Genomic DNA, 57671 nt, shown 5'->3' with positions numbered 1-57671 from the left:
CAGACGATCGAGATATTCGCGAAGAATGCTTATGGGATTTGTTTGGTTGTATCTATCATCAAGGAAGTTTAGCCCCTAGAGCAGGTTTTGCCGTACCGTTTTTAATTGCAAGATTACAACAGGAAACAGAACCTATTTAACTTGTTGTTTCAAATAGCCACACCGCTCCCGCAACAAACACCGATCGCAATGCGGATTTTTCGCAGTACATACCTCCGCTCCAAAATCAAATAGCGTCAAATTCCATATTCCGACATCACGAGGCGGAGCTATTTCTTCTGCTGCTTGCCAAAGTAAGGGACAGCGAGATTTTACTCTCCCACCTTCAAAACCAAAAAAACGCTCGAAAATCCGTGCAACATTGGTATCAATCACTGCTTTGTTTTGTCCGTAAGCATTAGCGCAAATGGAACGGGCTGTATATTTACCAACTCCAGGTAATTTGAGTAATTCTGCTTGTGTATTCGGGATTTTTCCTTGGTATTCTTTAACTAATAATTGTGCCGATTTATGCAGTCTTTCAGCTCGAAATGAAAGTCCTAAAGGCTGTAAAATATTTTTGATTTCTAAAAATTGTGTTTCAGCTAATGCTTCCACTGTGGGATATTTTTCCATAAATTCTTCGTACAGGGGAGCAACTAAAGGCGCGTTAGTTTTCTGTAACATGAATTCTGCTGCTAAAATGGCGTAAGCATATGAAGTATTTCTCCAAGGAAATTTTCTACGATGCTGTTTTCCCCAAACTAACAATTCACAACGAAACCATTTAATTTTACCTTTGGATATTGTCCGGTATACAATCATTTCTTGTCTGGTATACAATCATTCATTGTCTGGCAGACAGCTTCTAGGTTGATTTAGACACAGAAATTAAATTTCGTTTGTAGGATCTGCTTTATAATTGTCGTGTCGTAACCCAATATTACTAGGATTAACAACAATTAAGATATTTAAGAATAGCCTATTAGAAAATGTTGGGTTAAGCGCTCTTCTTAATTTCCTGTTGGGCATCATTATTCTTCGTGCGCCGTGAAGCCAACCTACCAACTACTTTTTATACGCGACTAAATCGGATTGAGAAGTCGGGTTTTTTAAATAAATGTTTGTAAGATTATTACACATTTTATAAAAACCCGACGAATGACGATTGGATACCCCAAAAAAATATAGTGCGATCGCCCGCAACCTTTAGCGAACAACGCACTATATATAAACTATATATGTAGCGCGTCACACGGCTTTTTTGCTATGTTGGGGACGAAAATGTAAACTTCGTCTTTTGACGACTTCCTCATAAAGCTTCTCTAACTGAGTTATATTCTTGCCCAGAGTATAACGTTCTAGTACTCGCTGTCGTGCTTTTTTCCCTAACATCAATGCTAACTCTGGATGATCCTGGAACAGCGGTAATAAAGTGCGTAATTGCGATCGCACTCTATTAGTATCAAGTGTTACACCTGCTCCCTTCTGTAATACTTCTCCATCAGCACCGACTTCAGTTGCCAGACAAGCCAAACCGCAAGCCATTGCTTCTAATAGGGATAAAGATAAACCTTCAACTAAGGATGGTAATATAAATACATCGGCTCCCCGTAAAATTTCGATACGGCGATGATCATCAGCAACGAATCCCAGCCAAATAATGCCATATTCGGGGCCATAAAACGGCTCCAAACTAGCTCTTAAGGGACCATCACCAACTATTAGTAATTTACTTTGCGGCCCCATCTCAGCCTGTCTCCAAGCACGTAGCAAAGCTTCAACGTTCTTCTCTGGAGCTAGTCTACCTTGATAGATAAATAAACGTTCGGCTTTAAATTCAGCTTTGATGGCTGAGAAACCGGGAGAATATTTATCAACATCTACTCCATTGGGAATCACGGCAATATTTTCAGCCGGTACACCCATACGTGCTAGCAATTCTCGCTGAAGTTGGGAAAATACGATTACACCGTCATAATTACCTAAAAAAGGTGCATACAATTGATACGCTAAAAGCTGTGTTCCGGATACTAATTTTGCTCCTTTACCAGCAAACGGTGTATGGAAAGTAGCAATTAGAGGAATATCGAGCTTTTCACAAATTTCTGGTAACAAAAAATCTAGAGGAGATAAAGTCAGAGACGCATGAACGATGTCTGGTTTAATCCGTCGTAGCGAATCGGTTAAAACCTTAGTCGCTTTAAACGTAGGAATAGTATAAACCTGGGACTTATAGATAAAAGGTAGGGGTACCTCCTGACAATGTAACTCGTTTGAGCCTTGGGATACTTCCTGGGCAAAATGAAGAAAGCTAACTTCATGTCCCTGCTCTAACAAGCCATTTGTAATTTCTCTACTATAGGTAACATTGCCACAAAAGGGCGTTTTTTTTCCAATCCAAGCTATACGCATTCTTGATTAGTAATCTGGAAAGGGGGTTTATTCGGTCAGATTTTCTGTGAATATGATTGATACGGATTTACGGTTGCACTCGCTGGCTTTGTGGATATCATAATATCTCAATCCTAATTACTGACAACGCAAATTTTTACCTTTTTAAAACTCATAAATCATAAATTTATTTATGCCATTGCTATGCTGTTAATTACTATACGTTTTTATATGAAAAACTCAGACCCTATGTATAGCATCTACCTGATGTATATTTGATTCCAAATATTAAGGAATATATGATTACAGATGTAAATTACCGATGTAATTTTACCATGCTAGTAAAAGCAATAGTCAAGGTAATTCATGGATTCAAGATAGATATTCATGCCAAGGTCATAAATAATCATCACTTAATCGTAATAGCTATTAAGGAGATTTATACCTTGTTAATAGACCACCACATAAAACAATAGCAGCTAATGCCAAAAATACTGTCTGCAATCCAAAAAAAGTTTCAGCGATACCCGCTAATGCTAAAGGTAAAGTCAGAGCAATATTAACTAAGTTATTTTGCAGACCAAATACTTTACCACGCATTTGGGCTGGAGTTTCTGTTTGAATGGCAGTTTGTAAGGGAATACCGACTAAGGCACCAGATACACCTAATAAACCGATTAAAAACAGTACAACCCATAATTGTTGGGTAAATATTGCCAAACCTGTCAGTGAAATTACCATTCCCGCACATCCAGTTAAACTCAACTGGGAAGTTGAAAAATTTTCCCCAAATTGACCTAAGACTATTGCACCCAATGCGATACCAACACCACCCGATGCTAGTAAAAAGCCAAATTGATCGGCTGAGATGTTAGGTATAATTTCTGCGATGCGAACTGCTAATACTGTTAATGCAGCCAACACCGAAAACAAGATGATTAGCTGAATTAAAGCATTGCGGAGACGATGATTTTTACCTAAATATACAAAACCATCTTTCAAGTCAGCAAAAATATCGTTGGAAACATCTTTATTCAACTGGGGTTTCTCATCTGTCTTCAGCAATAGTAAAATTAATCCTGCAATCGCGTAGGAACCACCTACTAAAATTTCTTTCCCTAATCCACCGCTACCTACAAATTTTAGCCATAAAGCGTCTGCTGCGGATAAAAGCGGTTCTCCAATGGCAAATCCCACAATTACCGATGCCATCATCGTTGTAGTGTAAAGTGAATTAGCAGAAAGTAAGTTACGCGGCTTGACTATCAGAGGAATTACAGCTTGTTCTGCGGGTGCAAAAAACTGGGTTAAGGTGGAAACCAAAAAAGTTACTGCCAAAATAATCAGGAAACCAGCAGGAATATTACCTACACTATGCCAATCTTTAGCCAACCATAGTAAGGGTACAATTCCTAAAACTAAAATACCGCGCCAAATGTTAGTTGACACCAGCACAGTTTTTTTTGTCCATCGATCTACAAATACCCCAGCTAAAGAGCCAAAAAGTACTGCCGGAATTGTAAAAGTCATCATTAAAGCTGATACCCAGCCGCTAATGCTGCTTCCCTCAGATTGAAACTGAGTATTAATCAAAGCAATCATCAGTACCAAATATACTTTATCTGCTAACTGACAAAATACCTGACCACCCCATAAAGCAAGGAAATTAGCATTTGTCAATATGGGTAAAAACCCTTGACTATTTGTATTTATAACTACTTGATTTTTTTCATTACTTTCTTTAGATACGTTAGACTTTTCCAGAAATTTAGCAGTAGCGGGGGAATTTTTTTCTAAATTACTACTGTTACTGTCGTGGGAATATAATTGATCTTTGATTTTATTTTCCCAAACTTTATCAACGTCGATTCGAGGTATTTCCGATACCGACTGATGATGATTTTGATGATTTTTAGAATCGTTTTTAGAAACGTCTCTTGCTGACATTTCGTTTGTGTTGTTACTTTACTGTATGGTGGACTTGAGAAAATATGCTTAACTAATGTCAAAGCCGAAATTCGACCCTACTAACCAAAAAATACCAGTTTATTGGTTTGTTAAATCAGTTTTTTGGCAAAATGCCGTAAAAATCTCAAATATCTTCACATATAGGGTTGGGGGGAATAGGGAATAGGTAAATGTCCTAACAATTGTGGCTACCGCTATAATACAGACATTTATCCTAAAAAACCCGACTTCTGTGATACGTTGAATTCACATTAAATTTAGCCATAAATTGTCGCAAAATACGAGTCTATCAAAGTTGCTGAACGAATTGAACGACCAAAATGGTATTGAGCATATTGTCTTAATAGACGTTCGATATATAACCAGTTTTTTTGGGCAGCGGTTTCTTCTCTAATTTGCGATCGCGTTAATTGCTGTAATAAATAGAGTTCCTCAGCACTCAAACGACGTAGCACAGTGGGTAATTCTTCCTGATGAACAATAGTTTCGTAGATGGGGGATGAAGTCGAAGCAGATGAAAAATAAACTCCACCAGATTCTTTAACGTTAGATGCTATTTCTACTCTAACCTGTTCTTCCATTGTCGCACTTTGGGCGATAGCTCGCAGATTTTCCCAAGCTGACATTGAAACAACTCCACCTGCATTAATACTAAAACCTACTAGAGATTTGGCATTAGTGAAATCTGGTTTAACGGCAATTCCAGTTAAACAGCAAGCTTCTACTTGAGGTTTTAAACCAGCCAAAGCCAAAAGTTGAAAAACACCATGTACAAGGTATGCTAAAACATCCTGACTGGTACTGGATAATTTTTGTATACGGCTCAGATGTTCGTTAAACAGTTCAAACAGTTCATCTTGGGGTTGTTCACTTAGTGCTTGAGCGAGGACTATTTCTGCTAAATATTGTGAAGCTGCTAATTTACCTAAACCTCCTCCTAAACTCGGATACGTTTTAATAGTTTGTGCTTGAGTAATTTTATCGATACTTCGTCCTTTAGCAATCAGTAATTCATTGACCACAAATATTCCACTTCTCCCACCAAGACTGGAATTGTGCTTGCGTGCGCCGGTTGCAGTAGCTCTAATTAATCCAAACTCTCGCGTCAAAATTGTTACTATTCTATCAGATTCACCAAAAGCTTGAGTTTTTAAATTAATTCCAGTTGCTTTGTAGGTTCTACTCATTAATAATTAGATCAGTTGACAGTTGACAGTTGACAGTTGACCTTTGACCTTTAACCTTTAACCTCTAACCTTTAACCTTTAACCTTTAGAAGATTCATTCCGTTGACGCAATAAATCGACACCGCGAGAAGTACCTAATCTAGTAGCACCTGCTAAAATTAATTCTAAAGCTTGGTCTACAGTACGAATACCCCCCGAAGCCTTAATTTCAATTCTGTCTTTTGCTAGTTCCTGTAAAAGCTTGACATCTGCTACAGTTGCACCACCATTCCAACCAGTACAAGTTTTGAGAAATGATGCACCTGCATCCATGGATACTTCAGCAGCCATTTTTTTCTCAATATCGGTTAATAAATTTGTTTCCAAAATTACTTTAACAACTTGTCCGGTTTCTTCGCAAATTGCAGCAATTTCCCGATGTATTTCTTCAGTTTTACCAGCTTTTAACCAACCCAAATTCATCACTACATCTAACTCAGTTGCACCGTTTTCTGCTGCTTCTTGTGCTTCAAAAAGTTTGACTGCGGCAGTAGTCGCTCCTGTGGGAAAACCAATCACAGTACAGACTTTCGGCTGTTTACCATGCAAAAGTTCCGCTGTAAAACGTACCCAGGTAGGTTGAATGCAAACTGTTGCAAAATGATATCTATCTGCTTCTTCACACCATTGCTCGACCTGTTGTTGAGTTGCTGTAGGATGAAGTAAGGAATGGTCGATATATGGTGCAATATCAATATCGGAATGTTCTGATGTCATAGTTTTTTCAACTAATTTTATACTAATAGTTATTTTTTCTTCTTTAGGACTTACGATATTGTCACAAATGGTTGATGGTGCGTGACGCTACAAACCTTATTACTACGTTCAAATTTAATCGTAGCGTCACACACCCTACAAGGAAAATGTGCCAGTTGCGTAAGTCCTGTTCTTATTAGAATGGATAATTATAGAAGTCGGGTTTTTACGATTAATATCCGTAACACCACAAAAGCCTTATAAAAACGCGACTTGTTTCCCCAGAAAAAATTAATTAATGTTTTACAGTTACTCAGTTATGATTTCAAATCAGTAATTAAAATGATAACTGGTAACTGCTAACTGTTCACTGATTTAAGAGTTTTGTCAAATCAAAAATGAAAAAAATACAAATACTTATCGATAATATTCTATAAACCTGATTTTTGTGCGTAAGTATTAATAATATCTCCTCCGGAGACGCTGTTAACACAGCTATTATAGAAACAAAGCGAATCTAACCAACTATTAATATTACTATCGGATAAATCAGCGAAAGAAACTACTTCTTCAATTCGAGCAAAATTCACTTGCATCGATTTACCATAAGTCGGATCGTAATGGTATTCCAACATATCTTTCACAAATAATTCCCAATCTTGATTATCTATCATCCGATACCATTGACTGATTTTTGTCCATCCACAACGATATTTTAATTTCTCTAACTTTGTTTTGAGAATGTCAGGATTATTTATCAAATGTGGATATTCTCGTAACAAAAATTCGACTCTAGCATCAAGAGGTAGTCTGATTTCTACACAGCTAGATTGCTTCATTTTCTCCCATAAAGAATGAGGTAAATGAATTTCCCCTATTTTTGTACTTTCTGATTCTACCCACACAGTTTGATCAGGATTAAACTTTTGCAAAACTTGCAACAATTGGGATTCAAAAAATTTTTGTGCTGGTTGACAACCAGATTCACCAAGCCATTTTTGACCTAATAAAGAACCACGATGATTTGCTAAAGCTTCCAAATCTAAAACTTGAAAACCTCTTTGATGCATCTTGCGTAAAATATGTGTTTTTCCGCTACCAGTTAAACCACACAATATTTTGTAATTTAATTGTCGCGGTAACAAATCTAATTGTTGACGTACATAATTGCGATAAGTTTTGTAACCACCTTCAAGTAAAGTTACGCGCCAACCAATTTGAGATAATACCATAGCCAGACTAGCAGAACGTTGACCCCCACGCCAACAATAAATTAATGGCTGATAGTTTTTTTCTTTGTTCGCAAAATGTTCTTTTAAGTGTTTAGAAATGTTTTTTGATACTATCGCTGCCCCTATTTTCCGAGCTTGAAAAGGGGAAAACTGCTTGTATATCGTTCCAACTTCAGCACGCTCAGCATCATTTAAAACCGGCAAATTAATTGCCCCAGGGATACGATCTTCTGCAAATTCACGACTTGAACGAACATCAATTATTTCACTATAAGTTTCCTTATGTGGTTCTTTAGTGTATTTTAGTGAAGCAGCCATTGCAATCAAACTCTATTTTTTCAATTATGGCATTTCCAAAAAGAAGTGAGACTCTGCTATCAAAGCATTAAGTCGCGGGTATGTTTCATCATCACTTTACCTTACATCAAGTTAGTTGCTTGATAAAGTTTTATAAAATATCTATAAATGGATACTTGAGAAGCGGTAATATCTTATGCAAAAATAAGCTTTTTGTCAGGTTGCTCGGCAACTGTATTCAAGGCAGAGTGAAGTTTAGGTAAATTAATACAGAGAGTATTCCCTATGAAACGAATGCGATTACCCTTGTGGATTCCCTATCCAAATGCTTGGTTAAGTGCTTTAATGCTGTCTGTGTTGATGAGTACATTTTTGGCTATCGTCAGACGTTATATAGATTCATTGTATAATTTATCAAAATTGTCAAACACTCCAGAAAAATTGAGTGTCATTGTTATATTAATATTAATTTTACCTATACCCGCGATCGCACTTTTTCATCATTTATTCCTCAGTCGTTTAGTTTCTTCAATTCCAGGGCAAAAAACCAGCAGTGCTTCGGGATTTGTTCCCGGATTAATCAGTTGGTGGGAAAGTTTATATAGTTGGCTGGTAATTGTATTATCCACATTAATAGCAATTTTAATATCGACACCTTTTTTACCTTTATTTCAGCTTAATTACACAAAATTAATTGCAACATACACAGACAATCCTAGTAATTTAAGATTTTTGTTTGCTGCTGTGTGGATTATATCCGCTGCTATTTTGTATCAAATTGCATATTTATTTAAAGCTCGTCTTGTTTCCGACGATAGTGATAGTGATATAGAAGATGAAATAAATAGCTTAAAAACTAAAGTAAAACAAAGTGAGATTCAAAACCAGGAAGTGATTTCGACAACTGTAGTAAGTAGCAGCGATACAACTAAAAATAGCTCAGACGGTTCTAATGTTGCAGTTAAAGAGCGAAAATCATCAAAGACATTTCTAAATATATTCGTAATTAGTTTAGTCGGTGCGTGGTTGTATATGTTTTTCACTTTACCAGATGTTCAACAAAGTATATCATCTGGTAATTTTGCAGAACAAATTCAAAAAAGAATTAGTACTGAAACTAAAGTCGTTAATACTCAAATTTCCAAAATATCACCTCAAAGTAACTCTTTTGATGAAGCATTAAATCTTGCTAATAGTGCAGCACAACTGCAAGAATTTGCAAGTTCGCCGGAAGATTGGAATACCGTTTTAGGTAAATGGAAAGCAGCGCTTACTTTAATGGAAACTGTACCACCAGAAAGTGCCAATTTTATAGTGGCTGAACAAAAAATTGGAGAATATAAGAAAAGGTTAGATAAAGCGGAGAAAAAAGCTGTTAAATCAGTGAACAGTGAACAGTGAACAGTTATCAGTTAACAGTTATCATTTAAAGATTAAAGGTGTCTTAGAAGTCGGATTTTTATGATAACTATTCGTAAAAAAAACAATTTTTAAAAACCCGACTTCTCTAGTTTCCATAACTCACGTTAAATTACTTGTTTTACTATAAAAAATTCTAGATAAAAAACCGCTGATAACCCTGAAGAAAGAAATATAGAGAATTGACTGAAGTAGCGGTAATTACTGAAAATGTATTCATCATGTTAGCTTTGCATTTGAAGTGGGAAAAATGGAATTAGAAATAGAAAAGTCTTGTTTGATAACTTTTCATCTACCAATCTTTCTCATGACAAAACAAAAATTAAGCAGATTCCATTGGTATGTATGGTTTCCATATCCTAGCTCGTGGATAAAAGCCTTATTTATCACCGTCTATCTAAATGTAATTATAATTATTGTTAGTATGACGGCAATTATAGGCTATTTAACAGCAGCAATTGTAGATAAACCACATACCGTTATTTTTTTCGGAATATTTGCCCTACTAACTCCTATTCCAGTAATTGCCTTCACTCATCATATTTTACATTTATTTCTTCGTAAATATATCCCAGTAATTCAAACTCTTGAGATGAAAAATACTCAAGGTTTTGAAATTAAAATATTTAGCTGGTGGGAAGGTTTATATGGTTGGGTTGTAATTCTCATTTCTATGATGATAGCAACTGCTTTGTGTACATATTTGATACCTTTATTTGATTTAGATTATAGAATACCAGTTGATAAATATACTGATTCTCAAAAAAAGATAATAACTGTATTTGGTATTATTTTCATAATCGTAGCTGCTTTACTTTATCAATTTGAATATTGCTTCAAACGTAATTTACTTTTTCACAATAATATTGATCATAAAAATTTTCCAAAGAAACCAAATATTAATTCCGATAGAAATTCAAATATGAATAAATTACGTGGTGATATGGGATTATATAAAATGAAAGATAAGAATAAGAAAAACTAACGTGAGGTTAAAGGTTAAAGGTTAAAGGTTAAAATTTATAATTCCAAACTCCAAACTCTAAACTCCTAACCGTCAACTGTCAACTGTCAACTGTTAACTAACTTTAAAATTTCCTTAGCAGCGCGATCGCAAACTCCAACTTCGCCGACAAACTGCTGCATTTGTTGATAATCGGCTTGCATTTGCTGTTGACGTTGTTGGTTTAACAACAATTCCATTGCTGCTTGGACAATATTTTCAGGAGTGGCTCTTTCTTGAATAAATTCGGGTACAATTTCCCGCATGACTAATAAATTAGCCGGGGAAGCATAGGAAAATTTAATTTTGAGGATGTTTTTCGCAACCCAAAAAGTGAAGGGATTTAAACGATATAAAACTACTTGGGGTATATTTAATAAACCTAATTCCAAATTAACTGTACCAGACTTCGTAATTGCTAAATCCGCAGCAGCTAATACTTCTTGTTGTTGAGTGGATATAACAGTTGCTTTTAATTGATAGTTAATAATTTCTTTTTCTATTTGTTGTCTATATCTTTCCATAGACAAGGGAATCCAAAAATGAACATTTGGTATTTTGCTTTGAATTTCCCTTGCTGCTTCAAACATTACCGGCACAATAAATTTTATCTCTTGGATACGGGAAGCGGGTAAAAGTGCCACACAAGTTACATTATCATCAATTCCTAGCTTGGCTCGCGCTGCTTCTCTATTAGGAAAAGTTTGCATCCTATCGACTAAAGGATGTCCTACCCAGGTTACATCAGCACCCTTCTTTTGAAAATAACGTGCTTCTTCGGGAAATATCGCTAATATCTTATTGCTAATATTTATTATTTGTTCTGTATCTCGCTCGGTAATAGAAGTAACCCAAACTTGAGGTGCAATATAGTAAACTGTGGGACAAGAGGGCATATGACGGCGAATATACTTACCAATTGCCATATTCGGTCCGGCATAGTCAATAAATACCACTAAATCTGGTGGATATTCTTGCAAAAACGCGATCGCTTGTCGCTGTATTTTTAAAGTTGGTAGTACAAAAGGCAAAGATTCCAAAATTCCAATGGAACCAATAGAAGTAGTATTTCCGATTAAAGATGCACCTTTGTGTGCCATCTTATCACCACCTAAAGCCACAATCTCTAATTCCAACCCCATTGCGGCGGCTTGATGCTTAAGTGCAGTAATTAGCAGTGAACCTTGTAAATCACCTGAAACTTCGCCAGTACTAATAAATATTCTCATTAGGTAATGGGTAATGGGTAATGGGTAATGGGTAATGGGTAATGGGGAATAGTCAACTGTCAACTAATACCACCTTTACCAGGAGTTAAACCGCGTCTTCCAGGCATTTGAGAAAGCATTAAAAAGCGACGTAAATGTTGCAGATGTGCGGTATCGCCTAAAAATTCTAATTTTTCTATAGCTTGTTTAAATGTTATATCGGAACGATAAAGAATACGGAAGGCTTTTTTAAGAATTTGTAACTCATCAGTAGAAAAACCGGCGCGTTTGAGTCCTACTAAATTCAGCGTGCGAATCCTGGCTGGATTTCCTTCTACTAACATATATGGTGGTATATCTCGATCAATTCGTGCCATACCTCCTACCATTGCTTGTCTACCAATATGCACAAATTGATGAACGCCCAAGACCCCACTTAGTCTTGCTCGTGATTCTATGTATACATGACCCGCTAACGCTACTGAATTAGCAATGACGACAGAATCTTCCAAAACACAATTATGACCGATATGAACGTAAGCCATCAGCAGATTACCGTTACCAATACGAGTTTCTTCACCCGCACCAGTAGCGCGATTGATTGTTACGTATTCTCGAATACTGTTATCATCGCCAATCTTAACCTTACTAAATTCCCCAGCGTATTTTAAATCTTGAGGTTCTGAACCGATAACAGCACCTGAGAAAATCCGATTTCGCGCTCCTATTTCCAGAGGTCCTTCAAGCACTGCATGAGAACCGATAATCGTCTCCGGACCGATTTTTACATTTCCTTCAATTGCAGCATAGGCACCAACTTGAACGGTAGGATGCAATTGCGCGTTAGGATGAATTACAGCAGTTGGGTGAATTAATGTCTTCAAAGGTTAATCTCCAGAACAGTTTGCGCGGCATGAATAATTTAAGTAATCAGTAGCCGAAAGCATCGATGATTCGCAACGATTATTATGAATTATGATATGAGGACGGCGAAAATTACGAATATTTACTATACTATTGGTAAATTCTTTTTACCAATGTTTTCATAGTTTAAAGTACAGTAAAGGCACATAATAATCGTGCCTTTACCAATTTCAGTTATTTCTCAATTAATCTCAATTAATCAGAGAAAACATCAGTTCGCCTTTGGCTGCAAGTTGACCGTCCACTTCAGCACGACCTTGCATCTTACCAAAACGACGACGCTTCACCCACAACAGTTCCAAGTTCATTACCAGTTGGTCTCCTGGAACTACTTGACGGTGAAAACGTACTTTATCAATGCCAGCAAATACGAAAAGTCCGCCTTCATACTCAGGTAATTGTGTCATTACGACACCACCGACTTGTGCCATAGCCTCAACAATTAGTACACCGGGCATAATCGGTTGTCCGGGAAAATGCCCTTGGAAATGGGGTTCGTTGAAAGTCACATTTTTGATGCCAACAGCTTGTTTCCCCGGAACGTAATCGATAATTCGATCTACTAATGCAAAAGGATAGCGATGCGGTAACAGCTTCTGAATTTCTTCCACTGTAAAAATTGTTTTTCTTTCCGAATTGGTTGTACTAGAGTCACCCAATTTATTTTCGGTAGATGCTTGCGCGATCGCGTTATTAGAATTAATTTCGGTAACAGTTGACATTTGGCTTGTTTGGGTTAATTTATTCTGATAGGTACTACTGCAAAAATATTTATACATTACGAAAGCTTCAAATCTTTGTCCGCAACTAGGAACATTCTTCCAGCGTCTCCACAAGAGAGATAGCATTGAGCTTTTTCTGTGCGCTTGTCGCAATATACATTTAGTTTTGCGTAAGTACTTAAATTTTAAGAGTAGGCGATTATTGTATGGAATTTCCTTGAAAATTTGGGATTTAAGATTAGTTTTCCAATATACAAATCAAATCTACAAATTTAAATTTTGCTGCTCTAAAATTTTCTCTGCCAGTTGAACGTGTAAATTATGGCTGGCTTTGTAAGCTAGAAAATGAGCGCGGGGAAAATTTCCCAATAAACTTAAATCTCCTACTAAATCCAAGATTTTATGACGTACAGGCTCATTTGAAAATCGTAGTGGTGGATTAACCCAGCCAGATGGACTACATACAAGGGCATTTTCTAAACTTCCACCTTTGATTAACCCAGCTGTTTGCAAATGTTCGATTTGATGCATTAAACCAAACGTCCGGGCGGGAGCAATTTCTAAAACAAATGTTTCATCAGGGTTTTGCTGTTCATCACAAGGCATCCAACTGTGCCATTGATTACCAATTGCCGGTAACTCAAAATCAATTCCGTAGGTAAAACGGGTTTTTTCTGCTGGTAGCGCACAAACAAAAGCATCTTCTTGACGTACCCAAATTGGTTCCTTTATTGATTCCTTTAAGAATAAAGCGTTTTCAGAAACAGGTGAATTTTGCTCAACCGTACCAACTTTAGCTATACTTTCAGCCCATATTCGTGCCGAACCATCTAAAAGTGGTACTTCCGCACCATCAATTTCAATGCGGGCGTTATTTACCCCCATAGCAGCCAAAGCAGCCAATAAATGTTCTACAGTACGGACACTGGCTTCACCTTGCCTTAATTCAGTCGAGAGAACCGTCTGAGAGACTGCTGTCACATCTGCTGGAATAGTTGGTGCAGAAGGTAAATCTACTCGTACAAAATAGCGTCCACTTCCTGGCTCTGCTGGTAATATACGGACATTAGTATCAATACCGCTGTGTAATCCTATTCCTGTTTGGCTAATTTGGCTGACTATTGTACGCTGTTGCATAAGGCACGTTTTGTATTTTATTTTTATATAATTTAGTTAGCTGGAATATTGTGTTAGGACTTACGCAACCGGCACATTTTTCTTGTAGGGTGCTGTGACACTTTGATGAAGTTTGAACGTAGTAATAAGGTTTTTAGTGTCACGCACCAACCGGATATTGTGACAATTGCGTAAGCCCTGTGTGTATTAAAAATATTTTGTCGTTTAAAATATTCGTTTTTCCTTTTATTTATTAGTAATGGGAGATTAGTAGTGGGAGCTTCTAGCTCCCTCACTGAAAATAGAAAAAACTTCCCTTACTGAAAATAGAAAAAACTTCGTTTGACGAGAATACCCAGAACTTGGTTTGATCACAATAGGCATCTACGGAAATGAAATATGTGTTAACCGAAACCTTTGTAGAGACGCGAACCCTTGCGTCTCTACATTCTTTATCGGAGATGTCTAATAGCCAGAACTTCGTTTGATCACAATAGGCAGAACTTCGTTTGATGAGAATAGGCAGAACTTCGTTTGATCACAATAGGGAGCGAGACGCTCCCACTACAAATATTTAACCGATCCAAATTAATCTGGTAGATTACTACAGCTAAGCTTTCCTGGTTATTAGTAGTGCGAGCGTCCCGCTCGCTAATGATTCCCAGATAGCCTCCCGTTCGTTATTTGTCACCAGTTAGGCTTTAGGTAATAGTATTGAAGTTAAAGCTAAAAATTAGCAAGCTAACCGGGAAACATAAAGGTCAAAGGTCAACTGTCAACTGTCAACTGCTTAAAACCTTTCCCCAATACCAAAATTAATTCGACTGTCTCCATCATCGTTAAGACCGTAATCAATCCGAATTGGTCCGAGGGGTGATTGTACTCTTAACCCAAGACCGTAACCTACGCCAGTACCATTTTTACTAAGTAATTCCGCTGGTTCGGTTGTGGTGCCTAAGTCACTACCAACATCAACAAATAATGCACCACTAAGCACTGAGAACAACGGGAAGCGATACTCTACTGATGCTTCTACATAACTGCGTCCACTACTTAATCCACCTTCGTCATAACCCCGCACTGAGTTACTACCACCTAATGAAAAAGCTTCATAAGGAGGTAAGTCACCAAGAATGGTTCCAGCTTGAAAGTTAAAAGCTAGGGTTTCTGGTCCTTTGCTAAAGTTGGTAAAGTTGACAGGAATGTAATAACTGTAATTACCCTGCAACCTAGTCAGAAAAATATTACCTTGTCCGATTGGTACCGACTGGTCTAAACCCAAACGCAAGAAGGAACCTTGAGTCGGTTGTAAAGGGTTATTTCGCATATCGCGAGATGCTCCGAGTTTGACTAGTAGCAAATCGTCTCTACCTGTGTCAGATTCGCTGAGGTCAACTTCTAAGCCTGGGTTGCCTTGTTCATCATAAATTGCACCTTTTGGGCTAGTATCACCATCACTATTAGTGATGTTAACTCTTTGATACTGCAAACCAGCAGAAGCGACCCATTCCGATTTTTCGTAAGGATTTTTATTGAGAGGACGAGTAAAGTTTACACCTCCACCAGTACGGACAACACGGGGGCGATCGCGATTATCTTCATTTGGAGCCACGGTCTCAATTTCTTGATCATCACCGTCAAAAATCAAAGAAATCGAACGACGACGGAAGGCGTTAACTGTGTAAGAAGTACGGTAAGGGTCGCCTGCTATCCAAGGATCTGTATAGCGGAGGTCAAATAAGAATTCCCGGACTCCTGCTTGTAATTCTGCTCCTAATTTTTGGTTTCTACCGTTGAGGTTTTGTTCTTGGTAACTAATAGTACCAAACAATCCACTTGCAGAACTAACACCAGCACCTGCGGCGATGGAACCGCTGTTTCGTTCTACGACGTTGACGATGACGTTTACTTTACTAGGATCTTCACCTGGATCGAGGGAAACGTTAACATCTTCAAATAATCCTAGTCCAAATACCCGTTGTAAATCTCTTTGGACTATGTTGCGGTTAAATACATTTCCTGGCTTGAGTTGTAGTTCTCGCTGAACAATATATGGTTGAGTTCTTCCTTTTACGGGTTTTCCGTCTTCGTTGGTAACTTCACCATCTTTGTTACGAAATTGGACTCGAATATCTTCTACTAACCCTTCAGCCACTTGTAAAGTAACTACCCCATCTGGTGATACTTGGGGAGCGCCAATTACATTGGCTAATACATAACCTTGGTCTTGATATTGTTTGACTAATAGCTTGATACCTTCTTGTAATTCCCGCAAATTGAGAATTTGACCGTATTGCTTGCTGAATATTTCATCTACAGTTTTCTCAGGTAGTACCGAAGGAACCTTCGCACCCGGATTCGCGTCTATCTGCACTCTTTGCAAAACGGGGTTGGGTTGAACTACAAAACTGACTCTAACCCCCAAAGGTGTATCTTCCGGAGCTACTTGCACGTTAGAGAAAAAGCCGGTTCCAAAAATGGCATTTATATCTTCTTGTAATTGCGATCGCGTTGTGGTTCGTCCTGGTTGAGTACGAATAACTCGATAAACTTGGTCTTGCAATGTTTGTGGTAATTGTCCTGTTTCCGATCTAACTAAAACTTCTGATACTAATACACGGGTTTCATCTGCTGTCGGTTCGTTTGTTTCTGTCGTCCCCGGTGTCTGAAATTGGGGTTGCTGTTGGGGCGCTGGTTGTTGAGTGGGCTGCTGATTTTCTAATGTCGGAGTATTTTCCGGAGTGGGACTTGGTACTGACTCTTGATTACCGCTAGGAAGATTATCAGGAGGGGGAATTTGTGGAGTATTTTGTGCAGTTGTGGAATTGGAAGTTGGTATTATTACTTGCAATTTGTTTGCAACTGATGTATCAACTTGATTTGTACCTGCTGTCGGAAAAATATCTTGTGACTTTTCAGAACTCTTGACATTTTGGGCATTTGCACTTAAAGAAACTCCTAATGGAGTAGTAAGTGCAATTACCGTCACCAAAAAGGGAGATAAACGCATTTTATTTAGATTACTTTTCACGTCCACACACCATCGTTAAATAAATATGATAGTTATTTGTCATCTGTCAGCAGTTATTTGTCAAGGACAATTACAACCGATAACATCAAACAAAATCAGTTTGAATTACACATCCGTCTCTAATGTTTTTAACACCCTTTCTAAAACTTCTTGGTAGGCATTTTCTACATTTCCCAAATCTTGCCGAAAACGGTCTTTATCTAAAACTCGATTTTTGGGGTCATTGGTTGCTGTATCCCACAAACGACAGGTGTCGGGACTAATTTCATCTGCCAAAACTATTTGTTGTTGGGAATCCAAACCGAATTCTAGTTTGAAGTCCACCAAAATAATGCTGCATTTGCGAAAAAAATCCTTGAGAAACTCGTTGATTCGCAATGTTAGATGAATTATTTGCTCAACTTGTTCCTGGGTGGCTAGTTCCAACAATAGTAGACGCTCTGGTGTTAATAAAGGGTCTCCTAATTCGTCATTTTTGTAATAAAACTCTACTAAGGGTTGTTTTAACACGGTTCCCAATCCTAAACCTGTTTGCTTACAAAGGCTTCCGGCTGCAATATTTCGCACAACCACTTCTAAGGGAAAAATTTTCACTGCCTTTACCCGCATTTGATTTGGCTTGGGATTATCTACATAATGAGTAATAATACCTTTTTGTTCTAGTTGTTGAAATATTTTACTAGAAATGCTACAATTAATAGCCCCTTTATTGCTGATACTACCGCGCTTTTGGGCATTAAAAGCAGTCGCATCATCTTTAAAATCAGCGAGCAATATTTCCGGTACATCGGTCGTGTAAAGAATTTTGGCTTTTCCTTCGTAGAGTTTAGAGGTAACACTCATAATAAAACGATTATTTCTCAGAAAAATAAATTTATGCCGTCTTATGGCTTAACTATTTTATCTGAATGTCGTAATCCTTATTTGTTATCGGATTAAGAGAATTTTGGATCAGGATTTTGGATTGACCCTTTTAAAAAACCGACTTCTTTCTTGATAGACTAGAGGCAGAGGCTCTAGGTATTGATTGCCTGTTCCTACTCCCGAACGAACTACTCCCTTATTTTGAATAACTAGAGATCAAAAAATGGAAAAAGAAGATTTTCTTTACCCTCGTAGTCGTTACTACGGTGAAGTCAAACCAGAAAATTTGGTATTTAATGCTAATTTGCAAGAATTTGCTCAGAAAGTAGGCATAATCTGCGGCTTAGAAACCGGGGGGAAAATCACTACCATAGAAGCTTATGAAGAAATAAAAGCTATATGGAAAGAATTGAAGCATTCCAAACGAGAACTTCATATCGGTGAACAGCCAGAAGAAGGAAATTAGGGAAACACTAAAAAATCATTAAAACTCTACTTGAAAATTAGAAAAATCAAATAAATTGTTAGGATTACTCGAACAATTTAATATTTTTTAATTAAAACAATCATTACGTAATTGATAAACCCATTGATTACTTGTTAACCATTGTCCAAACTCCATTCCAAGATTCTTCGGGAGGCTGTCTTAAATATTTATTACAGCGTTTGATATGAATGTTAACAGCATTATCTCCAGGGCGGATTTTTTTGGCAGCTTGAAAACAAATCAGGGCTTGGGGAAAATTGCGCGACGAATAAGCAACCCTTCCTGCATGATAGTAAGATAAAAATTCTTGAGTATTAGCGTCCAGACAAATATTGCGATCGCCAATTAATTCATAGATTTTTACCGCTTGATGTTTGCCTTTAACTCGAATTTTATCAAGTTCGCGAGCAACAATGTAATCGCTACACAGTTGATAAGTAAGTTCGCTCAAAACAATATCACAACCATACTCCTTGGTAGTGCCTTCCAAGCGCGAACTCAAATTAACTCCATCCCCAATCACTGTATAGTCCATGCGTTTACGAGAACCAATATTTCCCGAAACGACTTCCCCAGAACTAATACCAATACCAATATTAATTTGTGGCTGTTCTTGAACAATCCGTCTTTCGTTAAACTCCTTGAGTCGATGTCGCATATCTAAAGCCGACTGTACCGCTCTTAAAGCATGATTTTCTGTGAGTGGTAAGGGCGCTCCAAATACCGCCATTAAAGCATCTCCAATAAACTTATCTAAGGTGCCTTCATAGTTAAAAACTGCTTCCACCATCGTTTCAAAATATTGATTGAGCAACGATACGACTTCGGCGGCTCCGAGATTTTCCGTAAGTGTTGTGTAGCCTCTAATATCAGAAAATAAGATGGTGACTTCTTTACGCTCTCCCACCATTAAAGCATCTTCCCCTAACGCCATAACCTGCTCAGCAACATGAGGAGTTAAATAGCGGTACATGGTAGTTTTGAGACGTTTTTCTTGACTAATATCTTCCAAGACTACCAATCCACCACGCACACCACCTTCTGGATTAGTTAGCGGATTGACTGTAAGATTAGTACTTCGCTCAATTGGTTCGACTTGAGAAGAATCGATAAACTGCGATTGCGGAGTTAGGAGTTGATTCCAAGGAATAAAAACATCTGGATTACTAGAATTTGGTAATGCTAATATATATTTTTCCGACTCTTGCGAATTGCCCGGTACGTAATATAGTCCTACCATTAAAGTTTGTTCTGGTACATAATGTTTTGCCCCAGTCTTCAAACTATCTTCTAATCTAAATTGCAAATTTTCAATTGGTATAACTTCCCATAAAAGACGACCAATTAAGTTTTGTTCCCAAAGAATCTTGTTGTTTTTAATGCTTGCATCTCCTGTTAGCGGACAACCTAATAGCTCTAAAGCCGCATCATTAATAGTAACTATTCTACCTTCCATATCTGTAGAGATTACAGCATCTGATAAACTTTGGAGAATGTCTTTTTGATATTGTTTTTCTAACAATACACTTTCAAATAAACGGGCATTTTCTAAAGCAATTCCTGCTTGTATATTAAAAGCCCGCATAAACTCTTCATCTGATGCAGTAAAACTACCTTTTTGCTTGTTAATTAATTGAGTAACACCGATTAATTCATTAGCCGAATTAAACACCGGCATACATAAAATATTACGAGTAAAATAACCCGTCTTTCTATCTGTAGTTGGGTCGAAACGAGGGTCTTTATAAGCATCAGGGATATTCAAAGTTTCACCAGTAGAAGCGACATAACCCACAATTCCCCGATTTCCGGGAATTCTAATTTCCATCATGGTTTTACCATCAGCAGCCGCAACTTTTGTCCACAATTCGCTCATTTCTTTACGATACAAAAATAGTGTACTGCGGTCTGCTTGCATCAAAATTCGGGCTTGTTCCATGACTATTTGTAAAGTCACTTCTAAGTCCAAACTTTGACCGAGTGTCTGAGTCGCTCGTAAAAGAGCAGTTGCACCTCTTTGATTGCGTGCAGCAACATAAAAAGATTGACAGCTTTCAAGTATAATTCCAATACTTGCAGCAAATTCCCGAAAACAGGTTTCATCTTCACCATTAAAAGGAATCGACCCTGCTTTATTTGCTAATTGTACAACTGCAACAACTTGATTTTTGCTGCTGACAACGGGCATACATAGAATATTCCGAATCTTGTAACCTAACTGTTTTTCTAATTCTGGGCTAAATAAAGGATGGGTAGTAGTTTCAGCTATATTTAAATATTGTCCCGTACTTGCAACACGACCGGGAATCCCCACATTTATCGGAGTCCGAATTTCTAATGGCTTATTAATATCATCCTGCGGCACTTTTGACCACAACTGACCTTTATCGTGGTCAACTAAAAAAATAGTCGTGTGTTCTGCTTGGAGAATTTGACCGATTTTTAGGGTAATCGCTTCAAGTACCTTCTCTAGCATTGTTTCTAGAGCTTCATTATTTATCAGTTCTATTGCTCTGATAAACTGTTGGAATTCGGCAGTAATAAAATCCAACAAGCAAACAAATTCGTTTACAGAAAGGTCTTTGACACGCCGCAATAGAGCGTGTGTACGATTAACTTGAGTAAGTTCAGTTAAGGTCGCTAGTACACTACCGGGATTTAACAGTGTCATGGTAATTTTAAACTTAAGATTATCGATTCAGATGATAGGTACAATTTTATACTTACATTCAGAATCATAATCTAATTTATCCAATTTATGGCTCTACATAAATGCAGATGCTTGCCGGGTAATTTATCTAAACAATTCTTATTTATCTATTTTTAGATGATAAAATATATGATTAAAAGCATTAGCTCGTCAGTTAAATAAGCTTATTTAATCATAATAATCAAGATATTTACTAATAATTCTTACTCTAAAATAGTAGAGCTATTTAGCAGTTTACAATCTTAATAACATGGCAAATTTATGAATATAAAAATAATTAAAAATTAACAAAATAAGTTAATAACTGTTCCTTGAAAGAAGGCAAGGACACAGGAATCGAGCCAAAGCCTCCCGAATAGCTTTCCCAGGCTCAGCTTAGGAACGAGAACCACAGCCTAGGTAAAAAGTCGGGTTTTTCATCAAAACCCGACTTCTAAGTTAATTACCCTACTTTGGGCATTTGAGAATATACGACTGCTTGATAATAAGTTTGTAGCTGACGGGTAGCAGCTGACCATCCCCAACGTTCGGCTTCTTGACGAGCGTTTTGACGGATAACTTCTCGCTGTTGTTTTTCCTCCAAAAGACGAAGGGTTGCAGCAATTGCGCTGAAGTCATCAGATGTCGGCTCGAAAAGATATCCATTAACTCCATCTGTAACAATATCTGGAATACCGCCCGAACGTGCTGCAACTACGGGACATCCAGCAGCCATTGCTTCTAATAGCACTAATCCTAAAGTTTCGGTGCGAGAAGGAAAAACAAAAGCATCAGCACTAGCAAAGGCTGAACCTAAATCCGTCCCGGTAAGATAACCGACAAAATAGGTATTCGTTCCGGCGAAGTGTGTTTCTAAAGCTTCTCGATGGGGTCCGTCTCCTACTAAAGCCAATCTAGCTTCTGGAATACCTTGTAAAATGGGTTTAATACGCTCAATTTCCTTTTCGGCAGATAAACGTCCAACATAAAGCAGTAGAGGACTCGAAGGATGATTTTGCGACAGACGCTGACGCATTTGCTCGCTCCCAAGACTGGGATGAAATAATTCTGTATCAACTCCTCGCTGCCATAAATCTACACGCTCTATACCGTGATTCGTCAATTCTTTGACCATTGCCGTGGAAGTACATAAGTTCAAAGCAGCTTGATTATGACCTGCTTTAAGCAACTCCCAAAGCAATCCTTCGAGCATTCCCAAACCATAATGTTGTAGGTATTGCGGTAAATGAGTATGATAGGAAGCCACCAGGGGAATGTTATTTATTTTACTATGAATAATCCCAGCTAAACCTAGCACTGCTGGGTTAACTACATGAATAATATCTGGTTTAAATTCATCCATTGTTTCGCCAATCGCCGGACGAGGTAGCGCTAACTTCAACTCCGGATACATTGGTAGAGGAAAGCCAGAAATTCCGTAAATTTTAGCTCCTTTGTATTCTGTCATCCCCCCATCGGGACAAACTACTAATACTTGGTCGCCGTTACGTTGCAAATGTTCGACGGTATGACGAAGGCGTGTTACGATACCATCAACTTTAGGTAAAAACGTTTCGGTAAATAAGGCAATTCTCATACAAGACTATTCAATACAGCACTTTGAGCGGATAATCGCCCCATCGTAATATTACGTAAATTCTGATTAGAAAGTATATAAGCGATGAAGCAGGCGCGATCGCATTTGAAATTTGTTAGAGACTTACAAAAAATAATTTATCCAATAAACATCTCTGAAAATTAAATATATGTGAACCGAAACCCTCGTCCAGACGCTAATGATATTGCGTCTCTACATTTTTTCGGAGATGTCTAATAACCGTAGTGCGAGCTTCTAGCTCGCTGGAGAAATATAACGAGCTAGAAGCTCGCACTACTCAATAAGATTAAATATTTTGTGTTTTGCAAGTCCCTTAAACTTCTTCGTGCCAAAATTCTCGACTATAAACTTCAACTTCAATTTAAAGCCATTGTCGGACATTCGGTTATGTTGAGCAACTCCCCCGTTTTCAAAACGGGGGATTCAGGCATCAGACGGAGATTGCAGTCTGGGACTCCTTACTTTCTATGCCAAGAGACTTTTGGCAAAATTTGTTTTTGATCAACTCTTTGCTGATACTTAACAGCAAAGTTCAATAAGGAATCCAACAAAGAATCGGAAAGTAAGTGGGGCTGTAAACCCAAATCTAGGAGTTTGGTATTTTTGGCATTAAAGTAGTGTTGCTCCGACTCTACTCTGGGGTTGTCTAAATGGTTAATATCTACATTCAACCCTATGGCATTACCAGCTTTTTTCACCATCATTGCTAAGTCGCTGATGCTAAAAAGTTCTGTGAACTGGTTAAATACCCGGAATTCTCCAGGTTGGGCGGGATTGGCGATCGCCAATTCGATACACCTCACAGTGTCTCGGATATCCAGGAAGCCTCTAGTTTGTCCGCCTTTACCGTAAACGGTGAGGGGATGACCAATGGCGGCTTGGATGCAAAAACGGTTTAATGCTGTACCAAATACGCCATCGTAGTCAAGACGGTTGATCAACATTTCGTCCATACCCGTTTCTTCCGTCAACACACCGTAAACTACCCCTTGATTCAAGTCTGTTGCTCGCAATCCCCAAATTCGACAAGCAAAATGGATGTTGTGGCTGTCATGAACCTTGCTCAGGTGGTAAAAACTACCCGGTTGTTTGGGATAAGGTAAAGTGTCTTTACGTCCGTTATGTTCAATGGTGATGTAACCTTCTTCGATATCGATGTTAGGCGTACCATATTCTCCCATTGTCCCCAACTTCACTAAATGACAGTCGGGAAAATCTTCGCGCATGGCATAAAGTATGTTCAATGTACCAACGACGTTGTTTACTTGGGTTAAAACAGCGTGTTCGCGATCAATCATCGAAAAAGGAGCCGAGCGCTGTTCACCAAAATGTACTATGCCTTCCGGCTCAAATTGATGTAGAGCTTTTTGAAGAAATTCGTAGTTAGTAATGTCGCCGATAAACAATTCGATTGAATTACCAGTTAAATCCTTCCACCGCTCTATACGTTGCCCAATGGGTGTAATCGGCGTTAAGGTTTGCACGCCTAATTCATTATCCCAGTGCCGTCGCACTAAATTGTCTAAAATTCCAACTTCGTAACCACGATTTGAAAGGTAAAGCGCGGTTGCCCAACCGCAATAGCCATCTCCACCAATTACCAGGACTTTCATTTTCACGCTTTTTATACTCGCTGATAGCTAAATCTATCAGGTTTATGTCCCCTCTCAACCATTCTCAAGATACTAACTCCAACTTTTTTGACAAATAAACCATCTACTTAGAACGACAAAACCCTTTTAAACTCACACAATCCGAATATAAATTAAATTATTTTGAACTTTTCTACTTTGCGATCGCCCACCGAGGACTTTACCATCTTCTTTAGTGGTTTTAGAGCTTAATGTTAAGAAGTATTACGAAAATGCCGTCAAAACGCTTTACCGTCTTGACAAGGAGAAAGGAAGCCGATATCGTGAGATACATACCCGGGTAAGAACGTAAAAAAGTTATATGCAAGCTAAGCAAAAAGTTACTTTGTATCTATCCCCAGAACTGCACAGAAGTTTGAAAATACGTTCAGCAGTCGAAAGCGAACCAATGTCAGAGCTTGCCGAACGCGCCCTGGTTTTTTATCTAGCAAATTCCGAGTTGGTGGATGAAGTCGAAGGGTCTCGCGGAAGAACTCACAGGGTTTATTCGTGTCCTAATTGCGAAAGTTCGCTTTTATTAAGGGAAGGAGAATTGGTTGCTCTAGGTAACCAGCCAGGAATGATTGGTAAAGATGTTTCTATCGAAGAGATAAAGCAAGAGGAAGAAATTAATCAAAAAGATTCGTCCGAATTGGTTCCTTGTTAGCGAATTGGGATTATGAATAGTTGATTTATAATTAATTCTGTCTTTACCAAAACGATGTCTGTAGTGTTTTTAGGTCTCAAGTAGGTTGATAAATGAAAGAAGAGCTCAACATACTTATTCAAGCTCAATATCCCCTCATCTACCTTGTGACCTCCGAGGAAGAGCGGGCAGAGCAAGCAATTTATTCCATCGCTCAATCTTCAAAGCCGCAGCGTCGATTGTATGTATGGACGGTAACTCACGGTATTGTGGAGTATGGTCAAGCCCGGACTGCAACACAACACAACACAGTATCCCCGGAAGCGGCAATTGAGTGGATAATCCGGCAGAAAGAAGCAAGTATATTTATATTAAAGGATTTACATCCATTTATAGAAGCGCCTGCAACAACGAGGTCATTACGAGATGCGATTGCTAGCTTTAAAGGCACACAGAAAAATATAATTTTGATGTCGCCAATGCAGCAAGTTCCCATCGAGTTAGAAAAAGAAGTTGTGGTACTTGACTTCCCGTTGCCAGATATGTCAGACCTAAATAAAGTTTTGGATAGTCATTTAGGTCAGCAAGGTGCGCGGCGATTAACAACTGAAGCAAGGGAAAAGTTACTCAGGGCGGCTTTAGGATTAACTAGAGATGAAGCAGAGAAAGTATACCGTAAAGCTCAAGTAACAACGAAGCGCTTAACTGAACAAGAAGTAGATATAGTATTATCAGAGAAAAAACAGCTAATCCGACGCAATGGTATATTAGATTATATTGAAGAGGATGAAACCATTGATGCTGTTGGAGGCTTGGAAGAGTTGAAGAAGTGGCTAACACAGCGCTCTGATGCGTTCACGGAGAAAGCAAGAGAGTATGGCTTGCCGCAACCGAAAGGAATGTTAATTTTGGGAGTTCCAGGCTGTGGAAAGTCTTTGATAGCAAAAACTACTTCTAGACTATGGGGATTACCGCTGTTACGGTTGGACATGGGGCGAGTCTATGACGGCTCAATGGTAGGACGAAGTGAAGCCAATTTGCGGAATGCTCTTAAAACAGCAGAATCTATTTCCCCAGCCATATTATTTATAGACGAACTGGATAAATCATTCGCTGGTAGCTCCGGCTCTGGTGATTCTGATGGAGGTACTTCCAGTAGAATATTTGGATCTTTCCTGACTTGGATGCAAGAGAAAAAGTCGCCCGTCTTTGTGATGGCAACTGCCAACCGGGTTGAACGCTTGCCAGGAGAGTTTTTAAGGAAAGGTCGATTTGATGAAATTTTCTTTGTGGATCTGCCTACATCTCAGGAAAGGCAAGATATTTATACGATCCACTTGAATAAGCGCCGTAAAGACATCTCCAGATTCGATCTGGAACAACTTTCAAAGATGTCTGATGGTTTTTCTGGGGCGGAAATTGAACAAGCGATTGTAGCAGCAATGTACGAAGCTTTTGCTCAAGACCGCGAGTTTACCCAGTTAGATATTATAGCTGCACTCAAAGCGACGTTACCGTTGTCTCGAACGATGCAAGAGCAGGTAACCGCGCTTCGAGACTGGGCGAGACAGAGAGCGCGTCCAGCCGCAGCCTCCGTAGCTGAATATCAGCGAATGGAGTTTTAACAAGCTTTCTCCTGTGAATGCAGGAGCAAAGACTAGCAAACCCAAAGCTAGTAAATAAAAAAACCGCGTAATTATAAACGCGGCTTAGCCTAAAAAAACCGTTGTCTTAATCTCAATCTTCTTTTTGGAGGAAACCCAAATGTCTCATTTTAGCACTCTACGTACCAAAATCACCGACGCTGAAATTCTCAAAGCTTCTTTAAGCGATTTAGGTATCACCGTTAAGTCTGAAGCTGATGTTCGTGGTTATAACGGTCAGCGCGTTCGTTCTGACATCGTTGCAGTTTTAGAAGGCGAGTATGATTTAGGTTGGTCTCGCAACAGCGACGGTTCCTTCGACTTGATTGCCGATTTATGGGGTGTTGCTAAGAAACACAATCAAACCGAGTTAATCAACTCCATCAACCAAAAGTACGCTGTTAACAAGACTTTGAATGAAGTTAAGCAGCGCGGTTTGCAAAATGCCAATGTTAAGTTGGTATTGCAATAGAATTTTTTCTGCGCGTTCCCAAAAATGCATGGGTTAACATGAATAACTAGCGGTTAACCCGCTTTCTTCGGGATTGGGACTTACCCAGTCCCTTTTGCTTTGACAATTTTTAATTTAACATTTTTTGATGGCAAATTCAGTTGCTTAGAATTCAATATTGATTCAATAGGCTGGATTTTTGGATTTACGGCAAATATCCGCTCTGCATCGCAATGGTATTTTAAACGCAAAGGTACGCAAAGGTAAACGCCGAGGTCAGCAAAGTTTTTTAATTCACATTTTGCGTAAGTGGTTATTTATATGAGATGCTAAATAAATATTTTTAAATAAATTAAATTTATTTGATGTCTGTTGTTTCTTCTGTGTGCGTCACCGTTCCCGCAACCACTGCGAATTTAGGTCCGGGTTTCGATTGTATTGGTGCAGCTTTAACGCTTTATAACGAATTCAAGTTTACTCGGCAAGAAGTCGATCAAAATCAAAGGCTACTTCTTAACGTTACTGGTACTGAAGCAGCACGAGTCACAACTGATGAAAGTAATCTTGTATATCAAGCATTTATAGAATTTTATCAACACATAAATCAAACACCACCGCCAGTAAAAATTGAAATCCAGTTAGGGGTTCCACTCGCAAGAGGTTTGGGTAGTTCCGCAACTGCTATTGTTGGTGGATTAGTTGGTGCAAATGTATTAGCAGGTGAAATCCTCACTCAAAGGCAACTAATAGAATTAGCGATCGCAATGGAAGGACACCCCGATAATGTGGTGCCAGCTTTTCTGGGTGGATGTCGTTTGGCTGCGACAAGCTATACAGGGTGGGAAATTTGTGATATTCCTTGGTGTAAGGATATTGTCCCAGTAGTAGCAATTCCAGATTTTGAACTTTCAACAAGTGTTGCACGAAAAGTATTACCAACTCAGATAAGTCGTGGAGATGCGATTTTCAATGTGGCACATTTGGGGTTACTGTTGCGTGGATTGGAAACTGGGAATAAAAATTGGTTATTGGGGGCTTTGCAAGATAAGTTACATCAACCTTACAGAAAATCGCTGATTGATGGATACGATGATATTCAGGCGGCAGCCTTATCTGCTGGTGCTTATGGCATGGTTATTAGTGGAGCAGGCCCAACACTATTGGCATTATGTGATATGAGTAATTTTCCAGATGTAGCGGCAGCTATGGCTTCTGAGTGGCAAAAAAAAGGAATTAAAGCACAAGTACAAGCGCTCCAAATCGATCAAAAAGGAGCAACAGGCGTTGTTCAAGGATAAAAAATAATTATGGAGGATATGCAGGCAGAAATTGCAGTAATTCGCGCTCAGATTAATCAATTGCGTCGAGAAGGTGCTGCTCTTGCTGTAAATATCAAGTCTTCTGAAGATGATTCACCGCAAGCAATAGCCGAAGCCTACCGTCGTCAAGCAAGAGAAAATCCTCAATTGTTTGCTGAGCTTAAGGGTATAGATCAGGCGATTGTAGCCCTAGAAGCTCAATTAACAAATTATCTTGCTCAGTCACAATCTCGTCGCGGATACATCACCCGTCTTCCTCAACAGAAAGAAGAATTGGAAAAAGCTAGAACCAAAGCTAAAAATCATGCAGAGCGAATTAATCAACTAGCATCAGAACTCGCAACCGAAGTCAATAGTCTCAAAGCTTGTGCCGACATTTTAACTCCGCTTTACTGGCGAATATATTACAAACCTTTTATTACTGGATTTAAAACCGTTTCCGTTCCTTATGTTCGTTCCGATGAGGATGTTTGGAATATTGTTAACCGCATCGTTTGATTGAGCCACCAATCTTCAGAAGTCGGGTTTTTTATGGAATTAGCGAGTGTTATCTTTCTTAAAACATCATATATGTTACAAATTGCAACGATAGCTTGAGCTGCCGTTGCAATTTTTATTAACAAAAGTTTATTAATTCCATGAAAATACCCGAAATTTTGAGTATTTATTCCTAAAAAAAACCGAAATTTTGATTTTATAGGGGTAAATTCTGTTTACAAAAATATAAAATGCTTAATATAATGTAAACAAATGCGAAAAAATAAGCTGATTGTCAGTGATGAACGAATTTCCTTGGTTGACTTCTATAATTCTGTTGCCCCTAATGGCAGCGGTTTTTATTCCTCTAATTCCTGATAAAGAAGGTAAAACCGTTCGTTGGTATGGTTTGGGTATTGCGATCGCGGACTTTACATTAATGATTTATGCCTTTTGGCATAGTTACGATTTTCAGAATGCATCATTCCAGTTAATTGAAAAATACGCTTGGGTACCCCAGTTGGGTTTAAATTGGTCAGTAGCAGTTGACGGTTTGTCAATGCCTTTGATTTTATTAACAGGTTTAATTAATACTTTGGCGATTTTCGCGGCTTGGAGAGTTACAAACAAGCCGCGTTTGTTTTATGGGTTGATGCTGGTAATGTACAGCGCTCAGCTTGGTGTATTCCTAGCTCAAGATTTATTACTGTTCTTCTTGATGTGGGAAATTGAGTTGGTGCCGGTGTACCTGCTAATTTCAATTTGGGGAGGACAAAAACGTCGCTATGCGGCAACTAAATTTATTATTTATACTGCGGCAGCTTCAATATTTATTTTAGTAGCAGCTTTTGGGATGGCATTTTCTGGAGATACCGTGACTTTCGACATGGCATCTTTGGGGATGAAAGAGTATCCCAAAGCCCTTGAAATGCTTGCTTATACAGGTTTCTTAATTGCTTTCGGCGTAAAACTGCCAATTTTCCCTCTTCATACTTGGTTGCCGGATGCTCACGGTGAAGCTTCAGCACCAGGTTCGATGATTTTGGCTGGTGTGTTGTTAAAGATGGGTGGTTATGGGTTAATTCGCATCAATATGGAAATGCTGCCCAACGCTCATGTTTATTTTGCTCCCGTATTAGCAGTTTTGGGCGTAGTTAACATTATTTACGGTGCTTGTTGTGCCTTTGCACAAACCAATTTGAAGCGACGTTTGGCTTACTCTTCAATCGCTCATATGGGTGTTGTGTTAATTGGAATCGCTTCCTACACGGAAATTGGTATCAGCGGTGCTGTACTGCAAATGATTTCCCACGGTTTAATAGCAGCAGCATTATTTTTCCTTTCCGGTGTCACTTACGAACGCAGCCACACCTTGATGATGGATAAAATGGGTGGAATGGCGAAAATAATGCCTAAAACCTTTGCTTTATACACCGCTGGTGCAATGGCTTCTCTAGCATTACCAGGAATGAGTGGTTTTGTTGGCGAATTAATGGTATTCCTGGGTATTACCAGCAGCGATGTCTACAGTTCCAGCTTCAAGGTTGTAGTTGTGTTATTGAGTGCTGTAGGCGTAATTTTGACTCCGATTTATCTACTATCTCTACTCAGACAAGTATTTTACGGCAAGCAAAATGAAGAATTACATCTGGATGAAACAGTTTTCGATGTAAAACCCCGCGAACTTTTTATTACTGCTTGTTTGTTACTACCAATTATCGGTATCGGTTTGTATCCTAAATTGGCGACACAGACTTATGATCTGAAGACTCAAGAAGTAGCAGCTCGTGTACGTGAAGCGCTACCAGTCGTTGCATCCGAACAACCATCAAGTCTATATTCTCAAACTTTTATCTCACCAACACTGGCAGATTCAAAAGTTGCAAGTTTGATTAATATTGCTGAGTAGTAAATTAGAAATTATCAAATTCTGGGCTGGTGCTATCAAATTATTCTAGAAAGATTGGGTGGGGGTGATGATTGCATCATCCCCATTAATTTTGGTTAGTTGTTTATCCTAAATCAACCTTTTCTAGAAACATCTTTTCGATGCTTATACTGTAAAATTTGTACAAGTTGATTTTCATCATTAATATCGTAAAGCGCTTCTTCAGCTTCAAAAATTTGTTGTTCAATTATTTCTTGAAGTTGACATTTTTCTTCTAAATCTAGGGAAGAAATAGCTTCAGCTAAAGTTTCTAAAGAGAGTTGTAGTTTAACAATGGCTGGCATTTTTATCCTGCTGATTATAGCGGTTTTAATTTGAATAGAACACATACACCATAATGATGATTTTAACATTTATATAATTAATATTCATCTTTTCAGTGTATTCGACTGCAATATTTGTGATTGATTCCTTGGATTAAACCATTTTTAGTTAAAAGTTTAAATACTTGAACTCAAACCAACTCTCCAAGTCAAACCAGGGCTATAAATTCTATTAACTCTTTCGTACTGTTCACCTAATAAATTTTCTAAGTAAAATGTGAATCCTAAATTTTGATTAATGGGTATGCGAGCGCTAAAGTCTAAATTGAAATAAGATGGTGAAAAGTCTGTGTTTTTATCTCCAGGAGCCGTAAATAAAGCCCGACGAGCGCCACTATAATAAGTGCCATATAAATTTGCTTGCCATCCATCTTTTCCGTAACCAATTCCTGCTTGTAAATTCGAGTAAGGAATTAAACCTAATTGTAATCCTGTTTCCGCTCCAGTTTTAATTTTGGCATCAGTATAAGTGTAGTTGAAAAATGTTGACCAGTTAGGTGTCACATTCCACCTTAATGCAGCTTCAAACCCATTGGTATCAACTAATCCGACATTTTGCCATTGACCTTGAATTATACCTAAACGGTCATTTAAACTACTACCAAAATAAGTAAATTGACCAGTTAAATTTGACGATAGATTAACATCAACTCCCGCTGTCCAATTAGAACCAGTTTCTGGTTTTAAATCACTATTTGGCAACCATCCATGTACGGTATCATAAAGATATTTTTGGTCTAAACCAGGATTTCGCTGTACAGAAGACAAACTTCCACGCACTGCAAGATTTGGTGATATTCCATAACGAAGACCTAAACTCGGATTAAAGTAATTTCCATACTCGGAATCAAAGTTTTGTCTTAATCCTAAATCAAATTGCAATGCATTGTTAATTTTAACAGTATTCACAGCAAATAAAGCTGTATTCAACAAACTTTGATTTTCTGATTCGTTCAAACTAATTCTATCTGGACGAGTGCTGTCTGTAATTCCATCTAAGTTGAGATTGTTGACATCCAAACCCCAACGAAGTTGATATCTAGGAGATATTTTCCATTGATGATCTAATCTCCCAGTAAATTGTTTTGTATCTAAAGTTCCGGTACGATAAAATTCTGTGTTTTCAAAAACTGTGGGACCGTATGTATTAAAATAATCTTGGTTAAATCCTAATGTAGTTGTGAGTTGAGAATTATCGGCAAGTTGGGATTTCCAAGCTAAACCAATGTTTAACCCATCATGGTCTAGTCGATCTTTTTGCAAGGGAAAACCAAAGTAAACTAAACCACGCCGACTACTGAGTGTTTTCACATCTAAACTCAGAGTGTTTTTCTCATTTAAATCAACTGCAATATTCCCAAAGTAAGCACTAGTAGCAGTGTCGGCATTAAATAAATTACCATCTGCATCGCGATTAGCTGCACCTACAGGAACTTGGTATTTATTATCGATAAAAAAGCGTTCAAAACTCAAGTTATAACGTACATTTTCAGTTCCACCACTAAAACTTGATTGTTGATTATTTGAATTTAAAGAACCAAATTCGGCAGTAGCATTTAGTTTTGGTTTCCCACTACCTTGTTTGGTGATAATATTAATAACTCCACCTACTGCGGAAGAACCATACAAACTGCTTGCTGCACCACTATATAATTCTATTCGATCAATTGCTTCAACAGGAATGCTATTTAAATCTGTAGCACCATGATAAGTATTAATATTAGTATTAATTTGTCTACCATTAATCAGAATTACCGACTGATTAATTGACGCTCCACGATAATAAGTTCCTGTATGAATATCTGCTCCATGACCAACATCATTAATGACAAATCCCGGCATTCTTTTCAGAACATCTGCTACACTCGATGCACCTTGTTTTTCAATTTCCTCCCTATCAATCACATGAGTTGGTGTTGATTTTGGTAAAGTGTTTCTCTCTCCAATCACATCTAATATAATATCATAATCATCTGTTTCTTCTGGTTCTAGATTATTATTTTGAGATATTTTTCTATAATTAACCTCTTCATTTATGTTGTTAATTTGAATAATGTTATTTTCCTGGTTTTTTATTGGTTGAGTTAGGAAGCTGGCATCAGTTGCGGGTGATTTAAAATCACTGAGATTCAATATATTTGATTGAGTTTGGGAATTATCTTTCAAATCCATTTGATTGTTGTCAATATCAACTGCAAGTGATGGAAAAGCAATAAATAAACTGAGAGAACTAATTGAAAACAAGTAAAAATTATTTTTCATTGAATTGAAGTGTGATTTCACTAATATTTTTTGCATTCAGAATTTGCTGTACTCGATCTATCTCTGGTACAACTCGTTTGTAATTTTCATTTTTAAATTCAAGCAGGGCTATTTCAGATTATATTTGACCGCAATTCACATCATATAAACCATGCTAAAACGAGCAGAAAATCCTAGATATTCTACCTACTGCAAATCACTTTTTGTTAACATTTATTTATCTTGAATATTCGTTCTCTGAACGTTTTTAAATTGCTGAATATACAGAAGATTATCGGGAAATAATATAAATTGTCAACTAATTGTATAACAAGTTTTGTATTTTTTTATCTTTGACAAGCTGTCTTAGTTAAAAATTTTCTGCTTGATTAAGTATGACAACTTGTCATATCAAAATATTTGATTTTTTTAGTTCAATTGATGTTATTTAGGAGAACTTAGAACACAGATTAAATGGATAACACTGATGACACTGATTAATAACTCTTAACTCCTAACTCTTAACTCCTAACTCATAACTACAGATTAAATGGATGACACTGATTAATAATTCTTAGCTCCTAACTCTTAACTCCTAACTTAGAACACAGATTAAATGGATAACACTGATGACACTGATTAATAATTCTTAGCTCCTAACTCCTAACTCCTAACTCATAACTATTGACTCCCTTACCATAGAAAAAACCCGGCTATAGAAATCAGCCGAGTTTTTACTTAACGTTAAAGTTATGCTTTAGATAGATGTATTAATCTTTGCCAAATTCCTCCAAGAGCTTCTTCTTGTAAGTGACTGCGGCAACGGTAACAGTCTGACCTTTGATACGATAGATAATTCTATACATATAGGCAAACTGTTGTCTAATGCTATCGTCATCGAATTCCGGCACCATTTCACCAGAAGAAGGACAGTGATTCAAACTGCGAGTAACATCAAGTATTTTCTTAACGACTGCGGCAGTATAGGAAGCAGAATCACGGGAGATATATACGGCAATTGCTTCTACATCATCTAAAGCTTTAGGTGACCATACTACTTGATAAGCCATTTGCTTAAACGTTCTTTGGCCTCATTGTGTGTCCTTGTTCCTCTAGTATCCGCTACTTCTAGGCTACGTCGCACTTTTTCGCTGACATAGAGATGATATTGAATATCTTCAACAGAACAATCATCCGGTAACTGTCTCAAAATAGATTGGATGCTTTCTTTGGGAGTACTCATAATGTTATTTTTTGGTTATTTATATAAATTCGGTAATAGGAAATGGGCATATGCCCATCTCTATTGTCTACTAAAAGTTGCTGTAATTGGTAATTGCATTCTTGATATTATCCATTACTTCGGATACAGGGATGATTCCCAAATCTCCAGAAGCGCGGCTACGAATACTTAAAGTATTTGATTCTACTTCTTTTTGCCCGACTACAGCCATTACCGGAATTTTTTGTTTTTCGGCATTACGAATTAGTTTACCAAGTCTGTCGCCACTGGTGTCTACTTCCGCACGAATACTTAATAATCTCATTTGAGCGGCAACATCTTGAGTAAAATCTAATTGCGCTTCTGCGACTGGTAATAATCTGACTTGTACTGGTGCTAACCACAATGGAAAATCACCTGCATACTCTTCAATTAAAATACCAATCAGCCTTTCTAATGAACCAAAAGGAGCGCGGTGTATCATTACCGGACGTTGACGAGTACCATCTTCAGCAACGTATTCTAGATCGAAGCGTTCGGGTAAGTTATAGTCTACCTGTACCGTTCCTAACTGCCATTCTCTTTCCAAGGCATCGCTAACAATAAAATCTAATTTGGGACCGTAAAAAGCAGCTTCTCCTATACCTTCAAAGTGAGCCATTCCTAACTTTTCTACTGCACGACGGATAGCACCTTGAGCTTTTTCCCATGCTTCATCAGAACCAATATATTTTTCCTTGTTTTCTGGATCGCGGAAACTCAGTCTGGCTTTAAAATTCTTTAGTTGTAATTTATTAAATACTGACAGAATTAAATCAACAACATTAAGAAACTCTTCATCAAGTTGATCGGGAGTCGCAAATATATGAGCATCATCTTGGGTAAAACCCCTTACTCGGGTTAAGCCACCTAATTCTCCAGACTGTTCGTAGCGGTAAACCGTACCAAACTCAGCCAAACGCATTGGTAGTTCTCGATAGGAACGCAGTTCGTTGTTATATATCTGAATGTGAAAAGGACAGTTCATTGCTTTGAGAACAAAACCTTCCTCTTGCGCTGCGGCTTCCTCGTCTTCTGCCATCATCGGAAACAAATCTTCTTTATATTTCTGCCAGTGTCCCGATTTTTTAAATAAATCTACTTTGCCAACATGGGGCGTTACAACTGGTAAATAACCGCGTTTTACCTGTTCTTCTTGAAGAAAATCTTGTAAAAGAGTTCGCAATAAAGTCCCTTTGGGAGTCCACAGCGGTAAACCAGGTCCGACTAAATCGGAAAATATAAATAATCCTAATTCTTTACCCAATTTACGATGGTCGCGGCGCATTGCTTCTTCTTTACGCCGCTTGTATTCGGTTAACTGTTCGGGAGTTTCCCAAGCAGTACCATAAATCCGCTGTAGCTGTGCCTTATTCTCATCTCCGCGCCAATATGCACCAGCAACACTTTCTAATTCAATCGCTTTAGCAGTTAATTCCCCGGTATTCTCTAAATGAGGACCAGCACATAAATCCCACCATTCATCCCCCAAATGGTAGATTGTAATTGGTTCTTGTTTAATATCTTCGAGAATTTCTAATTTATAAGGTTCGTTAATTTCTTGGATGCGACGTTGGGCTTCTTCGCGGCTGACTTCTTCTCTTGTAACTGGTAATTTACGATTAATGATTTTCACCATCTCTTTGTAGATGGCTTTCAAATCTTTTTCGGTAAATGGTTCTGGATTATCAAAGTCATAATAAAATCCATTTTCAATCCACGGACCAATTGTAACTTGACTTTTAGCAAACAGCTTTTGTACCGCCATTGCCATAATATGAGAAGCTGTATGGCGAATTTTTTTTAAATTCTCAGATTCACTGGTACGTGGTAGATTGATTTTTTCAGGTTTTTCTGATTGATTTTTTTCTTCAATCGGCGATATCGGCTGTTTAACCATTGGCGAAAATTATTTTATTGTAGAACTGCATCTATATTAACGACCTTGGGGTAGAGTGCATCACTTTCATCAACCCATGTTTAAATATTCTGTCTTTCGGATGTGTACAGATCAGAAGGTGAATATATATAATGGTAATAAAACTGTAGTCAAAATTACAGATTATTTTAAGATTCTAGCTGGATAACTGTGTGGCGTTAAATGTTAAGAATATTAAAGAACGTTAATATTAGTAATAATATTCGGATTTTTTTTCTCATTTATGCGAGACTCTAATTTACCAGAGCTTGAATTACTTCATACAGTCTTGCAGCCATTGTTGGAAGACTTTGAGTATTGGTTTACGCGTTCAGCTTTGCTGCTGCAATCGCAAACTTTTCTAGAAACAGAGCATCTCTCATTTATAGATCCGCAGGAGCAATCTAACTTATTGAAGCGAGTAAGGGTTGCGGCTGATGAAGTACAAGCAGCTAAAATGTTGTTTGCAGCGACTGAAGGTAAGGTGGGCATTGATATGGCAACGCTTAAGCCTTGGCATCAACTAGTTACCGAATGCTGGAATATTGCAATGAGATTCCGCTCTGAGCAGGATGTTTCCATAGACAAAGACCAATTATAAGGTTAATGATACTTTTTCTTAACATCTTTAATATTAATGACGTTCAAGGAAAAATGTATTTAATGCGACATATATCTGATTTTTGTATAGCGAATTTGTTTGATTAAGTATGGACGCACTTAAGTTATACGGTCAGAAATAAGATTGTAAAAAACCTGAGTCAATGATTATTTAAAAAATTTGTTGCTTTTAAAGGAAAAAGTCAATGCTACTACAACTGCTTTACATTCTTGCTTTTACTATCCTTGCTTTTATAGCTGTTGCCAACTTGATTCGTAATTTAATCATGTTTAGTTTTGGTAGAGAAGCAAATTATCCAGCGGGATTTACGAGGTCTGAATTAGAAGAAATTCGTAAAAATCAAGGGAATTATCCGTTTTCTACATCAAGAAAACAGTTTGTACCCCACCCAGAACTATTAGATAATTCTGGCAATATTGTCAAAGAACCGCTGTTGGTAATGCGTTCGATTAATGTTGAAGATGCTCGTCAGCAGCTTGATGCTCTTTATAAATCATCCCCAGGAAGTAAAGGAGAAGCTGAGGAAGGTTAAAGGTGATAATTTGCTGTCAAAAACATTAAAGGATTTTAAACTTTTGTAGAGACGCGAAATAATGTCCTCCGCGTCTCTACATTAGGTTAATCGTTGATTCACAGTTTTATAAACTGAACTGGATTGATTTGTAACTAGGCTTCAATCACAACTCGGAGGTTTCCACGTTTTTTGGCAACACGACAAGCGGTAGTGCTACCAGAACGCTCAAATTCTAAGTCAAGAATTGTCGAGCCAACTCGCAAGTTATGAAAAGAAAGACTGTTTATTGATTCTGGTAGTGCTGGATCAATAATTCTTAAGCAATTATTAGGTGCGTCTGGCACTAAATTAACCATCATTTGTAGCAGCTGAAAAATAGAACCAGTAGCCCAAGCTTGGGGGGTACAAGCCACTGGATACCTCACAGGAGCTTCATCACCGTTACGCTCGTAACCGCAAAATAATTCCGGTGGACGCTGATAAGGCTGCATAGAAGTCATGTCGAACAAACCTTGGAAAAGTTCCAGAGCTTGGTCAACTAACCCCAGGGAACGTAATCCCATGGCGATAATAGCATTATCATGAGGCCATACGGAACCGATATGATAACCCATTGGGTTGTAAGCGGGGGATAAACTACTCAAAGTGCGGATACCCCAACCATTAAACATATCAGGTGCGCGTAGTCTTTCGGCAACGCTGTAGGCATTCTCAGGAGTAAAAATTCCTAACTGCAAACAGTGACCTGGGTTAGAGGTAATGCTGTCCACTTGTCTGCCGTCGCCATCTAAAGATAAGGCACAGAAATCTTGGTCTTCAATCCAAAAATCGCGATTAAAACGAACTTTTAAATTTCTGGCATCTTCTTGCCAGCGATCTGCTAAATCGAGCCGCTTTTTCATCCGAGCAATTTCTGCAAGACGCATTTTTGCTGAATAAACATAACCTTGGACTTCACAAAGGGTAATTGGACCGTTTGCTAATTCTCCTTTACGGTCTACAATACAGTCTCCAGAATCCTTCCAACCTTGGTTAACTAAACCGCGCTTTGATTTACGGTAGTAGCTGAGGAAGCCTGTCTCCTTGAGATTGCGATCGATCCAATCCATTGCTGCTAAAGCATTTGACCAGAGCTGCTCTAAAGTCTCGCTATCATGAGTCCAAGCGAAGTACTCGGCGTAAAGCATTAACCACAGAGGAGTAGCGTCAACTGTACCGTAGTAAGGTGTGTGGGGAATTTCCTGAGTGCGAGCTAACTCCCCGAAGCGCAACTCATGGAGTATTTTACCCGGCTCTTCTTCCCGCCATTCGTCATCAACTTTACCTTGATAACGAGCAAGTAAGGTCAAAGTTTCCTTGGCAATTTCCGGATTTAACATCAAAGTTTGGTAAGCGGTAATCAATGAATCCCTACCAAACAAAGTTGAAAACCACGGTACTCCCGCAGAAACAGTCTTAGATTTGCCAAAAGACTGACGCAACAAATACATATCTTGTTCGCCGCGTTCGATAACTCGATTAAAAGTACCTTTATCCGCACGAATTTTGGTAATCTTTTGTACCCAATTTTGTTCTTCCATCATTTCGGCAGATCTCGCCTGAACCAAAGTAACGGGAGGACTAACAGTAGAAGTGGGCTGATTATTTGTAAACATATTTACCCGGTAGCCCAGTTTTTGGGTTTCGTGGGTAGCTAATTCCAACTGCCAAACAGCGGTATAACCTTTAAAATAATCTGGTTGACGATGCTGGAAATGGATGCGCGATTCCATGATTAAGTTATCTAAACCTTGATAAGCAAGGGTTAAGACTTCTTCTTTTCTTGGTTTATCTCCGTCTTGTACCGATACCACACCGTCGTTACTTGCTTCAGTAGATTGTGCTTCTACTAAACGCAGCAACCTACCGCGATTCTCCCGACCAAAACCTCGGACTTCAAATAAATCTACGTAATCGGCATCAAAGCTAATACTTAATTCAAAGCTGACAGTACTCGTACTATAATTAGAAACTTCTATTTCCTCAAATAAGGCACCGTTAAGCACCAACTCCCTGCGAATACCCACTGTATCGGCTTGGAGGCGGTCTTCTATTCTAGGATTCGTACACAGCACCGAAAGCGAGAATCCTTTATCCGCTGTGCTGCTAAGCAAAACTGGCGATCGCCCTTCAATTTGTAGTTCTAAGCGACTCAAAAAGCGGGTATCGCAGCAAAACATCCCCATGCTGGGATTGACATCATTGAGCGAACAACCAGCGATGTTACCCAAGGTATCTGTGACTAAAAATAAGTCATCATCTTTTATAGTCAAAGATGCCTGTGGTCTTTCACTGAGAACGCAAGGCCATTCTGGGATGGGAATTTGGTCGGCAGGAACGAAAGTTTGTCCGTCTAGTGAAATTTTGTCCGGTGTCATCAGGGTATCCGGTGTCATTAGCAAAAATTCCGTGTACTGGTGTATAGTTTCTTTGTTAGAGATGCGTCACTCTGAAAAAAAGACGCGAATAAAATTCATTTGAGCCATTGAGCATTTTGATTGCTCGCATAAAGTTAAGTTAGGGAACACAACAAGAGCGAATATACAAAATCTTCATGAATCTGTATATATAAAAAAGTGTTGTAAATAGCAAAACTATTTTAAATAAAACCAGGTAACTATTTAATTGATTTATACTTAATTTTTGCTAGCACTCTTTGCTAGATAACTTTTATACAGCATCTAGTTCAACTGTTTTACTCTAACCGTTAGAGTTTCAGCCTCTGTATAATTTATCTATTAGCTATTATCGTAAATTATTTAAACATTTTATATAACTCTTATTTATGTTTATTTAAATATACGTCAAGCAAATATAATCATACTTATAGACGTTGCTTTTATCTCGAACAGAGAAAAAAACAATATATTTTTTTATATATACCATAAAAATAATGATTAATTCTAAATTATCAAACAATGATTATTTTTAATTACTTTAGTATTTATTAAAAGTATATATATTTACATTAGTTTAGTAGAATTATTAGCCTCGTTTGTGATCGAGCTATAAGTACGAATAAACTATGTTTAAAAAAATAATCTAGTAGTAAAGTAACACATAAGAAAACAAAGTCCGTTTTAAGCAAACTTTGTTTGGATAGTTTTACAATCACATTTATGATTGAATTTATAGAACGAGTGTTGAAGGTCGCTATTAAGCGATAACTTGACCTTCAACCCGTTACAGAGGATGACTTACAAAGCGGCAACCGAATTCAAAACCATCGAGTAAGCTTTCTCGTACTCGTCAGTCATCGATTCAACACTAAAGCGACTAACAACGTATTCTCTACAAGTTTGACGGTCTAGTTTTATCACTTTTGGAACCATCTCAATCATTTGGTTTATCGAGTCGCAAACGAAACCTGTTTTTCCATCTTCTATAACCTCCGGCACAGAACCCAAATTCATGGCGATTACGGGGGTACCAGCAGCCATTGATTCAATCATCACTAAACCAAAAGGTTCTCTCCAAGTGATAGGGAACAAAGTCGCTGTTGCTGCACCTAATAATTTTACCTTGTCTTCGTGGGAAACTTCACCAAGGTACTGAATTTGTTCGCCATCAATTAGTGGTTCTACTTGTTGTCGATAATAATCAATGTCCACCACGTCAACTTTACCAGCTATTTTTAAGGGTAAACCGGCTGCACGGGCAATTTCTATCGCTTCTACTGCTCCTTTTTGTGGCGAAATTCTACCCACAAAAGCCAGGTAAGCAGGCTGTGCGGGTTCACTGTAGAAGGGATACACAGCGGTATCAATACCGTTGTAGACTGTATGAACGTAATTTAAGTCTAAGCAGGGTTCTCGCTGGGATTGGGAAATACTGATTAAAGGCTGCTTGCCAAAACGCCGAAATATTTTAGCGGTATCGGATGTAAATGCACCGTGGAGTGTATGTACGGTGGGTGTTTTGACCAAATTACTATAGGCAAGAGCCGCATAACCCATGTGGGAATGAATAATATCAAAATTGGCGTATGCTTCTTGATAAAGGTCAGCGAGAATCATTTGATGATAGATATCTGGCTCTTGAATAGAAGAGTCGAGCCGTAAAGCCTGGTCGTGAACTGAGTGCAACTTTGCTTTCACAATCGAGTCACCAGAAGCAAACAAAGTTACTTCATGACCGCGCCGAACTAATTCATCTGTCAGAAGTTTGACGATTAGTTCTATTCCGCCGTAGCGAAAGGGAGGAACGCGCTCCCATAAAGGAGAAATTTGAGCAATTCTCATGTTTCACCAATTTTGTGGGGAATAAAGCATATTAACCCATATGCATTATCTTTTCTCAAATTTTCTCAAACTATAGAAAATGATAATTTCAAGCGGTTCTTTATCGGGTAAATATGCCATGCCTTGTTTTGCTTTAATAGCCTTTTGGGGTAGCCAGCAGTCGGGAGCATCTATATCCATCGCAAAGTGTTGGGAACTGAACGGCACAATCAAACCTCAACGCTTTCGGGCATCTAATTATTAGCCGCTACCATTGCTTACTACTTCATCGTAATTAAGTTGTGAATAAGTATTTATTCTTGACTTTATTGCGATTTAATAAGCAGATTCATCGGGCATTAATTCTAGATTCAAACCATTAGCTTGACCATCAAAAACATCGACAAAGTAATATTACATTAAATATTCTTTTTTCGCAATATATTTGATGATTATATGTAGTTTGGTAACAATATTTTGCTGTACAAATATGAGATAAATTATGTAATGAAAAAACAAAAATATCAATTGATTCAATGAAAAGAACAGGTCAGAAAAATCATCAAAATCATCATAAATTACATTGTTTTTCATGACTATAAAATTAGATATAAAAAGTAGCAATCATAGCATTTTCAAGTATTTAAAAATTATGCAACTAGCGTACAGCATTATAAGGCAGACTCGGACGGGCAGGGATGCCCGTGACAATAATGAAGCTACCGCGTCACGCTGATCCGCACGCCACAGGTGTGAACGCGATCGCAAGTGCTGATATTGGTAAATTAGGTGAATAGAAAAATTTATCGCGATCGCAAGGGAGTAGGGAGTAGAAATAAGTCCTTGAGAAGGGTTTACATTTTGTTACATAATCAAATTTATTTGTGTATACCTAGTTAGTCGTTGCAAAAAAATCAGCTTTATTATCTAAGTAAGCCTGTTTACAAACAGCAGTACCAATAAATTCTTTTGTCTAAATATCAGCAGAGGGTAGGGTAGAATATTCTCATTCTGAGAAATTGTCAGCCCAACGGCTGGTTTAGCGACTGTTAGCTGCTATGGCTCTCTAAATTTATGAAATATTCTTTACAAATTGCAACTGTTTGTTTGATCTGAGACGGCGTTGTAGTTTGTAAAATGCAGCTGTGACGTGGATTTAAATCCAGATAGTGGCTCCTTAACGACATCCATGAGCATTTCGACTTCCGTGCTGAGTGATTTGATACAGGTCTTACCGTACCTGCGACCCCAAATATACTTTAAAGCTTCATTGACAGCGCTCTCCCACGCGATGGAAGATCAAGTTTTGGCTGCGACAATGGAGCAGCCTTTAGTGATTGCCAGCTTTCAAAGGGAGAGATTTTATCGTCAAGAAGCTCATCGTTATCAGCGGCTGGCGCAAATAAGCAATCAAATATACGTTTTATCTGCACCAGAAACAGATTTTAGCAACAGTTCGGAACATTACGAAAAGGTTGCTTTTAAGCCAAAAGATGCTCTTGCTCAAGAATGGCATTTGGTAGTGATTGCTTTTAATTATGCTACTTGCTTAGTTTGCCGGGAATACCCAACTTCCATAGTAAAAAAAGATTTCCCAGAATTGATTCCCAGTATTGATATGGATACAGCGCGAAGGTTTGAGGGAATTTGGACGGCGGAAAGGGGAGTTAGCTTAAAAGCGGCGGACTTGTTATTAGACAAAATACTTATTTATCGTCCGGAATTAGCCTCAAAAATTGAGCAAGCGCGTCAACGCTTTAGGATTGGAGATAATTATAATCAAAAAATTGTAGACGAAACTAACGAATATGCTTGCGACATTGATACCAACCCTTTTGTGCAGCGCTTAGTTACTTATTTACAAGCTAGTCAATATAAGCTACACAAAGCTTATCGGTCAATTGCCGCCCAAGCACGAAAAGAACGTTTAGTCAACTCCATTAGTACTGCAATTAGGCGATCGCTAAATCCGCGAGAAGTATTGCAAGTCGCGGTACAAGAATTAGGACAAAACTTAGCAGTGAGTCGTTGCTTAATCTACCGCGCTCAGGCTGCGGATATGAGCGCTACCATTGAACACGAATTTTTGAGTTCTGGTATTTCCTCGCTGTTGGGAGAAACTAGAGAATTAGAAAATAATCCGTTGTTTCAAGAAGTGGTACAAGCAGGGGACGGAGTTTGTATTTCAGATACTCTTGAAGACACTCGCATTCAAAATTCGAGGGTACTTAGGGATTTTGTGAAAAAATTTGGGATTCGTTCCTGGTTGATGGAACCCGTATGGTTTCAGGGGCGAATGTTGGGGATGATAGAGTTACAATATTGCCGCAATCAAGCTCATGAATGGCAAACGGATGAACTCGATTTGGTGAAAGCCATAGCTACTTCCATTGGAGCAGCTTTAATCCAAGCCGAAGCCTACGCTAATTTAGAAGATTTTAACCAACAATTAGAAGCATTAGACCGCACTCGCAGCAACTTGATCGCCATTACCGGACACGAACTGCGGACTCCACTTTCCACAATTCAGGTATGTTTGGAAAGCCTCGCAACCGAACCAGATATGCCTTTAGAATTGCGTCAAGTAATGCTTAGTACCGCACTTTCCGACTCAGAAAGAATGCGGAAACTAATTCAAGATTTTTTAACTCTTTCCAACTTAGAAAGCGGTCGAATTGAATGGCATCCAGAAACTTTGACTTTACAAGAATGCGTAGATTTATCAATCAGCAGAATTAAGGCTCGCAGCAGTTTGGAAAACCTCCCGAAAGTTGCCATCAAAATATCAGAAAATTTGCCTTTAATTAGAGCAGATGGTGATTGGTTAGTGGAAGTTCTAGCCAAGCTTCTAGATAACGCTTGTAAATTCACACCCCCCAACGGAAAAATTACGATCAAAGCAAATTCCAACGGCAATAAAATGGTTGAAGTTACCGTCGCTGACACGGGACGAGGAATAGAACCCAATCGTTTAGAAATCGTTTTTGACCGTTTTTATCAAGAAGAAGGAGCCTTAAGACGTACCACCGGGGGAACAGGGTTAGGATTAGCAATTTGTCGTCAAATAATCCGAAGTTGGGGAGGAGAAATTTGGGCAGAATCATCGGGTAAAGATAAAGGTTCCAAGTTTCACTTCACTGTACCCAGCATTGAAGGAAGTCAGGAGGAGAGGCTTTTGATGGTTGGGAGCAAGTGAAGGTCAAAGGTCTAAGGTCAAAGGTCTAAGGTCAAAGGTCTAAGGTTAAAGGTCTAAGGTTAAAGGTCTAAGGTTAAAGGTCTAAGGTTAAAGGTCTTCATGTTAATTCTTAGTAACAACTATCCACCAACAACTATCCACCATCAACCAACAACTAACCACCAACAACTAACCACCATCAACCAACAACTAACCACCATCAACTAACCACCATCAACCAACAACTATCCACCATCAACTATCCACCATCAACTAACCACCATCAACTAACCACTAACCACCATCAACCAACAACTATCATTTTTCTAAGAACTGTTAAACTTCCTAACGTAATCGCAATATGACCCCGGTCGCAGTGTTACGATGCCCTAAAAACGTTGAGAGAAAATTTTATGGTACAAACACTCTCTGGACAAACTCCAAAATTTGGTGGCAGCACTGGCGGCTTGCTCAAAAAAGCGGAAGAAGAGGAAAAGTACGCGATTACTTGGACTAGTCCCAAGGAACAGGTTTTTGAAATGCCTACTGGTGGCTCTGCGGTGATGCTTGAAGGCGAAAATATGCTGGAAATTGCTCGTAAAGAGTACGGTATTGCTTTGGGCGCTATGTTCCGGAAAATGAAAATTACTGATTACAAAATTTACCGAATTTATCCCAGTGGTGAAATTCAGTATTTACATCCGGCTGATGGTGTTTTCCCTGAGAAGGTCAACGAAGGGCGCGAAAAAGTACGTTTTGTTGCCCGTAAAATTGGCGACAATCCCAGTGCTGCAAAACTTAAGTTTAGTGGCGTAACACCCTTTGACGCTCCTAATCCTTAATTGATACAGTGAACAGTTAACAGTGAACAGTGAACAGTGAACAATAAACAGTTAACTGTTAATATTATCGGGAATTAAACACAAAATATGGGGAATAGATAATCGGTTGAGATATTAAAACTGTATTTCTTTTCTTGTATGTCATGTTTAACCGAGAAATAATAATTGCTTACTGATAACTGTTCACTAATAACTGATAACTGTTCACTGATAACTGATAACTGATAACTGTGATTTTCCCCGATTTTTCTGAATTCTGCGAGTTAGCAAAACAAGGTAATTTTGTCCCGGTATATCAAGAATGGGTGGCTGATTTGGATACACCTGTTTCGGCTTGGTATAAAGTATGTGCTGGTCATGCTTATAATTTTCTGCTGGAATCGGTGGAAGGTGGGGAGAATTTAGGACGTTATAGTTGGGTGGGTTGCGATCCTTTATGGATTTTAGAAGCTACGGGTGAAAATCAAGGAAATGTAGCCGATACCTATCAAACAATTCAAACTTTCCGAGATGGAAAGCAGGTAGTTTTTGAAGGCGATCCTTTTAAGGCTTTAAGCGAATGTTTGACAGCTTTGCAGCCAGTTCATTTACCTCAATTACCGCCGGGAATTAATGGTTTATTTGGTTTTTGGGGTTATGAATTAATTCGCTGGATTGAACCACGGGTAAAGGTTCATCCGCAAGACGAGCGAAATATTCCCGATGGGTTGTGGATGCAGGTAGATCACCTGTTGATTTTTGACCAGGTAAAGCGGAAAATTTGGGCGGTTGCTTATGCAGATTTGCGTGGCTCGAATGTAGATTTACCGGCGGCTTACGAAAAAGCAAGTGGTATGGTTTCTGGGATGGTAAACAAGCTGTGTGAACCTTTACCAGGGGAAAAAACCATTATGGAATGGACTCCACCGGGAATCAGAAATGTCAAGGGAACTGGGGAGTATAAAAGCAATTTTACGAAAGCAGAATTTTGTGCAAGTGTTGAAAAGGCTAAGGATTATATCAAAGCTGGTGATATTTTTCAAGTTGTTGTTTCCCAGCGATTGTCAACTGAATATAATGGTGATCCCTTTGCGCTTTACCGTTCGCTGCGTCAGATAAATCCTTCACCTTATATGTGTTACTTCCACTTTAAAGATTGGCAAATTATCGGTTCGAGTCCGGAAGTGATGGTAAAAGCCCAAAGCGATGGGGAAGATGGAGTTGTTGCTACAGTGCGTCCGATTGCAGGAACTCGTCCCAGAGGTAAAACGGTGAAGGAAGACGCAGCATTTGCTGAAGATTTATTAAAAGATCCCAAAGAAGTCGCCGAACACGTGATGTTGGTAGATTTAGGACGTAACGATTTGGGACGGGTTTGTGAAAATGGTAGTGTTAAAGTTGACGAGTTAATGAAGATTGAGCGTTACTCTCACGTTATGCATATCGTTAGTAACGTGGTGGGTAAATTAGCGCCGGGTAAAAATGCTTGGGATTTGCTCAAAGCTTGCTTTCCTGCGGGTACAGTTAGCGGAGCGCCGAAAATACGAGCGATGGAAATTATCCACGAATTAGAACCTAGTCGTCGCGGGGTTTATTCGGGAGTTTATGGATATTATGATTTTGAAGGTCAATTAAATAGCGCGATCGCAATTAGGACGATGGTAGTTAGGGATAATACTGTGATGGTGCAAGCGGGTGCGGGTTTGGTGGCTGATTCGGAGCCAGAGAAGGAGTATGAGGAGACTTTGAATAAGGCTAAGGGTTTGTTAGAAGCAATAGGGTGTTTAAAAAATCCTTAATAGTTTGAAGTGTAGTAGCCATATTTATATATTAGACATCTGGTGGAAATTAATTATGCGTCATCCAGAAACCTTGTAGAGACGCGAAATTTCGCGTCTCTACATTCTTTTTCGGAGATGTCTATTTGTATTTTCTCAAATTTCCGGTTCAATTCCAGCTGCTCTAAGCTGTGCTGCTAAACGCTCGGCTTTTTCTAAACCCCATAGTAAAATGTTTTTATTTTCATCCCACCATCGCAACCAATAACCAGTGCGGTTTTCTCTATTTCCTTCCCATACTCCTAAAAATAAATTCATTTGAGCAATCCAGAAACGATTATTAGCATCGGGTTTTTGCAGATAATATCGTTTTGAATCATCTAATTGATAAACTTCGATTTCACCGCTATCTGGTTCAAAAATGACATAATTAGGAACTTCTAAAATTTGTTCGTAAAAGAACCACTTTCCCGGAGGGTGAGTAGGTTTAATTGAATATTCCCCACCTTGAGTATCGGAAAGAAATTCCATTACAATAACGGGAATATCGCCTTGAAGTTGTGGTGTATAACTGCGTTTTACTTGCTGTCGGGAAACAGTAATATTAGGTACATAAGCCCAATTTGGGGCTTTTACAACTATCTTTTGATTTACTGTAGCGCAGATGCCGTAATTAGTAGTAATCAGCGAATTTTCGGGTAATTTACTGGCAATTTCTAAACTTTCAGTTAACGCAGCAGCAAGTAATGGTTGATTGATATTATCCACTGGTTCGTTTTCTAATACAAAGTCATCGGGGAGTTTTTCCCAAATGATTTGGTAGTTGGGAGTTATAGAAAGCATTTCTAAAAACAAAAAGGTTTAATTTTAGTGTAAAGGTTGTTGTGAAAAACCAATAAAAAATCGTCACCTAATGTTAGTTAGTTAGGAATTATTAGAAGTCTGGTTTTTGATGTTAGTATCTATAATTAACTAAATAAATTGTTGTAAAAACCCAACTTCTGATTAAGAGTAATGTAACACCTTTAACCTTTAACCTCTAACCTCTAACCTTTTAAGAATCTTTTTGAGAAAGAATTAAATTGAGTACATTTAATTCATTGGAAGTCAACAAATACTTATCTGTAAAGCTCTTTTTTCTGATTTCTCCTAAACTGTAACTTCTAAAAAGCACAAATGGAAATTCTTTATACTTATCACCAATCGGTAAAATATTATTAACGGGATAAAGTAAGCGGATATAAGCAGCGAGAATATCGCGAAAACGTTCGTCTTCAGGCTCTTCTGGTTGGTTAGAAAAATATTCTTTTAGTACTTCACCACTAATAAATATAAATAATGGTAAGGCATAATATTGGTCTAAATTTTTGCTAAATTGTTCGAGATATTGGGTTTTATTAATTTGTTCTTTGAGTTTATAAATTAATTCTATAGCATCTTTGATAGCAGAACGTAAATTTTGGGGATATGATTTACTATGGCTAATAATCTGCATATTTTGCCATAATTTTTGATTAACGTAAGTAGCTATATCCAAAACTCGCATTTGATAAGTTTCTTCTAAAGTGTTTTGAGGAATAGGTACTATTAATAAACTTCCGCTGATATATGCTAATTCAATATTGCCAAAATCTAATAATTTATCTAAACTACTACAATTTTTTGCAAAGCTATTGTTAAAGGTTTTAAACAAATCAAGATAATTTAAATTAACAGTATCTCTGACAGTGAAATCTGCTGTACCCAAAAGTTGTTCTAAACTTGTATAAACGTTTTCGACTAAAGTATCACTTCTATTTCTACGATGCTCTTGCTTTAACTGTTTGATGAGATTTGCTATTTTAGTAGAAAATGTTTCACCAGCAGTAAAAATTGATTTACCACCGATAGGAATCACAATAAATTTGTTTCTACTGATGTTTCCATGACCAAAAATTCTGGTATTGATAGAAGCTTTTAAAATTAATAATATATTTAATAACGATAATACGCTTTCTTGTAAAGCTAATTGTTGATTTTCAAAGTCATCTTGATAGTAAATTGACTTTTGACTTAAGTAAAATATGAGTTGTTTATCTTGATGATCAATTTTATCATTTCCCCGACCTCTGTATATTACCTGAATGACTTCCATGAGGTTTTTCTCAATTTGAAATCCAGGAATTTCTACTAAAATATGTTTGGCTTGGGGAAAAGATAAACCTCGACTTCCGGAAGCTGTCATAAAAACGATTTTGACATGATTTTTACATTGATTAATTTGCTCTTTCTCTAACTCTGAGATATTGGCATGAATTTCGATATAATCTTCAAAAGGTTGAAATTTTGCTGTTTGTTGTTTAATTTTTGCAATCAATTCACCTAATCGTTGTTTATCTTGAATGTAAACTATAATTTGTTCAACTGCGGAACTATTTAATAAAATTTCGATATCTTGAAGAATCTGTTTTTGGAGACTTTTAATTAAACTATTTTTATCCTCAAGTCGAATTTTTTCTACATAAAGTTGAGATTCAACTATAGTTTTATATGTAATTGATAAACTTTTAGCTGGATAAGAATTAGCGTTGATGATTGTAGATGGTAAATTTTTGAATACAAAATGTTCGATGGAAAGAGGTTCAGATATATCATTAGTTCTACGAAAGTATATTTTATCTGGTTCTGGTGTTTTATCGGCAAGATGTTGATTTATGACGTTTTTATCAACTATAGAAGCATCAGCAATAATTACTTTTGTATTAAAACTATATTGAGAATCCGTCAATTTATATTTATCTAAAATCTTATGGATACCGTGTAAAAACTCAACACCACTATCATCTCCAGTTATCTCATCTATCATGATGAATAAATGCTTTATTTTATGAGAAATAGCTTTCATTCTTTCGGGAATGACAATATCTTCTCTATCGTTATAAGTATTTCTAAAAATTTTCTCAACGTGTTTTAAAGTATCACTATTATCAAATGTTTTTTTCAGAGATTGAATTGAAACTGTTGCGATAATATTCTGAGATTTTTGATGTTCTATAACTGTGGAAATTGCTTCACAAATGCTATTTAATACACCTTTACTGCTTTTTCCTTTATCTTGAATGATATCTTCTGTTTTTCTATTAAGTCGCTCAGCACGTCGTAAACGTAATTCAATATTTCGACTGTCGCAAAACTGTACTGACTGTAATCTAAAATCTCCTTGATGTTGATTAGATACATACTGAACCGTATACTCTCCTTGATTATCGCTGATTAAATTACTATAACTATTAATCGCTAAAATTCTGTCATCGCATAATTTATTGGAATTTTTATCCTGAAATTTTTCGATAATATCTAGATTTACTTGCTTACGGGGACTAACATAAAAAAAGAGAAAACCCTCATCTACATGACTTTTGAGAAAACTTGCGATCGCGGTTGTTTTACCGATACCAGGATTACCTGTTAAAAAGATATAATTAGAGTCGGAAATCAGTTCTTTTTTGATTAATTCTGCATGAGCATTTCGTAAATCTAAAGTTCCAGTTAATCCTAGTTTATCGATTAAATTTTGAGGTACTTTATCCACAGAATTAAAAAAACCTTCAACTCGCTCTTGATGAATGACATTAGTTGTATTATTAGCAGGAATATCTAACAGAGCATCAACAAAATTCTTCCCTTTAATAAAACTACTATAAGCACTGCGTCTAATACAATTTAAAACCTGTTTACGAGCTTGATTTATCTCTCTAATACTTGAATCATGGGTATATATTTCATAGCAATTCTGCAAAACAGTTAAATTATCCGGCTTTACAGACATAGCACTTATCCCTCTATCGCTATATCCCACAGCATTAAATATTATTGATTTATCTTCAAAATGGATGATGTTATTTTCTTTAAGAAAGTGATAGAAACTATAAGCATAACCACCAGCTTGGATTAATTTAGCGCTTTCCTTATCTTTATACTTAAATGCAGTAAAATAATTCTTCAAATTATCAGTAAATTCAAAACCTAAAGATTGTGTATCGATACGAAGTTGTGAAAAAATACTTTTTGAGCGTAAATAACTAATATCTCTAATTAATAAATTTCTTAAAATTTCCACAAAATCAAGATTTTTTAGTTCTTGACTTGAATTAATTGAAAATATCGATAAATCAACACAAAGTATTCTCAATTGTTTACGATACCGCAATAAGATTAAAGTATCTGCATTGACAAATTCACCTTTTTTTCCTAAATCTAAACCTTCCCAAAAATATTGTTTTTGATAACGTTCAATATCATCTGAAGTAAAATTATCTAATTGACGTAAAACTTCTTGAAACCACTGTATCTTATTTCTACCTTCATAAGTTCCAATACTGTTATCACCACTAAATTGACATTGATAATACAAAATTTCTAAATTGCGGATTTTATGTGCTTCACTCCAACCGATAGATTGTAAATATTCGGCAAAAAAATTTAATCCACAGAAGAAACCTTTTTGGAGATAAAACGTACTCCACTTTTGTACCATTTCTCTTTCAAGAGTACTAATAACCTGACTAACAATACCCTTGAGCATTTGGGGAAACTTTAATTGCTGCAATTCCTCCAGATATAAATTCCCAAAATTATGCCTTATCTGCTTCTGTTTAATATAAGTTAGAATTCCAATATTAAAACCAACTTCAAATAAACGTCCTAATTCTTCTGATATTTTAGATGACATCCTGATTTAATTTATTGATTTTTTATTCCCAAAAAACTCTGCGTTACTTTGCGCTAACCTCCGCGTGACTCTGCGTTAACAAATAGATAGTTTATCTTAAATCACTCTCCCGTACATTTAAAATCTTCTTGACTTCAGTTAAAAATGCTAATGAGTTAAAAAACGACTTTCCTCTCATATGATTAAATAAACAAAGTGTTCCAACCGACTCATCACCGATTAAATTTTCATAAGGATTTAATTTGACGTTGATATCTTGAGCTTTTTCGTACCGTGAAAAGTGAAACAAAGTCAATAACTGTAATATTTCATTTTTCAAAGTACCATTGAAAATCAAACCTTTATAAATATCTTCATCATCCAAAATGCCCTTATAAATATTTGCAAAAGTAGCATAAGAAATTACACCATTGTAATTACGTTCAGCACCTTTACCAATAGTGACACCATTAAATAAATTGAAGAATACTACAGATTTTTTACTAGGGTCATCAACAAGAGATGATAATTCTACTGTATCTTGAATATACAACGAATTAACTCCAATTTTCCCAGGAAACTTACTAGCATAATATTTATCGAAAAACATCGGATAAATTTTAATATTATCGTGTTTAGCTTTAAAAGCTCGGATGACTTCCCGTGACATAAAGAAAAGTCCATCATCTTCGTCTTTTTGAGTCATATATAAACTGCTAGTGTAAGGTGCTTTAGCAATATAAATAAAGCGTTTGTATCCTTGTTGATAAAGCTTAGCAACTTCATCAATCACTACAGTCGGATGGGTAAATAATTGTTGTTGTTGGTAGTTATCAGAAAAAGTTTTGATTAGTTTTATCTTGATAACACCATTTTGACAAGTAAAACCTAAAATTTCTCCCATAACGTTAGAAATTTTTTGAGAACCTTTCCAACTTCTATCGCTTTCTCGACTTGATACTATAATGATGACTAAATTATTTACTTCTTGGGGCGATTCTAAACCATGATTAAAAGTAAACTTTTTAGGAAGCACTGAATATAGGGAACTAAAAACATTAGGTAATTTATATTTTAAATTCCTAATATCTATACCTTGAGAATTAGAACGATGTTCCTCATTTAATAAATGAGATAATACTTTAGATAAAGAGACAATAAACTTTTCTATAGTCGTATTGTCTTCTTTATTATGTAAATGTAATCGTAAAATCGGGATAAATAATTTGGGTTTTTCAGGTAAAAATACTTTTAAGCTTATATATACTAATAAAGAAAAACTAAAATTATAAATGAATAATTGTTGAGAATCTAATTGATTGTCTTCTAATCTGTATGGGAATAATATTAACTTACGGTGCTTTAAGCTTTGATTATAAACATCCTGACACTTCTTATCTTGAAACGGTAAAAACAATACAGGTAAAGCACGAATATTTGTGATATCGTACTCCATATTAAAACTTTGACATTCATCAGAAGAAGCATAATGAATGTCATTAATAGTGATTTTAGCAGGGAGAGAGCAAAGGGTATTTATTTTAGTACTCGCTTCACCAATAGATATATATTTCAGAAGTTGTTTTGGATTACCCCTCAAAACAGATTTAAAAAATGTATTTTGATTAAATATCTCCTCAATATCCTTTTCCAGGATACTTTTACCCACAGAAAGATGTAAAGGATATTCTCTAGTAGGGAAATTTCGTTTTGATTTAATTAGATTGGTTAAAGATTGTTTGAGTATTGTAATTTTATTTTGAATATCATACTTTTCAAAACCCTTGAGCATTCCTCTAAAAAGATTCCGTTTTGCTTCATCATCATCACCTTTGAGAATTGGTATTACCTTTTGATCAAATACCGGAATTGGGTTATATTCTAATTCAGGGTTTTGATTACTAACATCCGTTGATGAATTCGGACGATAGGCAAACATCAGATAATATAAAAAAACGATTCTTAAAATTTTGCTCGCAAAAGATTTTTGTTGCAACTCATCATTTAATTCATCTTGATGTTCCTTACTATCTGGATTAAGTAAATTGAGATAATATTCAAATACATTTCTACCACCATAAGCCTGTACTTTCCCATCAAACTTGAGTTTCAAACCAAAAATAAACTGAATTTCTCCCTTCTCTTCGTCTTTTGTCTCTCCTAAATAACCTTCTACCTTGGGAATAATCGGTAAACTATCAAAAGCTTCACCACGGGAAAAAATATCTCGATAATTTAAAGAAACTCCTGCATAACTTACTAAATAATCACCATCTGCTTTATTAATATTGTTGATATATTCATCTACTAAACGCAAACGTCTGATAGTATCTTGTAAATAAACCACAGCTTGAGCATTATTACTACCAGTATCTACATTCAAATTCTCATGCAGAAACTCCAAATAATTTATTTGTGCTTGTTTTTTGAGTTTTCCTAAAGTTTCTCTATCGATAATTTGTTTAAGTTTATAAAAATCCGATTCTAACTTATCTTTATCTTGATACAAATCATCCAGAATATAACTCAAATCTTCCCGCTCAGCTTCACTTTTATCACCAAATTCAGCTTTGATATACTTCTCTAAACCCGCTCTTAACTGCTCGTCAAATTCTTTAGTTTTTTGTACGCTGATAGTTAACTTGTGAAATCGTAAAAGTTCTTTGCCTTTTTCATTCTTCCCTAATACAGTTAAACGCTGCTTTTGCAAATTATTATAACTACCAAAAGCATAACTAAAATCTAAACTAGAACTATTGCCCTTAAATCTCTGTAAATCTGTAGTTAAATCCTCTATAAACTGCTGAATTGATAATGAATGCTGCTCAACTTGAAATGCTAATAAATCTTCTAAACAATCCTTAATTTCCCTAATTTGTACAGGAAACTGTTCTGCAAAACCAGGACTAAAATTCACCGTAGCAGTTTTCGCACTGTTACTAGAAGCACCTAAAGGACTATTTATTGCTAAAATAGCAACCTGATTCGCAACATGATTGATATTAATTAATAACCTTTGTTTACAGGTCGATATTTTAAATATATTCTCATGCTGTGGATTTCTCAACACTTGTAAAATTTTATCTAATAAGTCGCTGTAATCTACATAAACTAACTCATTATTCCCCGATTGTAGAATATTCACCCCGGTAGCTCCTACTTATTTCAACATCACAAACAGTAACTACTTAATAAGTAATCTTTATCTCTACTCAGACGCTACCGCAATTTAACGTAGAATAAATATTAATATTGCTACTTGAGATCAACTTGAAGCTAGAAATTTTTGATTACAAATGCTTAGACTGCATTTAGCTTAGTTAATATTAGTCCAAAAACTCTGCGTCCCTCCGCGCTTAACTTTGCGTGACTCTGCGTTTAAAAATATATACTTCATTAATTCCTATCAAACTTAATTAAACCCCCACCAAAACCTTTTCCAATAATCCCTCAAACAACTTCAACCCATCAGTACTACCCAACATCGCATCAGCAGCCCTCTCCGGATGTGGCATCATTCCCAACACATTACCTTGACGATTGCAAATACCTGCAATATCTCTTAACGAACCATTGGGATTATCACCGTAGCGAAATACAACTTGATGATTATCTTCCAACTCAGCCAAAGTCTTCTGATCCGCGTAATATCTTCCTTCCCCATGGGCTACAGGTAAAACGATGTTTTCGTCGCTTTGATAACCTTGTGTCCAGGGTAAATCGTTACGTTCAACCTTTAGCGCAACTCGATCGCAGATAAAATGTAAATCTCGATTTCTAATCAACGCACCCGGTAACAACCCAGCTTCAGTTAATACCTGAAAACCATTACAGATACCCAAGACAAACTTACCCTTATGTGCTTCCTCGATTACAGAAGACATCACCGGAGAAAACCGAGCAATCGCACCACAACGAAGATAATCCCCATAGCTAAAACCACCCGGTAAAATTATCACATCAACATCAGAAATATCAGTATCTTGATGCCAAACCATACGAGTTGGTTGATTAAGAATATCTCGCGTTACGTAAACAACATCGCGATCGCAATTAGAACCAGGAAAAACAACAATACCAAATTTCATGATTGTTAAAATAGGTCAAAGGTCAAAGGTTAAAGGTTAAAGGTTGGTAATCAATAACTGTCAACTGCCCACTGTCAACTAACTCCTAATTTTTAATCCAAAATTCTTAGACTGCTCCAATAACCGACTCTACCTCAGTCAAATCGAAGCGGTAATTTTCAATAGTGGGATTTGCGAGCATTTTGTCGCATATTTTATCTAAGTCTTGACGGGCTGCATTTTCCGAATCAGAGGTAATGGTTAATTCGATGTATTTCCCAATCCGTACTTGTTCAACGTTGTTGTATTCCATCTGCTTTAGCCCGGATTGGACTGCTACACCTGCGGGATCTAAAACTGAAGGACGAAGAGTTACAAAAATTTTAGCTTGATATTTAATTGACATTTAATCTTACCCCAATGCTGCTCTGGGTATACTATATCTTTCTAAGGTCACTAAATGTAAATGATATTCTCAAATGATTGAAGTAAATTAAAAAGTAGCCATGGTAATAGAAATTATTTCTTACTGTTATTTAAATAGTTATATTTTATGAAACCCATACGTACCCGCAGCCAAGAGCGGATTTTAACCCTGCTCAAAACCAGTAAACAAAGCATTTCCGCCCAAAATATTTATGTGCAACTGCGTAATAGCAATCAAAGTATGGGTTTAGCTACAGTTTATCGTTCTTTGGAAGCCCTAAAACTCGAAGGCTTAGTACAAGTAAGAACTTTATCTAATGGTGAAGCCCTATACAGTTTAGCGCAACAGGACAAACATCATTTAACCTGCTTGCAATGCGGTAGGTCAATTCCGATCAACCAGTGTCCAGTACATCAACTAGAAACCGAATTAGAAAGCAAGCAAAATTTCAAAATCTTTTATCACACTCTAGAATTCTTCGGCTTATGTGAAAAATGCCAAGCACAGCAAGCTTGTTGACAGTTGACAGTTGACAGTTAGGAGTTAGGAGTTAGGAATTAGGAGTTAGAAGTAAGAAATTATTACCC

Annotated in this window: 43 protein-coding genes (1 of these 43 running past the window's edge); 17 read left to right on the top strand and 26 right to left on the bottom strand. The window is 37.3% G+C overall.

Going from position 1 to position 57671, the window contains the following annotated elements; translation table 11 throughout:
- On the top strand, positions 1-140 hold the 3' portion of the coding sequence (locus tag IQ247_RS07285; RefSeq protein WP_193918528.1) for a hypothetical protein. It extends 91 nt beyond the left edge of the window; only the last 140 of its 231 coding nucleotides appear in the window; its start codon lies off the left edge, out of view; it ends in the stop codon at positions 138-140.
- Here IQ247_RS07285 and IQ247_RS07280 read toward each other — a convergent pair.
- The 6 genes from IQ247_RS07280 to mnmH all read right to left on the bottom strand — a co-directional run bounded on the left by IQ247_RS07280 (position 133) and on the right by mnmH (position 7813).
- Positions 133-804, bottom strand: coding sequence for an HhH-GPD family protein (locus IQ247_RS07280; RefSeq protein WP_193918526.1), 672 nt, complete (start codon positions 802-804; stop codon positions 133-135). The two genes, IQ247_RS07285 and IQ247_RS07280, sit on opposite strands and share 8 nt — an antisense overlap.
- A gap of 426 nt (positions 805-1230) precedes the next feature.
- Positions 1231-2394 (bottom strand): glycosyltransferase family 4 protein, encoded by a 1164-nt coding sequence (locus tag IQ247_RS07275; RefSeq protein WP_193918524.1) that lies wholly within the window; start codon positions 2392-2394, stop codon positions 1231-1233.
- A 408-nt stretch (positions 2395-2802) separates the two neighbouring features.
- Entirely contained in the window at positions 2803-4320 is a 1518-nt protein-coding gene (locus IQ247_RS07270; protein WP_193918522.1) for an MFS transporter, read from the bottom strand.
- 278 nt (positions 4321-4598) lie between these two features.
- The gene (gene recO / locus IQ247_RS07265) at positions 4599-5528 is read right to left on the bottom strand and encodes a DNA repair protein RecO (protein ID WP_193918521.1); all 930 of its coding nucleotides are present in this window, start codon (positions 5526-5528) and stop codon (positions 4599-4601) included.
- Between the two features lie 78 nt (positions 5529-5606).
- Positions 5607-6284 (bottom strand): deoxyribose-phosphate aldolase, encoded by a 678-nt coding sequence (gene deoC / locus IQ247_RS07260; protein WP_193918519.1) that lies wholly within the window; start codon positions 6282-6284, stop codon positions 5607-5609.
- A 410-nt stretch (positions 6285-6694) separates the two neighbouring features.
- On the bottom strand, positions 6695-7813 hold the full coding sequence (gene mnmH / locus IQ247_RS07255) for a tRNA 2-selenouridine(34) synthase MnmH (protein WP_193918517.1): 1119 nt from the start codon (positions 7811-7813) through the stop codon (positions 6695-6697).
- Positions 7814-8077: 264 nt separating this feature from the next.
- On the opposite strand from mnmH, the gene IQ247_RS07250 reads away from it, so the two are divergent.
- On the top strand, positions 8078-9193 hold the full coding sequence (locus IQ247_RS07250; protein WP_193918515.1) for a hypothetical protein: 1116 nt from the start codon (positions 8078-8080) through the stop codon (positions 9191-9193).
- 268 nt (positions 9194-9461) lie between these two features.
- The gene (locus tag IQ247_RS07245) at positions 9462-10196 is read left to right on the top strand and encodes a hypothetical protein (protein WP_228059542.1); all 735 of its coding nucleotides are present in this window, start codon (positions 9462-9464) and stop codon (positions 10194-10196) included.
- An 86-nt stretch (positions 10197-10282) separates the two neighbouring features.
- On the opposite strand, the gene lpxB is transcribed toward IQ247_RS07245, so the two are convergent.
- The 6 genes from lpxB to purC all read right to left on the bottom strand — a co-directional run bounded on the left by lpxB (position 10283) and on the right by purC (position 18058).
- Complete coding sequence (gene lpxB, locus IQ247_RS07240) at positions 10283-11443, bottom strand: lipid-A-disaccharide synthase (RefSeq protein ID WP_193918511.1); 1161 nt, start codon at positions 11441-11443, stop codon at positions 10283-10285.
- Between the two features lie 59 nt (positions 11444-11502).
- Complete coding sequence (gene lpxA, locus IQ247_RS07235) at positions 11503-12306, bottom strand: acyl-ACP--UDP-N-acetylglucosamine O-acyltransferase (RefSeq protein ID WP_193918509.1); 804 nt, start codon at positions 12304-12306, stop codon at positions 11503-11505.
- A 231-nt stretch (positions 12307-12537) separates the two neighbouring features.
- Positions 12538-13068 (bottom strand): 3-hydroxyacyl-ACP dehydratase FabZ, encoded by a 531-nt coding sequence (fabZ, locus tag IQ247_RS07230; protein WP_193918607.1) that lies wholly within the window; start codon positions 13066-13068, stop codon positions 12538-12540.
- A gap of 264 nt (positions 13069-13332) precedes the next feature.
- A complete protein-coding gene (lpxC, locus tag IQ247_RS07225; RefSeq protein ID WP_193918507.1) occupies positions 13333-14205 on the bottom strand; it encodes a UDP-3-O-acyl-N-acetylglucosamine deacetylase in 873 nt (290 codons plus the stop codon).
- Positions 14206-14974: 769 nt separating this feature from the next.
- Positions 14975-17215, bottom strand: coding sequence for a BamA/TamA family outer membrane protein (locus IQ247_RS07220; RefSeq protein WP_322745453.1), 2241 nt, complete (start codon positions 17213-17215; stop codon positions 14975-14977).
- A gap of 105 nt (positions 17216-17320) precedes the next feature.
- Positions 17321-18058, bottom strand: a complete 738-nt coding sequence (gene purC / locus IQ247_RS07215; protein WP_193918503.1) for a phosphoribosylaminoimidazolesuccinocarboxamide synthase — start codon at positions 18056-18058, stop codon at positions 17321-17323.
- A 244-nt stretch (positions 18059-18302) separates the two neighbouring features.
- Here purC and IQ247_RS07210 point away from each other — a divergent pair, with 244 nt between their 5' ends.
- Positions 18303-18545: a DUF7219 family protein gene (locus IQ247_RS07210; protein WP_193918502.1), complete on the top strand. Its 243-nt coding sequence runs from the start codon at positions 18303-18305 to the stop codon at positions 18543-18545.
- A gap of 127 nt (positions 18546-18672) precedes the next feature.
- Here IQ247_RS07210 and IQ247_RS07205 read toward each other — a convergent pair whose 3' ends face one another.
- From IQ247_RS07205 to IQ247_RS07195, 3 genes are all read right to left on the bottom strand, one after another.
- Complete coding sequence (locus IQ247_RS07205; RefSeq protein WP_193918501.1) at positions 18673-21237, bottom strand: adenylate/guanylate cyclase domain-containing protein; 2565 nt, start codon at positions 21235-21237, stop codon at positions 18673-18675.
- Between the two features lie 481 nt (positions 21238-21718).
- Entirely contained in the window at positions 21719-22852 is a 1134-nt protein-coding gene (locus IQ247_RS07200) for a glycosyltransferase family 4 protein (protein ID WP_193918500.1), read from the bottom strand.
- A 479-nt stretch (positions 22853-23331) separates the two neighbouring features.
- A complete protein-coding gene (locus IQ247_RS07195) occupies positions 23332-24486 on the bottom strand; it encodes an NAD-dependent epimerase/dehydratase family protein (protein WP_193918605.1) in 1155 nt (384 codons plus the stop codon).
- Between the two features lie 340 nt (positions 24487-24826).
- Here IQ247_RS07195 and IQ247_RS07190 point away from each other — a divergent pair, with 340 nt between their 5' ends.
- From IQ247_RS07190 to IQ247_RS07165, 6 genes are all read left to right on the top strand, one after another.
- Positions 24827-25171, top strand: coding sequence for a slr0373 family blue light stress response protein (locus tag IQ247_RS07190; RefSeq protein WP_193918499.1), 345 nt, complete (start codon positions 24827-24829; stop codon positions 25169-25171).
- A gap of 92 nt (positions 25172-25263) precedes the next feature.
- Positions 25264-26775: a stress-responsive protein Ycf46 gene (ycf46, locus tag IQ247_RS07185; RefSeq protein WP_193918498.1), complete on the top strand. Its 1512-nt coding sequence runs from the start codon at positions 25264-25266 to the stop codon at positions 26773-26775.
- A gap of 139 nt (positions 26776-26914) precedes the next feature.
- The gene (locus IQ247_RS07180) at positions 26915-27265 is read left to right on the top strand and encodes a DUF1257 domain-containing protein (protein WP_193918496.1); all 351 of its coding nucleotides are present in this window, start codon (positions 26915-26917) and stop codon (positions 27263-27265) included.
- A gap of 344 nt (positions 27266-27609) precedes the next feature.
- Positions 27610-28542, top strand: a complete 933-nt coding sequence (gene thrB, locus IQ247_RS07175; protein WP_193918494.1) for a homoserine kinase — start codon at positions 27610-27612, stop codon at positions 28540-28542.
- A gap of 9 nt (positions 28543-28551) precedes the next feature.
- Positions 28552-29061 carry a coiled-coil domain-containing protein gene (locus IQ247_RS07170; protein ID WP_193918493.1) on the top strand — a complete coding sequence of 170 codons (510 nt, stop codon included), beginning with the start codon at positions 28552-28554 and terminating at the stop codon, positions 29059-29061.
- A 280-nt stretch (positions 29062-29341) separates the two neighbouring features.
- Positions 29342-30949, top strand: coding sequence for an NAD(P)H-quinone oxidoreductase subunit 4 (locus IQ247_RS07165; RefSeq protein ID WP_193918491.1), 1608 nt, complete (start codon positions 29342-29344; stop codon positions 30947-30949).
- Between the two features lie 113 nt (positions 30950-31062).
- Here IQ247_RS07165 and IQ247_RS07160 read toward each other — a convergent pair whose 3' ends face one another.
- The 4 genes from IQ247_RS07160 to thrS all read right to left on the bottom strand — a co-directional run bounded on the left by IQ247_RS07160 (position 31063) and on the right by thrS (position 36713).
- Positions 31063-31272 (bottom strand): hypothetical protein, encoded by a 210-nt coding sequence (locus IQ247_RS07160; RefSeq protein ID WP_193918489.1) that lies wholly within the window; start codon positions 31270-31272, stop codon positions 31063-31065.
- A gap of 156 nt (positions 31273-31428) precedes the next feature.
- Positions 31429-33609: a TonB-dependent receptor plug domain-containing protein gene (locus tag IQ247_RS07155; protein ID WP_228059541.1), complete on the bottom strand. Its 2181-nt coding sequence runs from the start codon at positions 33607-33609 to the stop codon at positions 31429-31431.
- A 713-nt stretch (positions 33610-34322) separates the two neighbouring features.
- Positions 34323-34622 carry a type II toxin-antitoxin system RelE/ParE family toxin gene (locus IQ247_RS07150; protein WP_193918485.1) on the bottom strand — a complete coding sequence of 100 codons (300 nt, stop codon included), beginning with the start codon at positions 34620-34622 and terminating at the stop codon, positions 34323-34325.
- Positions 34623-34865: 243 nt separating this feature from the next.
- Positions 34866-36713, bottom strand: coding sequence for a threonine--tRNA ligase (thrS, locus tag IQ247_RS07145; protein ID WP_193918483.1), 1848 nt, complete (start codon positions 36711-36713; stop codon positions 34866-34868).
- 262 nt (positions 36714-36975) lie between these two features.
- On the opposite strand from thrS, the gene IQ247_RS07140 reads away from it, so the two are divergent.
- Both IQ247_RS07140 and IQ247_RS07135 read left to right on the top strand, forming a co-directional pair.
- Positions 36976-37332 carry a DUF2605 domain-containing protein gene (locus tag IQ247_RS07140; protein WP_193918481.1) on the top strand — a complete coding sequence of 119 codons (357 nt, stop codon included), beginning with the start codon at positions 36976-36978 and terminating at the stop codon, positions 37330-37332.
- Between the two features lie 205 nt (positions 37333-37537).
- Positions 37538-37885 carry a DUF2973 domain-containing protein gene (locus IQ247_RS07135; RefSeq protein WP_193918479.1) on the top strand — a complete coding sequence of 116 codons (348 nt, stop codon included), beginning with the start codon at positions 37538-37540 and terminating at the stop codon, positions 37883-37885.
- Positions 37886-38019: 134 nt separating this feature from the next.
- Here IQ247_RS07135 and IQ247_RS07130 read toward each other — a convergent pair whose 3' ends face one another.
- Both IQ247_RS07130 and IQ247_RS07125 read right to left on the bottom strand, forming a co-directional pair.
- On the bottom strand, positions 38020-40284 hold the full coding sequence (locus IQ247_RS07130) for an amylo-alpha-1,6-glucosidase (protein WP_228059540.1): 2265 nt from the start codon (positions 40282-40284) through the stop codon (positions 38020-38022).
- A gap of 819 nt (positions 40285-41103) precedes the next feature.
- Positions 41104-42147 carry a glycosyltransferase family 4 protein gene (locus IQ247_RS07125; protein ID WP_193918475.1) on the bottom strand — a complete coding sequence of 348 codons (1044 nt, stop codon included), beginning with the start codon at positions 42145-42147 and terminating at the stop codon, positions 41104-41106.
- A 79-nt stretch (positions 42148-42226) separates the two neighbouring features.
- Here IQ247_RS07125 and IQ247_RS07120 point away from each other — a divergent pair, with 79 nt between their 5' ends.
- The 4 genes from IQ247_RS07120 (at position 42227) to trpE (ending at position 47921) form a co-directional block, all read left to right on the top strand.
- Positions 42227-42391 carry a hypothetical protein gene (locus IQ247_RS07120; RefSeq protein WP_193918473.1) on the top strand — a complete coding sequence of 55 codons (165 nt, stop codon included), beginning with the start codon at positions 42227-42229 and terminating at the stop codon, positions 42389-42391.
- A 924-nt stretch (positions 42392-43315) separates the two neighbouring features.
- The gene (locus IQ247_RS07115; protein ID WP_193918603.1) at positions 43316-45322 is read left to right on the top strand and encodes a DICT sensory domain-containing protein; all 2007 of its coding nucleotides are present in this window, start codon (positions 43316-43318) and stop codon (positions 45320-45322) included.
- A 392-nt stretch (positions 45323-45714) separates the two neighbouring features.
- Positions 45715-46143 (top strand): photosystem I reaction center subunit II PsaD, encoded by a 429-nt coding sequence (locus tag IQ247_RS07110; RefSeq protein ID WP_193918471.1) that lies wholly within the window; start codon positions 45715-45717, stop codon positions 46141-46143.
- Positions 46144-46373: 230 nt separating this feature from the next.
- Positions 46374-47921, top strand: coding sequence for an anthranilate synthase component I (gene trpE / locus IQ247_RS07105; RefSeq protein ID WP_193918469.1), 1548 nt, complete (start codon positions 46374-46376; stop codon positions 47919-47921).
- A gap of 135 nt (positions 47922-48056) precedes the next feature.
- Here the strand turns inward: trpE and IQ247_RS07100 are convergent, their stop codons facing one another.
- The 5 genes from IQ247_RS07100 to purS form a co-directional block, all read right to left on the bottom strand.
- Entirely contained in the window at positions 48057-48743 is a 687-nt protein-coding gene (locus IQ247_RS07100) for a Uma2 family endonuclease (protein ID WP_193918467.1), read from the bottom strand.
- 211 nt (positions 48744-48954) lie between these two features.
- Positions 48955-52611, bottom strand: a complete 3657-nt coding sequence (locus tag IQ247_RS07095; protein WP_193918465.1) for a P-loop NTPase family protein — start codon at positions 52609-52611, stop codon at positions 48955-48957.
- Positions 52612-52702: 91 nt separating this feature from the next.
- Positions 52703-55735 carry a hypothetical protein gene (locus tag IQ247_RS07090; RefSeq protein ID WP_193918463.1) on the bottom strand — a complete coding sequence of 1011 codons (3033 nt, stop codon included), beginning with the start codon at positions 55733-55735 and terminating at the stop codon, positions 52703-52705.
- 271 nt (positions 55736-56006) lie between these two features.
- A complete protein-coding gene (gene purQ / locus IQ247_RS07085) occupies positions 56007-56678 on the bottom strand; it encodes a phosphoribosylformylglycinamidine synthase subunit PurQ (RefSeq protein WP_193918461.1) in 672 nt (223 codons plus the stop codon).
- Between the two features lie 106 nt (positions 56679-56784).
- Positions 56785-57063: a phosphoribosylformylglycinamidine synthase subunit PurS gene (purS, locus tag IQ247_RS07080; protein WP_193918459.1), complete on the bottom strand. Its 279-nt coding sequence runs from the start codon at positions 57061-57063 to the stop codon at positions 56785-56787.
- A gap of 147 nt (positions 57064-57210) precedes the next feature.
- Here purS and IQ247_RS07075 point away from each other — a divergent pair, with 147 nt between their 5' ends.
- On the top strand, positions 57211-57603 hold the full coding sequence (locus IQ247_RS07075; protein WP_193918458.1) for a Fur family transcriptional regulator: 393 nt from the start codon (positions 57211-57213) through the stop codon (positions 57601-57603).
- The last annotated feature ends 68 nt before the right edge of the window (positions 57604-57671 follow it).

Origin of the sequence: Plectonema cf. radiosum LEGE 06105 (genome assembly GCF_015207665.1) — a bacterium.
GTDB lineage: Bacteria > Cyanobacteriota > Cyanobacteriia > Cyanobacteriales > Nostocaceae > Rivularia > Rivularia radiosa_A.
This window is presented reverse-complemented; position numbering and strand designations above follow the sequence as displayed.

Coding starts and splice junctions, on each gene's coding strand:
- deoC (WP_193918519.1), bottom strand. CDS start 6,284: ATGACATCAGAACATTCCGATATTGATATTGCACCATATATCGACCAT.
- ycf46 (WP_193918498.1), top strand. CDS start 25,264: ATGAAAGAAGAGCTCAACATACTTATTCAAGCTCAATATCCCCTCATC.
- IQ247_RS07190 (WP_193918499.1), top strand. CDS start 24,827: ATGCAAGCTAAGCAAAAAGTTACTTTGTATCTATCCCCAGAACTGCAC.
- IQ247_RS07125 (WP_193918475.1), bottom strand. CDS start 42,147: ATGAGAATTGCTCAAATTTCTCCTTTATGGGAGCGCGTTCCTCCCTTT.
- IQ247_RS07115 (WP_193918603.1), top strand. CDS start 43,316: ATGAGCATTTCGACTTCCGTGCTGAGTGATTTGATACAGGTCTTACCG.
- fabZ (WP_193918607.1), bottom strand. CDS start 13,068: ATGTCAACTGTTACCGAAATTAATTCTAATAACGCGATCGCGCAAGCA.
- IQ247_RS07250 (WP_193918515.1), top strand. CDS start 8,078: ATGAAACGAATGCGATTACCCTTGTGGATTCCCTATCCAAATGCTTGG.
- IQ247_RS07110 (WP_193918471.1), top strand. CDS start 45,715: ATGGTACAAACACTCTCTGGACAAACTCCAAAATTTGGTGGCAGCACT.
- IQ247_RS07205 (WP_193918501.1), bottom strand. CDS start 21,237: ATGACACTGTTAAATCCCGGTAGTGTACTAGCGACCTTAACTGAACTT.
- IQ247_RS07245 (WP_228059542.1), top strand. CDS start 9,462: ATGGAATTAGAAATAGAAAAGTCTTGTTTGATAACTTTTCATCTACCA.
- IQ247_RS07160 (WP_193918489.1), bottom strand. CDS start 31,272: ATGCCAGCCATTGTTAAACTACAACTCTCTTTAGAAACTTTAGCTGAA.
- purS (WP_193918459.1), bottom strand. CDS start 57,063: ATGTCAATTAAATATCAAGCTAAAATTTTTGTAACTCTTCGTCCTTCA.
- IQ247_RS07170 (WP_193918493.1), top strand. CDS start 28,552: ATGGAGGATATGCAGGCAGAAATTGCAGTAATTCGCGCTCAGATTAAT.
- IQ247_RS07275 (WP_193918524.1), bottom strand. CDS start 2,394: ATGCGTATAGCTTGGATTGGAAAAAAAACGCCCTTTTGTGGCAATGTT.
- lpxC (WP_193918507.1), bottom strand. CDS start 14,205: ATGCAACAGCGTACAATAGTCAGCCAAATTAGCCAAACAGGAATAGGA.
- IQ247_RS07140 (WP_193918481.1), top strand. CDS start 36,976: ATGCGAGACTCTAATTTACCAGAGCTTGAATTACTTCATACAGTCTTG.
- purQ (WP_193918461.1), bottom strand. CDS start 56,678: ATGAAATTTGGTATTGTTGTTTTTCCTGGTTCTAATTGCGATCGCGAT.
- IQ247_RS07150 (WP_193918485.1), bottom strand. CDS start 34,622: ATGGCTTATCAAGTAGTATGGTCACCTAAAGCTTTAGATGATGTAGAA.
- IQ247_RS07120 (WP_193918473.1), top strand. CDS start 42,227: ATGATAATTTCAAGCGGTTCTTTATCGGGTAAATATGCCATGCCTTGT.
- thrS (WP_193918483.1), bottom strand. CDS start 36,713: ATGGTTAAACAGCCGATATCGCCGATTGAAGAAAAAAATCAATCAGAA.
- IQ247_RS07100 (WP_193918467.1), bottom strand. CDS start 48,743: ATGCTTTCTATAACTCCCAACTACCAAATCATTTGGGAAAAACTCCCC.
- IQ247_RS07210 (WP_193918502.1), top strand. CDS start 18,303: ATGGAAAAAGAAGATTTTCTTTACCCTCGTAGTCGTTACTACGGTGAA.
- purC (WP_193918503.1), bottom strand. CDS start 18,058: ATGAGTGTTACCTCTAAACTCTACGAAGGAAAAGCCAAAATTCTTTAC.
- IQ247_RS07200 (WP_193918500.1), bottom strand. CDS start 22,852: ATGAGAATTGCCTTATTTACCGAAACGTTTTTACCTAAAGTTGATGGT.
- IQ247_RS07195 (WP_193918605.1), bottom strand. CDS start 24,486: ATGAAAGTCCTGGTAATTGGTGGAGATGGCTATTGCGGTTGGGCAACC.
- IQ247_RS07130 (WP_228059540.1), bottom strand. CDS start 40,284: ATGACACCGGACAAAATTTCACTAGACGGACAAACTTTCGTTCCTGCC.
- mnmH (WP_193918517.1), bottom strand. CDS start 7,813: ATGGCTGCTTCACTAAAATACACTAAAGAACCACATAAGGAAACTTAT.
- IQ247_RS07270 (WP_193918522.1), bottom strand. CDS start 4,320: ATGTCAGCAAGAGACGTTTCTAAAAACGATTCTAAAAATCATCAAAAT.
- IQ247_RS07095 (WP_193918465.1), bottom strand. CDS start 52,611: ATGTCATCTAAAATATCAGAAGAATTAGGACGTTTATTTGAAGTTGGT.
- lpxB (WP_193918511.1), bottom strand. CDS start 11,443: ATGAGAATATTTATTAGTACTGGCGAAGTTTCAGGTGATTTACAAGGT.
- IQ247_RS07075 (WP_193918458.1), top strand. CDS start 57,211: ATGAAACCCATACGTACCCGCAGCCAAGAGCGGATTTTAACCCTGCTC.
- IQ247_RS07135 (WP_193918479.1), top strand. CDS start 37,538: ATGCTACTACAACTGCTTTACATTCTTGCTTTTACTATCCTTGCTTTT.
- IQ247_RS07165 (WP_193918491.1), top strand. CDS start 29,342: ATGAACGAATTTCCTTGGTTGACTTCTATAATTCTGTTGCCCCTAATG.
- recO (WP_193918521.1), bottom strand. CDS start 5,528: ATGAGTAGAACCTACAAAGCAACTGGAATTAATTTAAAAACTCAAGCT.
- IQ247_RS07155 (WP_228059541.1), bottom strand. CDS start 33,609: ATGCAAAAAATATTAGTGAAATCACACTTCAATTCAATGAAAAATAAT.
- IQ247_RS07280 (WP_193918526.1), bottom strand. CDS start 804: ATGATTGTATACCGGACAATATCCAAAGGTAAAATTAAATGGTTTCGT.
- IQ247_RS07180 (WP_193918496.1), top strand. CDS start 26,915: ATGTCTCATTTTAGCACTCTACGTACCAAAATCACCGACGCTGAAATT.
- thrB (WP_193918494.1), top strand. CDS start 27,610: ATGTCTGTTGTTTCTTCTGTGTGCGTCACCGTTCCCGCAACCACTGCG.